The organism is Kitasatospora sp. NPDC059722, assembly GCF_042733235.1.
Lineage (GTDB): Bacteria > Actinomycetota > Actinomycetes > Streptomycetales > Streptomycetaceae > Kitasatospora.
In genome coordinates, this window is the sequence record NZ_JBHWGD010000020.1 from 25077 (window position 1) to 77886 (window position 52810).

Genomic DNA, 52810 nt, shown 5'->3' on the forward strand with positions numbered 1-52810 from the left:
CGGCGTGCAGGGCGGTGGCGGGGGGCCCCCCGGGGGGGCCGCCCGCGCCCGGGCCCCGGGGGGGGGGGGGGGGCGGGGGGGCGGCGGGGCCCCCCCCCCCCCCCGCCCCGCGGGGGGGGGGGGGGGGGCGCCCCCGCCCCCCCCCCCCGCCCCCCGCGCCCCCCTCTTCAGGCTCGGTTGTCGGCCGGCTCGTGCGCCCGGACGCCGTCCAGGCGGCTCAGAACCCGCCGGTCTGCTCGTCCCGGCGGCGCTGCCAGCGCTGCTCCACGCGGTCCATCATCCCCGCCTTGCGGCGCGGCGCGGCGGCCTGCTTGGGGCCGGTGCCCTGGCCCGCGGGCCCCCGGCGCCAGCCCGTCACGGCGAACACCGCGCACCCGAGCATCACCAGGAACCCGACCACGCTGACCCAGATCTGGTCCGGAACGACCATGCCGCCCATCAGCAGGGCGACGCCCACCACGAAGCCGGCGACGGCCAGGTAGACCCGTCGGCGGGTGTAGGTGCGCAGCCCGGTTCCCTCAAGCGCCGACGCGAATTTGGGATCTTCGGCATACAGCGCTCGCTCCATCTGGTCGAGCAGTCGCTGCTCGTGCTCCGAGAGCGGCACGGAGTCCTCCTACTCGTCGGTCGCCGGTGCGACCGGTCCGCCGCCCCGGTCGGGGAGGCAAGTCCATTCGGCCTTCGGGACACGCGGTCGGACGCCTGTGCGGGGGACCCGGTCCGTGTCGTCCATATGCCCCATGCGTCCGGCTGTCATGCTTTCCGGCTTTACCCAGATCATACGGTCCGTGGGCCCGTTCCGGGGTGGTCCGCGGCGCGTGGGCCGGGCCACTTCGGCCAGGGCCGACCGCACTCCTCCCAACGCCGCGGACGGCGAACTAGTGCCCGATCCGGTGGAATCGGCCCGGACCTGGGGAGCTGCGACGATCACCGCCGGGCGGCCGGGAGGTGGAGGGGAGACGAACCGCCGCCGCACGGTGTGCGAAGCGCGCGGCGGCGGACGTCCGGACGGCCGTCCGGGGAGGCCGTCGAAGGCTCAGCCGAGCGTGGCCAGCAGGTGCAGCTGGGTCGCCACGGCGTGGAACGCGGGCTGCGCGGCGGCGGCCTCCTCCAGCTTCAGCAGCGCCTCCATCGCGCCCGGCTCGGTGTCCACCAGGACCCCGGGGACGAGGTCGGAGAAGACCCGGACGCCGTGCACCGACTCGACCCGCAGGCCCGCGCCCTCGGCGAGGCCGGTGAGCTCCTCGCCGGTGAAGCGGCGCGGCATCGGGTCCTGCTCGCCCCAGCGGCCGTCGGTGGCCGACAGCACGGTGCGGGCCTCGGTGAAGTGGCCGGCCAGCGCGCGGGCCAGCACGGCGCCGTTGCGGTTGGCGGCCAGCAGGCTGACCAGGCCGCCCCGGCGCAGGGTGCCGGCCAGGCTGCCGAGCGCCTCGGCCGGGTCGTCCACGACCTCCAGGACGCCGTGGCACAGCACCGCGTCCATCGTGCCGGGGGCGATCACCTCGGGCAGGGTCTGGGTGTCTCCCTGGACGGCGCGGACCAGGTCGGTGACGCCGGCCTCGGCGGCCCGGCGCTCCAGCGCGAACAGCGCGTCCGGGCTCGGGTCGACCACGGTGACGCGGTGGCCGAGCTTGGCCACCGGCACGGCGAAGTTGCCCGTGCCACCGCCGGTGTCGACGACGTCGAGCACGGGCTGGTCCAGCTCGGCGGCCCGCTTCTCCAGGGCGGCCCGCACCACCTCCCAGACCACGGCGGTACGCAGGGCGCTGCGGGGGCGCGTCGGGTACAAGGCGGGACTCCTCGGCACGTGCAGATCGATCGGGAACGTCACCACCTTAGACCGGGCGGGTGGGACCGCCGTCACGCCTCGTGCGGGGAGTCGCCGGCCGGGGGCAGGCGCGGGGCGGGCGGGGTCGGGCGCAGGCCGAGGAGGCGCTCGACCAGACGCAGGAACAGGGCGGTGTTGCGGACCAGGTCGTCGGCGTCTCGGGCCGAGGCGGCGCCCCGGATGCCGGCCTCGGCGGCGGCCCGGCGACGGGCGCCGGCGCCGTAGTAGACGGCCCACTCGGCGAGTTCCGGCGCGACCTCGGGCAGCACCTCCCAGGCGCTGCGGATGGCTTTTCGGCGGCGCGGGTTCTTCTCCGGCCGCCCGCGCACGGCGAGCACGGCCGCGACCGTGCGCAGCGCGGCCAGGTGCGCGGCGGCGTAGCGCTCCAGCGGGTCCTCCAGGGCGCGGGCCCCGGCGAGGGTGCGGTGGGCGTCGGCGAGCAGGTCGAGGGCGGCCGGCGGCGCGGCGACCCGGCGCAGCACGGGATGGACGTCCCCGCCGCCGGGGCGGGCGCCCGGGGAGTGCGGCAGGGCGGCGGAGTGGAGGCGGGCGGTGACGGGCTCAGGGTGGCTGATGGTCATGGTCTCCCCCGTTCCGAGGCAGCGCGCGGACCGGGTGGTCCGTGCTCCTCCATCGTGAACGGCACCACTGACAATTCCCGCCGGTGCGGTCACCCCCGGTGGCCGGCTCCCCCTCGCCGCGCTCCGCCGCCCCGTGTCGGCGGTGCGCGGCGTCCCGGCCGGCTCCGGTGGCGGGCCCCTGCGCCGACCGTCCGCCGGCTCCCCAGGGCCGGCGGACGGACGGGTCCGCCGTCCGGGGTGCGCGGCGCCCGACGCGCCCCGCAGCCCGGGTGCCACCACTGTGGCGTCCGCGCAGGTCGGGGGGCTATCCGCAGAAGTACTCAACCGCGGATCTGAGTATCCGTACTCAGGTCCGCGCCCGCGCCGCCGCGCCGGAACCGGCGGGGTGCCCGGCCGCGTCCCGGTACGGTACGGCGAGGCCGGCGGACGGCCGTTCCGAGGAGGGGACCCGATGACGATCCTGCCGCTGATCTTCACCAGCGGACTGGCCAGCGGCATCAACGCGTACGCGGTGGTGCTGCTGCTCGGGCTGCTGGGCCGGTTCGGGGGCGCCGACTCGGTGCCGCCCGCCCTGGAGCGCACCGACGTGCTGGTCGCGGCCGCCCTGCTGTTCCTGCTGGAGGCGGTGGCCGACAAGATCCCGTACGTGGACAGCGTGTGGGACGTCGTGCACACCGTGATCCGCCCGGTCGCCGGCGCCACCGTGGCCGCGCTGATCGCGAGCAGCCACCCGGGCTCGCTGGGCGAGGTCGCGGCGGGCGCGATGGGCGGCACGACGGCGCTGGTCAGCCACCTGGTGAAGGCCTCGCTGCGGATGGCCGTCAACACCTCCCCCGAGCCGGCCAGCAACATCGCGGTCAGCCTGGCCGAGGACCTGTCGGTGGCCGGCCTGGTCACCCTGGCGATCTTCCACCCGTGGCTGGCCGCCTCGATCTCGGCCGTGCTGCTGGCGATCGGCGTGCTGCTGGTGTGGCTGGCGATCAGCCGGATCCGCGCGTTCCGCGCCCGCCGCCGCGAGCGCAAGGCCGCCCGCGCGCGGGCGGCTCAGGGGGTGTACGCCCAGCAAGCGTAGGTTGCCGTAGCCATAGGATCTGTGCCATGGCAAGGATCGTCGTCATCGGCGCAGGAATGAGCGGGCTCGCGGCGGCCTCCCGGCTGGCGACCCTCGGACACCGGGTGACGGTCTGCGAGGCGAGCGGCACCTACGGGGGCATGGTCGGCCGGTACGAGCGCGACGGCTTCGCCTTCGACACCGGCCCCGGCCTGCTCACCCTCCCGGCGGTCTACCGCGACCTCGCGCTGAAGACCGGCCGCGAGCCGCTGGAGCAGCTCGTCGGGCTGGCCCCGGTGGACCCGGAGAGCCGGCACCTGCTCCCGGACGGCACCGCCCTCACGCTGCCCAACGCCTCGCGCGGCGGCGTCGCCCAGGCGCTGGACGACGCCTTCGGCGCCGGGTCGGGCGCCCGCTGGAACGCGGTGGTCAACCGCGGCCGGACGGTCTGGGAGGCCACCCGCCGCCCGCTGCTGGAGGAGCCGCTCCCGGCCGACCCCAGGCCGCTGCACGCCGACCCGTACCCCGTCCCGCCCCGGCGCGGCCTCGCCCGGCTGCGCCCGTCCGGCCGCTGGACGCTCGCCGACGTCGCGGCGCGCGAGCTCGACGGCCACCCCGGGCTCACCGCCCTGCTGCACGAGCACGCGGTGCGCTTCGGCTTCGACCCGCGCACCGCTCCGGCCGCCGCGACCGTCCTGCCGTACATGGAGCAGTCGTTCGGCGTCTGGTACGTCAAGGGCGGGATGCGCGCGCTGGCGGACGCGGTGTACCGGCGCTGCGAGCAGCGCAAGGTCGAGTTCCGCTTCGACACCCGCTTCGAGGAGGTGCTGGAGAAGGACGGCCGGGCCGCCGGGGTCGTCACGACGGCCGGGCCGGTCGAGGCGGACTTCGTCGTCCACGCCGCGGACGCGAACCGGCAGTACCGCGAGTGGACGGGCATGGCGCCGGACCAGGACCACTGGCCGGACTCGGTGGCCCACGCCGACGACGTCCCCGGCCGGGCCGTCGTGCTGCTCGCCCTGCGCGGCGAGCGCCCGGCGGGCACCGCGCACCGCACGGTCGTCCACGCCGCCGACCCGGCCGCCGAGCTCGCCGGGGTCTTCGGCCCCGGCCCGCTCCCGGAGCGCCCGACCGTGCAGGTGCTGCGCCCGGACGACCCGTCGCTGCACCCCGCCGGCCACGAGTCGGCCGTGCTGACGGCCACCGTGCCGGCCGGCGGCGTCGACTGGACGGAGCCGGGCGTCGCCGACCGCTTCGCCGACCGGATGGTCGCCCAGGCGGAGGCGGCGGTCCCCGGGCTGGCCGGCCGCGTGCTGTGGCGGGTGGTCCGGACCCCGGCCGACACCGAGCGCGAAACGGGCTCGTGGCAGGGTTCGGTCCCGCGTCCGGCGCTGCCCGGCGGCCGTGGCGCGTTCCTCCAGGCGCCGACGGAGGACGCCCCCGGCTTCTACCTGGTGGGTGGCGCCGCCCACCCCGGCGGCGGGCTGGCGCGGGTCGGCATGTCGGCCTGCATCGCGGCCAACCTCATCGGCCCCGCCTGACCGGCGAGGGCCCTGCTCAGCCCTGGTGCCAGGTGTTCTGCTGCTGGTAGCCGTACCCCTGGTCGTACGTCGGCTGCTGCGGGATGCCCTGGGTGTGCTGCTCGGGCTGCGGCTGCCACTGCTGCTGCTGTTGCTGCTGCTGGGCGTTCGGGTCCCAGGCCGGAGCCTGCTGCGGGTAGCCGCCGCCGTACGGGTCCTGCTGCGGGTAGCCGTACGGGTCCTGCTGCTGCGGGTAGGTGCCGTAGCCCTGGTCGTACGCGAAGGCGGGCTGCTGCTGCGGTTGCTGCTGCCACTGCTGCTGGTCGTAGGCGGGCTGCTGCTGCGGGACGTCGTACCCGGCCTGGTAGGCCTCCGCGTACGGGTCCTGCTGCTGGTGCTGCTCGTAGTAGCCGGGCGTGTAGACGCCGTCGGCGGCGAGCTCCTGCATCTCGAAGGCGGCGGTCTGCTCGACCTCCGGGACGGCCTCGCCGACGGGGGCGAGCGGGTCCGGCTCCGGGGTCTCCTCGACGGCGCTGACCTCGCCGACCCGCGTCTCGGCCGCCACCGCGACGGCGGCCACCGCCGCGCCGCCGGTGAGCGCGCCGAGCAGCGGCACCTTGGCGAGCGGTCCCGGCAGGGAGCCGTCGGCGGCGCGCAGCGACCAGCCGCCGGTGTAGCCGCGCTTGACCGAGAGGGTGACGAACGTCTGGCCGACCGCGAAGAGCGCCGCGCCCGCGCCGATCACCGGGACGGACCCGAGGACCATCCCGCCGGCCACCCCGAGGAAGCCGGCCAGGGCGAGCGCGCGCCAGTGCACCGGGGCCCGGTTCTGCAGGAGCAGCTCGGCGACCAGCCAGAGCGCGACCACCGCCAACGCGGCGTACAGCAGCAGGTATCCGATGCCCATCCGCCCGATACCTCCAGTCGCGTGCCCGCGCGCGCCGCGCGTGTGCGGCGACTGTACCGGTTCAACGGCCGGGGCACCGCATCGCGTTCCCGCCGTCCGTGGGGCCTGACTGCACACGACCGAGCCCGCCACCATCGGTGCGGTGACGGGCCCGTGAACGCTCAGCGCCGGTGCAGTCCGAGGTTCTGGTAGATCTCCAGCGTCGCGGTCGAGTGGTTGAGCGTGATGAAGTGCAGGCCGGGCGCGCCCTCGGCGAGGAGCCGCTCGGCCATCGCGGTGGCGTGCTCCATGCCGATCGCCCGCAGCGCGGCCGGGTCGTCGATCGCGCTCCGCAGGCGGGCCTCCAGGTCGGCGGGGAACGCCGAGCCGCTCAGCTGCGGGAAGCGCTCCAGCTGCTTGGCGTTGGTGACCGGCATGATCTCCGGGATGATCGGCGCCTCGCAGCCCGCCGCCGTCACCCGGTCGCGCAGCCGGAGGTAGTCGTCGACCTCGAAGAACATCTGGGTGATCGCGTAGTCGGCGCCCGCGCGGATCTTCGCCACGAAGTGCCGGATGTCGTCGTCCCAGTTCGTCGAGCGCGGGTGCATGTTCGGCGAGGCCGCCACGCCGACGCAGAAGTCGCCGATGCCCTTGATCAGCTCGACCAGCTCGTAGGCGTAGGTGACGCCCTCCGGGTGGCTGACCCACTCGCCCGTCGGGTCGCCGGGCGGGTCGCCGCGCACCGCGAGGACGTTGCGCACGCCCTGGTCGGCGTACTGGCCGATGATGTTGCGCAGCTCGGCGACCGAGTGGTCGACCGCGGTCAGGTGGGCGACCGGCGTCAGCGTGGTCTCGGTGGCGATCCGGCCGACCATGTTGACGGTGCGCTCGCGCGAGGAGCCGCCGGCGCCGTACGTCATGCAGACGAAGTTCGGGTCGAGCGGCTCCAGCCGCCGGATGGCGTCCCAGAGCTTCTGCTCGCCGACCTCGGTGCGCGGGGGCATGAACTCGAAGGAGAAGGACCGCTTGCCTGCCGCCAGCAGCTCGCGGACCGTCAACGCGCGGTCCGATCGGGTGGAAGCGATACCGAGTGCCATGCTGGCAGGTTATCCGCCGCCCGAAGGGCCGCGACAACTCGGTTCCACGGATTGAGACAAAGAATGGACGGCATTCCGCTTGCCGTCCCGGCCGCGCCCGCGCCCTGCTCGCACGGGTGTTCCCGGCCGCCCCGCTACGCTTGCTGCACCCCAAGCGAACCACCGGAGCCTCATCGTGACCTCGTCCAGCAACCGGCCGGCCAACCCCATTGACGTGGAGGACGTCCGCGAGCGCGTCAACGCCGCCCTCGCCGCGTTCATGGACGGCCAGTCCGCTCTGCTCGGCGGGATCTCGCCCCAGCTGGCGCCCGCCGCCGACGCGCTGCGCGACTTCCTGCTCGACGGCGGCAAGCGGCTGCGCCCGGCGTTCTGCTACTGGGGCTGGCGCGGCGCCGGCGGCTCGGCCGAGGGCGAGGGGATCGCGAACGCGGCGGCGGCCCTGGAGCTGCTCCAGGCGAGCGCGCTGGTCCACGACGACCTGATGGACCGCAGCGACACCCGCCGCGGTCTGCCGTCGATCCACCGCCGCTTCGAGGCGATGCACCGCGAGCGCGGCTGGCGCGGCGACCGCGAGCAGTACGGTGCCTCGGCCGCGGTGCTGCTCGGCGACCTGCTGCTGATCTGGTGCGACGAGCTGTTCCTGCGCTCCGGCCTGGCCCCCGCCGCGGTGCTGGCCGCCAAGCCGGCGTTCGACCTGATGCGCACCGAGGTCATGCTCGGCCAGTACCTGGACGTGCTGGAGCCGGTCGCCGGGGACTCGACGGACGAGGGTGCGCTGGACCGGGCGCAGACGGTGCTGCACTACAAGTCGGCGAAGTACACGATCGAGCGCCCGCTCCAGGTCGGCGCGCTGCTGGCCGGCGCCGGGCCCGGCCTGGTCGCGGCGTACGGCGCGTTCGGCCTGCCGCTGGGCGAGGCGTTCCAGCTGCGGGACGACCTGCTCGGCGTCTTCGGCGACCCGGCGGTCACCGGCAAGCCGGCCGGGGACGACCTGCGCGAGGGCAAGCGCACGCTGCTGGTCGCGCACGCGATGCGCGGGCTGCCGGCCGCCGACGCGCGGCACCTGGACGAGCGGCTCGGCGCGCCGGACCTCGCGCCCGCCGAGGTCGCCGGCCTGCGGGACCTCGTCGCGCGGAGCGGGGCGCCGGAGCTGGTGGAGGCCCGGATCGACGAGCTGATGCGGCAGTCGCTGGCCGCCCTGGAGGCGGCGCCGCTCGCCGACCGGCGCGCCCGCGAGGTGCTGCTCGCCCTGGCCGAGGCCGCCACCGTCCGCAAGTACTGAGCCTCGCGGCCGACGGCGGCCCCTGCCGGGATCAGGCCTGGCGCAGCCGCCGGGAGAGCTCGGCGGCGGCCGCCCGCGGGTCCTCCGCGGCCGTGATGGCGCGCACGACGACGATCCGGCGGGCGCCCGCGGCGAGCACCTCGTCGACGTTGCCCAGGTCGATGCCGCCGATGGCGAACCACGGGCGGTCGGTGGGCTGCTTCGCCGCGTACGAGACGAGGCCGAGGCCCGGGGCCGGGCGGCCCGGCTTGGTCGGGGTCGGCCAGACCGGACCGGTGCAGAAGTAGTCCACGCCGGGCTCGGCGACCGCCGCGTCCACCTCGGACTCGGCGTGACAGGACCGGCCGATCAGGACGTCCTCGCCGAGGATCGCCCGGGCGGCCGGGACGGGCAGGTCGTCCTGCCCGAGGTGCAGGACGTCCGGCCGGGCCGCGTGGGCGACGTCGGCGCGGTCGTTGACCGAGAGCAGCTTGCCGTGGCGGCGGCAGGCGTCCGCGAAGACCTCCAGGGCCTCCAGCTCCTGCTTGGCCTCCAGGCCCTTGTCCCGGAGCTGGACGATGTCGACCCCGCCGGCCAGCGCCTCGTCCAGGAACTCGGCCAGGTCGCCCTGCTCGCGGCGGGCGTCGGTGCACAGGTACAGCCGGGCCTCGGCCAGCCGCTGACGCGGCGTGTCCGCCGCCATCAGATCAGCATCGCCTGGGCGCGGCGCTTGACCTCGGTGCCACGGTTCTCCCGCAGCGCCTGGATCGGGCTGCCGGGCAGCGACGGGTCCTCGGTGAAGAGCCACTCCAGGATCTCCACGTCGCTGTACCCGCAGTCGCGCAGCACGGTCAGGGTGCCGGACAGGTGCTTGACCAGCCCCTGGCCGTCGATGAACGCCGCAGGGACCTGCAGCGAGTTGTTCGGGCCCCGCCGGACGGCGATCAGGCCGCCGTTGCGGACGAGGTCGCGCACCTCGGTGACGCGGACCCCCCACTGCTCCGAGATGTCGGGCAGGTACATCCACTCGGCGACCAGGGCTTCAATCTTGCTTTCGATCTCACTCACGCCACCAGACTGCCACCTCCGGAGCCCGCCGCGCACCAGCCGCTACCCCGCGACCGCCGATTTCAGCGCCACCGCCGGGTCCGCGGCCCGGGCCGGGTCCAGCGCGGTGCCGCGCTCGATCAGGCGGCGGCCCTGGGTGAGGTCGCGCGGGCGGTCCACGGCCAGCAGCGCGCTCGGCACGCCGTCGCGCAGCCACAGCACCGACCAGGTCGCGTCCTGCGGGGAGCCGCGCCAGAGCAGCTCGTCGCCGTCGGCGTGCCGCCCGGCGTACTGCACCATGCGGCCGAACTGCTCCGACCAGAAGTACGGCACCGGGTCGTACGGCGCGTCCACCCCGAGGACGGCGGCGGCCGCCGCCTCGCCGGACTGCAGCGCGTGGTCCCAGTGCTGGACGGCCAGCCGGGCGCCGGAGCGGACCGACGGGTAGCTGACGCAGTCGCCGGCCGCGAAGACGCCCGGCAGGCTGGTGCGCAGCCGCCCGTCCACGACGACCGCACCGGTCGCGTCCAGCTCGACGCCCGTGCCGGCCAGCCAGTCGGTCGCGGGCCGGGCGCCGATGCCGACCACCACCTCGTCGGCGGGCAGGTGCGAGCCGTCGGCCAGCAGCACCGCGCCGGGCTCGACGGCCGCGACGCCGACGCCGCAGCGCAGGTCCACCCCGGCTCCGGCGTACCAGGCGGCCATCGCCGCGCCGACCTCCCTGGGCAGCGCACCGGGAACGGGCGCCGGACCCGCCTCGACGACGGTCACCTCGCAGCCGGCCTCCCGGGCGGCGGTGGCCACCTCCGCGCCGATCCAGCCGGCGCCGACCAGCACCAGGCGCAGGCCGGGCCGCAGCAGCGCGCGCAGGGCGAGCGCGTCGTCCAGGGTGTGCAGGAGGTGGGCGCGCTCGGCGCCGGGCAGGGCGCGCGGGGTCGCGCCGGTGGCGATCACCAGCGATCCGTACGGGAGGTCGCCGGCGTCGGTGTGCAGCACGCCCGGGATGAGTCCGGTGGCGCGGCGGCCGGTGAGCAGTTCGACGCCGAGGTGCGGGAAGTCGATGTCCAGCGTGGTGGCGTCGCTCTTGCCGAGCAGGACGTCCTTGGAGAGCGGCGGCCGGTCGTACGGCGCGTGCGGCTCCTCCCCGACCAGCACGATCCGCCCCTGCCAGCCGCCCCGCCGCAGCCCCAGCGCGCACTGCGCGCCGGCCAGCCCGGCCCCGACGACGACCACCCGATCCGTTCCGCTCAGCTCTGCCACGGCGCCACTGTACTCAGCCGCCCCACGCGCCCCGGCGGCCCGTCCGTCCCGCGCACGGACGGGCCGCGCCGGGCCCGTCCACCCTTCGTACGGGCCTTCGGCCGGGCGGACCACCGGAGTTATGGTGGGGACACCATCACGGGAGCCCGGCGTACCGGGCTGAGAGGCGGGCTGGCACGGCCCGCGACCGTCCGAACCTGATCCGGGTCATACCGGCGAAGGGAGAAGAGCAGCTTTGACACGCTTGGCACCGGGCAGCCGCGCCGACGTGCTGGTGATCGGCGGGGGCGTCATCGGCCTCGCCGTCGCCTGGCGGGCGGCGCAGCGCGGCCTGGAGGACATCGTCGTGGTCGACCCCTCCCCCGGTCACGGGGCGGCCGGGGTCGCGGCCGGGATGCTCGCCCCGGTCACCGAGCTGCAGTACGGCGAGGAGCCGCTGCTGCGCCTCGGGATGGCCTCGAACGAGCGGTACGCGGCGTTCGCCGCCGAGCTCACCGAGGCGAGCGGCGGCGAGGACACCGGCTACCGCCGGTGCGGCACGGTCGCCGTCGCGTTGGACTCCGACGACCGCGCGGAACTGCGCGAACTGCACGCCTTCCACGAGCGGCTCGGCCTCGACTCGACCTGGCTGACCGGCCGGGAGGCCCGCAAGCTGGAACCGATGCTGGCCCCCGGCGTGCGCGGCGGCCTGCACGTGGCCGACGACCACCAGGTGGACCCCCGCCGGCTGCTGACCGCACTGGTCCGCGCCTGCGAACGCGCGGGCGTCGTGTTCCACCGCACCGAGGCCGTCGAGCTGCTGGTCGAGGGCGGCCGCGCGGTCGGCGCCCGGCTCGGCACCGGCGGGACCCTCGCCGCCGACCGGGTCGTCCTCGCCGCCGGCCCGCACAGCCACCGGCTGCCCGGCCTGCCGGAGGACGTGCTGCCGGCGGTCCGTCCGGTCAAGGGGCAGATCCTGCGGCTGCGGATCCCCGACGCCTACCGCCCCTTCCTCAACCGCAACGTCCGCGCGGTCGTGCGCGGGCAGCACCTGTACCTGGTGCCGCGCGAGAACGGCGAGCTGGTGATCGGCGCGACCACCGAGGAGCAGGGCTACGACACCACCGTCACCGCCGGCGGGGTCTACGAACTCCTGCGCGACGCCCACGAGTTGGTCCCCGGCATCACCGAACTCCCGCTCGTCGAGACCTCGGCCGGGCTGCGTCCCGGCTCGCCGGACAACGCACCGCTGCTCGGACCGACCGACCTGCCCGGCCTGGTCGCCGCGACCGGCCACTACCGCAACGGCGTCCTGCTCACCCCGGTCACCGCCGACCTGCTCGCCGACTACCTGGCGACCGGCGAAGTCCCCGAGCTCGCACGGCCGTTCGCACCCTCCCGGTTCTCCCCCGCCCGCTCCACCACGAAGGCCGTCGCATGACCGACATCGCACTGACCGTCAACGGCGAGCCCCGCGAGGTGCCCGCCGCGACCACCCTCGCCGAGGTGGTCACCACCCTCAGCAAGGCCAACACCGGCGTCGCCGCCGCGCTCAACGAGGCCGTGGTGCCGCGTGGTTCGTGGTCCGAGACGCGGCTCTCGGCGGGCGACCGGATCGAGATCCTCACCGCCGTGCAGGGAGGCTGAGCGCCATGGCCGACGACCTCTTCACCATCGCCGGGACGACCTTCACCTCCCGGCTCATCATGGGCACCGGCGGCGCCCCCAGCCTGGAGGTCCTGGAGCAGGCCCTGCGGGTCTCGGGCACCGAGCTGACCACCGTCGCGATGCGCCGGGTCGACGCGACCACCCAGGGCTCCGTCCTGGACGTGCTGACCCGCAACGGCATCCGGGTGCTGCCCAACACGGCCGGCTGCTTCACCGCCGGCGAGGCCGTGCTGACCGCCCGGCTGGCCCGCGAGGCACTCGGCACCGACTGGGTGAAGCTGGAGGTCATCGCCGACGAGCGGACCCTCCTGCCGGACCCGATCGAGCTGCTGGACGCCGCCGAGACCCTCGTCGACGACGGCTTCACGGTGCTCCCGTACACCAACGACGACCCGGTGCTGGCCCGCAAGCTGGAGGACGTCGGCTGCGCGGCGATCATGCCGCTCGGCTCGCCGATCGGCTCCGGCCTCGGCATCCGCAACCCGCACAACTTCCAGCTGATCGTGGAGGGCGCGAACGTCCCGGTCGTCCTGGACGCGGGCGCCGGCACCGCCTCCGACGTCGCGCTGGCGATGGAGCTCGGCTGCTCCGCCGTGATGCTCGCCTCCGCGGTGACCCGCGCACAGGACCCGGTCCTGATGGCCGAGGCCATGCGGCACGCCACCGAGGCCGGCCGCCTCGCCCACCGGGCCGGCCGGATCCCGCGCCGCTTCCACGCGGAGGCCTCCTCCGCGATGGCCGGCCGCGCCGACCTCGACACCCGCGAGCGTCCGGCGTTCTGACGCCGCACCCGTGTCACAAGCCGGTCCCGGAGGCGATGTCCGCCGGGACCGGCCGCGACCCGCCGCACTACACTCCTCGGGTGGACACGGCATGGCGCGACCCCCTGATCGGTACCCTGCTCGACGGCCGGTACCGGGTCGAGCAGCGCATCGCGACCGGCGGCATGTCCACGGTCTACAAGGGCACCGACACCCGCCTCGACCGCGTGCTCGCCCTCAAGGTGATGCACCCCGACCTCGCCGGGGACGAGGGCTTCACCGCCCGCTTCATCCGTGAGGCCAAGGCCGTCGCCCGCCTCGCCCACCCCAACGTGGTCAACGTCTTCGACCAGGGCGCCGACCACGGGAACGTCTTCCTCGCCATGGAGTACGTGCCCGGCCGCACCCTGCGCGACCTGCTGCGCGACCGCGGCGCGCTGTCGATCCGGGCCGCGCTGGACATCATGGAGCCGGTGCTCGCCGCGCTCGGCGCCGCCCACCGCGCCGGGCTGGTCCACCGGGACGTCAAGCCGGAGAACGTGCTGATCACCGACGGCGGCCTGGTCAAGGTCGCCGACTTCGGCCTGGTCCGGGTCCTGGGCAGCGCCGACGGCGCCCCCACCTCGACGACCACCGCCACCGGCGGCACCGTCATGGGCACCGTCTCCTACCTCGCGCCCGAGCAGATCCTCCCGGACGCCCCCACCGACCAGCGCGTGGACGTCTACGCGGCCGGCATCCTGCTGTACGAGATGCTCACCGGCACGCGCCCGCACACCGGCGACAACCCCGTCCAGGTCATGTACAAGCACCTGCACGAGGACGTCCCCCCACCCTCGCGCAGCGTCCCGACCGTCCCCCCGGCGCTCGACGCGATAGTGCTCGGCGCCTGCGCCCGGACCCCCGACACCCGCCCGTACGACGCCGTCGAGCTGCTGGCCACCCTGCAGCGGGTCCGGCGCGAGCTCGGCCCGGCCGAGCTGGACGCCGAGCCGCCGACCTCCACCAGGCCCAGCCCGCGCTACCCGACCAGCGAGCCGACCTCGGTGATCCAGCGCACGCCGCAGGCCGCCCCGCACCAGCTGCCGCTCCCCCTCCCGCAGCCGGTCGAGCCGCCCGTGGCCGAGCGCACCAGCGTCCTGGACGTCCCGCCGGACCTGATGGACCAGCTGCTGGTCGAGCCCCGCCCCTACGACGAGCCCACCCCCGTCCGCCCGCCCCGCCCGAACCCGCTGCGCCGCGTTCCGCGCAAGCCGGTGATCTGGGCCTCCGCGCTGACCGTCCTGGTGCTGCTGGTCGGCGGCGTGACGTACGGGCTGTCCGAGTCGCTGTACGGGCCGGTGCCCGGGGTGCTCGGCAAGGACCGCGCCGAGGCGCAGCGGATCCTGGACAAGGACGGCATGCACGGGAAGTTCGTGGACGCGTACAGCGAGACCGTGCCGTCCGGCCAGGTGATCTCCACCGACCCCGGGGTGGGCACCCGGTCGCGCAAGAGCGACGCCGTGACGGTCACCGTCTCCAAGGGGCCGCACCGGATCGCCGTGCCGGACGTCACCGGCAAGCCCGCCGACCAGGCCGCGTCCGCGCTGACCGGCGTGCAGCTGGCGAAGGGCTCGGTGACCCAGACGTTCAACGACGCCGTGCCCGAGGGCTCGGTGATCAGCAGCTCGCCGGCGGCCGGCCAGCAGGTGGCGGAGAACACCCCGGTCTCGCTGGTGGTCAGCAAGGGCATGGTGCCGGTGCCGGACGTCACCGGGATGACGAAGGACGCGGCCGAGAAGGCGCTCACGGCGGCCGGGTTCACGATGCAGACCACCGGGGTCAACCTGTTCGGCAGCGGCAAGGCGAGCAGCCAGTTCCCGGCGGCCGGCGAGCGGCGTCCCCAGCACACCGCGGTGACGGTCAACTTCCCCTTCATCTGAGGGGGTTGGGGCCCAGGGCCCAGGGCCTAGCGGAGCGGGCCGTCCCCCGGCTCCTCCTGGTGGGTGTAGCGCTGCTCGCGCCACGGGTCGGCGAGGTTGTGGTAGCCGCGCTCCTCCCAGAAGCCGCGCCGGTCGGCCCGCATGTACTCGACCGCGCGGACCCACTTCGGGCCCTTCCAGGCGTACAGCTGCGGGACGACGAGCCGGACGGGGAAGCCGTGTTCCGCGGTCAGCGGCTCGCCGTTGCGGTGGGTGGCGAAGAGCGTGCGCGGATCGGCGAAGTCGGCCAGCCGCAGGTTGGCGCTGTAGCCGTACTCGGCCCAGACCATCACGTGCGTGACGCCGGGCGCCGGGGGCACGAGGTCGAGGACGAGGGAGGCCGGGACGCCCGTCCACTCGTTGCCGAGCACCGAGAACTTGGTCACGCAGTGCAGGTCCGCGCGGACGGTGGTGCGCGGCAGGGCGGTGAAGGCGTCGAAGTCCCAGCTGCGCTTCTCCGCCGAGGCGGTCGCGCCGAACACCTGGAGGTCCCAGGTCAGCGGCTTGAAGCGGGGCACGGGACCGTAGTGCAGGGCGGGCCAGCCGCGCTGGACGCGCTGCCCCGGGGGGAGCCTCGGGTCAGGCGGCGGAAGCTGTTCTTGTTCGGACTGACCCATGGCTCCATGGTGACAGACGGCGTCCGGCCCCCGGCGCGCGCCCCTTTCGGTGCCCCGCGCGCCCCGCCCGTACGGGCCAACGGCCGGCAGACATTCCCCCAAATCGGATATTCCGACACATGTCCTAGTGAGTGTGAACTTACTGGAAGTCCCTCCCATTTCGGTGCCAGGATGCGCAGCGCAGCACTCACAGCAGGCCCCAGCGCAGGGAGGCACCGTCATGCAGGGCGATCCAGAGGTCATCGAGTTCCTCAACGAGCAGCTCACCGCCGAGCTCACCGCGATCAACCAGTACTTCCTGCATGCCAAGATGCAGGAGAACTTCGGCTGGACGAAGCTCGCCAAGTTCACCCGGCACGAGTCGATCGACGAGATGAAGCACGCCGAGGTGCTCACCGACCGGATCCTCTTCCTGGAGGGCCTGCCGAACTACCAGCGACTGTTCCACGTCCGGATCGGGCAGACGGTCAAGGAGATGTTCGAGGCCGACCGCCAGGTCGAGGTCGAGGCGATCGACCGGCTCAAGCGCGGGATCGTGGTCATGCGCGCCAAGAACGACGTGACCTCGGCGAACATCTTCGAGGACATCCTGGCGGACGAGGAGCACCACATCGACTACCTCGACACCCAGCTGGAGCTCCTGGAGAAGCTCGGCGAGGCGCTCTACCTCGCCCAGCTGATCGAGCAGCCGGAGTCCTGAGCCGCCGCGGCGGTCAGGCCGCGCGCAGCGGGACGACGGGCGCCGGGACCGGGGCCGTCGGGGCCGGTGCGGCCGGCCCCGGGGCGGCGGGGCCCTCGGGGTCCGCGAGGCCGAGCCTGGCGGCCAGCCGGGCGGTCGGGCAGGGCCGGGCGCCGTGCTCGCCGAGCAGCGCCTGTATCCGGCGCACGCACGAGCCGCAGTCGGTGCCGGCCTTGCAGCCCTTGGCGATCTGCCGCGGGGTGTTGGCGCCCTCGTCGATCGCCCGCTTCACCTGGTCCTCGGTGACCGCATGGCACATGCACACGTACATCGCGGTCTCTCCCGGGGGTGTAGCGCAGCTGCTCTCGACTGCAGTGGATCTTTACTAAGGCTTGCCTTAGTTCACTAAGCCTCACCTTACCCGGCGTTCCGGGTACGAAAAAGCCCCTCCGGCCTCGGGAATCCCGAAACCGGAGGGGCCTTCGTCACATCCGGGGGCTGCGGCACGACCGGGACCTACTGGCCGCGGTACATCTCCGCCACCAGGAACGCCAGGTCGAGCGACTGGCTGCGGTTGAGGCGCGGGTCGCAGGCCGTCTCGTAGCGCTGGTGCAGGTCGTCGACCAGCACCTCGTCGCCGCCGCCGACGCACTCGGTCACGTCGTCGCCGGTCAGCTCCACGTGGATGCCGCCCGGGTGGGTGCCGAGCGCGCGGTGCACCTCGAAGAAGCCCTTGACCTCGTCGAGCACGTCGTCGAAGCGGCGGGTCTTGTGGCCGCTGGAGGCCTCGAAGGTGTTGCCGTGCATCGGGTCGCAGATCCACACCGGCTGGGCGCCGGACGCGGTGACCTTCTCCACCAGGGTGGGCAGGTGGTCACGGACCTTGCCCGCACCCATCCGGGTGATGAAGGTGAGGCGGCCGGGCTCGCGCTCCGGGTCCAGCTTCTCGATCAGGGTCAGCGCGTCGTCCACCGAAGTGGTCGGGCCGAGCTTGACGCCGATCGGGTTGCGGATCTTCGAGGCGAACTCGATGTGCGCGTGGTCCAGCTGCCGGGTGCGCTCACCGATCCACACCATGTGGCCGGAGACGTCGTACAGCTCGCCGGTGCGCGAGTCCACGCGGGTCAGCGCGGTCTCGTAGTCGAGGACCAGCGCCTCGTGCGAGGAGTAGAACTCGACCGTCTTGAACTCCTCCGGGGCGACACCACAGGCGTTCATGAACGCCAGCGCGTTGTCGATCTCCCGGGCGAGCTGCTCGTAGCGCTGGCCGGCCGGCGAGTTGCGGACGAAGTCCTGGTTCCAGGCGTGCACCTGGCGCAGGTCGGCGTAACCACCGGTGGTGAAGGCGCGCACCAGGTTCAGCGTCGCGGCGGACGCGTTGTACATCCGCTTCAGGCGCTCCGGGTCCGGGATGCGGGACTCGGGGGTGAACTCGAAGCCGTTCACCGAGTCGCCGCGGTACACCGGCAGGGTCACGCCGTCCCGGGTCTCGGTCGACTTCGAGCGCGGCTTCGAGTACTGGCCGGCGATCCGGCCCACCTTCACGACCGGCACCGAGGCCGCGTACGTCAGCACCGCGGCCATCTGCAGCAGCGTCTTCAGCTTGTTGCGGATGTGCTCGGCCGAGACGCCGTCGAAGGCCTCGGCGCAGTCGCCGCCCTGCAGGAGGAACGCCTCTCCACGCGCCACGGCAGCGAGCCTGGCGCGCAGCTGGTCGCACTCGCCGGCGAAGACGAGGGGCGGATAGGAGGCGAGCTCCGCAAGGGTCTTGCGCAGAGCCTCTTGGTCCGGCCATTCAGGCTGCTGCGCCGCGGGCAGGGACTGCCAGGAGTGGAGATTCGTCACGGTCACACGGCCAAGGCTACGGGGTGACACCAGCGATTCGTGACCAATGCTCGATGGGTGAGACACATCTCGGACAAAGAAGTGACCGGCCTCACCCGGTCCGCCCAATCCGCTACGCTCGACCCATGCACGCGCCCCACACCCACTCCTGGTGGTGGGCCTCCCCCTCGGGTGGCCCACCGATCGCGCGTTCCTAGACGAACACGACGGCCGCCCCTCGGGGCGGCCGTCGGCGTCTGAGCAGACGGCCCCTCCGGGAGCGGAACACCCCAGCACCGCACCCCGCACGTCCTCCCGGAAGGAAGCCGCACCGTGACCACCACCGCCGACCTGCTCGCCCGCCTCACCGGCCCCGACGCCCCGGCCTTCGCACTGCTGCACCGCCGCACCCCGCGACTCGCCCCGGACACCGTCGAGGTGCTGCTGGGCACCGTCGGCACCTACGAGCACCTCGCCGACCTGCCGGTCCGCTCCGGCGCGCCGGAGGGCGGCCCGGTCCACGACCTGCTCGCGCTCGTCCCCTACCGGCAGATCCGCGAGCGCGGCTTCGAGGCGCACGACGACGGCACGCCGCTCCAGGCCCTCGCGGTGACCGAGCAGTACGCCCTTCCGTTGGCCGAATTCGTGGCCGCACTACCGCAGTTGCCGGTCACACTGACGGACGGCTCGTTCGACGTGGACGACGCCGCGTACGCCGACATCGTCCGCCGGGTGATCCGGGACGAGATCGGCAACGGCGAGGGCGCCAACTTCGTGATCCGGCGCGACTTCACGGCCACGCTGGAGAACTTCTCGCCCGAGCTCGCCCTCACCCTGTTCCGCCGCCTGCTCGACCAGGAGCGCGGCGCGTACTGGACGTTCCTCGTCCACACCGGGGAGCGCCTTGCCGGAGGCGAGCCGGGTCGCTGCCTGGTCGGCGCCTCCCCCGAGGTGCACGTCCGGCAGAGCGGCGGCACCGTCGTGATGAACCCGATCTCCGGCACCTACCGCTATCCGGCGGGCGGCTCGGACATCGACTCCCTCCTCCGGTTCCTGCACGATCCGAAGGAGCTGGAAGAGCTCACGATGGTCGTCGACGAAGAGCTGAAGATGATGTGCACCGTCGGCGACCTCGGCGGCCAGGTGCTCGGCCCCCGGCTCAAGGAGATGTCCCACCTCGCCCACACCGAGTACGAACTGCGCGGCCGCACCTCGCTGGACGTCCGGGACGTGCTCCGCGAGACGATGTTCGCCGCCACCGTCACCGGCAGCCCGGTCCAGAACGCCACCCGCGTCATCCGGCGCTACGAGCCCGGCGGACGCGGCTACTACTCCGGCGCGCTCGCCCTCATCGGCCGCTCGGCCAGCGGCGGCCAGCTGCTCGACTCCCCCATCTGCATCCGCACCGCCGACATCGACCCGGCCACCGGGCGCCTCGTCGTGCGGGTCGGCGCCACCCTCGTCCGGCACTCCGACCCGGAGTCCGAGGTCGCCGAGACGCACGCCAAGGCCGCCGGGGTGCTCACCGCGATCGGCGCCCGGCCCGTGCCCGCCCGGCTGCCCAACCCGGGCGGACCGCGCCTCGGCGACGACCACCGCGTCCAGGCCGCGCTCGGCGCCCGGCGCGGCGGCCTCGCGCCGTTCTGGCTGCGGATGCAGGCCCCGGCCGAGATCACCGAGCCCGAGCCGACCCTCGTCGTCGACGGCGAGGACACGTTCACCGCGATGCTCGCCCACCTGCTCACCTCGCTCGGCCACCGGGTCTCGGTCGTCCGCTACGACGAACCCGGGCTGCGCGCCCGGGTCGCCGCCCACCCCGGAGCGCTCGTGCTCGGCCCCGGGCCGGGCGACCCCCGGCTCGCCGACGACCCCAAGATGGCCGTGCTCCGGCCGATCGTCGCCGACACCCTGGCCGCCGTCCGCTCCGGTGCCCGGACGGCGCCGCTGCTCGCGGTCTGCCTGAGCCACCAGCTGCTCGCCGCCGAGCTCGGCCTCGGGCTGGCGCGCAAGCCCGTCCCGTACCAGGGCGCGCAGGAGACCGTCGACCTGTTCGGGACGAAGCGCACGGTGGGCTTCTACAACACGTTCACCGCGCGCTGCACGGACGCCGACGCGGCCCGGCTCGCCGCCGAGGGCGTCGAAGTCGCGCGCGACGCGGCCACCGGCGACGTGCACGCGCTCCGCGGGCCCGGCTTCGCCGGCCTCCAGTTCCACCCGGAGTCGGTGCTGACCCGCGAGGGCGTGGACATCGTCGCCGCCCTGCTCCGCCAGACGGCGGCCGCGCGGCGCTGAGGGGCCGGGCGGCGGGATCCGGGCAGAGCGCCCGCTCGGATCCCACCGCCGGAGGCGCCGCTCGGATCTCGTCAGATCTCGTCGTCCAGCCCCTGCTCGATCGCGTACCGCACCAGCTCCAGGCCGGCCCCCGAACCCCCCGGCCCCTCCGAACCGCCGGAGGCACCCCTCAGATCTCGTCGTCCAGCCCCTGCTCGATCGCGTACCGCACCAGCTCCAGGCCGGCCCCCGAACCCCCCCGGCCCCTCCGAACCGCCGGAGGCACCCCTCAGATCTCGTCGTCCAGCCCCTGCTCGATCGCGTACCGCACCAGCTCCACCCGGTTGTGCAACTGCAGCTTCCCCAGGGTGTTCTGCACGTGGTTCTGCACCGTCCGGTGCGACAGCACCAGGCGCTCGGCGATCTGGCGGTACGACAGGCCCTTCGCCACCAGCCGCAGGACCTCCGTCTCGCGGGCGGTCAGCTGGGGCACGGCCGGGGCGGAGGCCGGGGCCGGTTCGGCGGCCAGGCGGCGGAACTCGCCGAGCACCAGGCCGGCCAGGCCCGGGGTGAAGACCGCGTCGCCGACGGCCGTGCGCCGCACCGCGTCCAGCAGCTCCTCCCGTCCGGCCGACTTCACCAGGTAGCCGGTCGCGCCGGACTTCACGGCCTCCAGCACGTCCTGGTGCTCGCCGCTCGCGGAGAGCACCAGCACCCGCACCGACGGGTCGTGCGCCACGACCTGCCGGCACACCTCGGCGCCGGGCAGGCCGGGCAGGTTGAGGTCGAGCACGACCACCTGGGGCGTGCAGGCGCGGGCCCGGCGGACGGCCTCCTCGCCGTCGCCCGCGGTGGCCACCACGTCCAGCCCGGCCTCGGCGAGGTCGCGCGAGACGGCATCGCGCCACATCGGGTGGTCGTCCACGACCATCACCCGCACCGGCCGTTCGGCCGCCGGATCAGTCGCTGGCTGGTCGGTCATCGGAGCCCTTCCTCGGGACGCGCAGTTCGACCTCGACGCCCTCCCCGGGCGCCGAGTACAGCTCGGCGGTGCCGCCGAGGTCCAGCAGCCGGCCGCGGATCGACTGGCTGACGCCGAGCCGTCCGGCCCGCTCCGCCTCGCCGAGCCGCCCGGCGGCGAAGCCGGGGCCGTCGTCGCGGATGCTGACGGTGACGGCCTCCGGCTCGTCCTCGACCAGGATCCAGGCGCGGGCGGCGGGACCGGCGTGCTTGCGGACGTTGTCGACGGCGGCGCCGACCGCCGCGGCCAGTTCGCCGACGGCGGGCGCGGGCAGCAGGACGGGTGTGCCGGGGGCGGAGATCGTGATCCGCTCGTCCGCGTACGGGCGCAGCAGCGCGGTGAGGTCGCCCGGCTCCTCGACGGCCTGCGGTGAGCGGCGGGCGGGGATCGGGCCGCCGGTCATCAGCGTCCGCAGGGCGCGCTCCTGTTCGCCCGCGAGGCGGCCGAGCTCGGCGAAGTCGGCGCCGGCGCCGGGGCGTTCGGCCTGCTCGGCGCCCCGGCGCTGGACCAGCGCGAGCACCTGGAGGACGCCGTCGTGGATGTCCCGGGAGAGCCGCTCGCGCTCGCGAGTCGCGGCCTCGACCTGGAGGGCGCGGGTGAGCGCGGCCTCGCTGGCGCGGGCGAGTTCGATGACGTAGCCGATCGCGCAGCCGGCCACCATCAGCAGCACGATGTTGTGGACGTTGTCGGCGGTGATGCCGCCGTGGCCGAGGATGTTGGCGACGCCGATCACCGAGCCGGCCGCCGCGGCCCAGCGCCAGCCGCCCTTGCCGGCGAAGCCGAGCACCGTGCCCGCGGCCCAGATGGTCGGCAGGGTGGTCGAGCCGTGGCTGATCCGGACCGGGTCGTCGGTCTGGCCGCTCATCACGATGCCGGTGACGGCCATCGCGAGGTCGGTGCCGAGGACGTACCACGTGCAGCGCTGCGGGCCGGCGAAGGCCCGGGTGCTGGCGAGGGTCCAGAGGGTGAGCGCGCCGAGGTAGATCCAGCCGGCGACGGGGTGCAGGAAGTGCAGGTAGGAGTGGAAGTAGCGGAGCAGGGCGTAGCAGAGGGCGAGGACCCGGAAGTAGGACATCGCCCGCCAGAGCGGGAGTTCGACCGACATGCCGCCGGCCGCGACGGTGCCGCCGAGCCCCGTGCCACCGGCACCGGCACCGGAGCCGCCGCCGGCGCCCACCGCCCCGGTTCTGCCGCCGTCCGTCATCCGCCCGCCCCTCCCCTGGGCCTCCGGGTGGTCCGTCAGGCCGACCCGGTGTCCTTCTGCTCCTGCGTCTTCTCCGCCTCGGCGGCCTTCTCGGCTTCCGCGGCCTTCTCGGCCTCGGCCTTCTCCGCCTTGGCGGCGGCCTTGCGCTCGGCGTCGGCGCGCTTCTTGTCCTCGGAGATCTGCCGCTTGGCGGCCGTCGCGTAGATGTCGACGTACTCCTGGCCCGAGAGGCGCATGATCTCGTACATCACCTCGTCCGTCACCGAACGGAGGATGAAGCGGTCGTTCTCCATGCCCTGGTAGCGGGAGAAGTCCAGCGGGCGGCCGATCCGGATGCCGGGGCGGATGCCGAAGTTGGGGACGACCTGACCGGGCGGCTGCACCTTCTCGGTGTCGATCATGGCGACCGGGATGACCGGCGCGCCGGTGGCCAGTGCGACGCGGGCCAGACCGCCGACCTTGCCGCGGTACAGCTTGCCGTCGGGCGAGCGGGTGCCCTCGGGGTAGACGCCGAAGAGCTCGCCGCGGTCCAGGACCGCGATCGCGCTGCGGATCGCGGCCTCGCCGGCGCCGCGCACCCCGGAGCGGTCGACCGGCAGCTGGCCGACGCCCTTGAAGAAGGCGGCGGTCAGCCGGCCCTTGAGGCCCGGGGTGTTGAAGTACTCGGCCTTCGCGATGAAGGTGACCCGGCGCTTGATCAGTGCCGGGAAGAAGAACGAGTCCGAGAAGGACAGGTGGTTGCTCGCGATGATCGCCGCACCCTCGGTCGGGATGTTCTCCTCACCCTCGATCCACGGCCGGAAGAAGATCCGAAGCAGTGGCGCGACGATCATCTTCATCAGTCGGTAGAACAACCCGGGCCTCCTGTATTGCGGACCGGTCGATCCTAATGCCCCGTGAGCGCGGCCCGCGCCCCGCCCCGCTCGCCGGGTGGACGCGGGGCGCACGCCCGGGGGTGTACGACCCGGCGGAGCGCGTGGGACGATGCGAATTCCGCAGCCTCCAGTTCCAGCGTCCCCTCCCCCAGCGCCGCCCGCCCGCGAAGGAGCCCGCCATGCCGTTGCTGCCCGGTGCCGAACCGTACCGCCACCGGGGCGGACCGGTGGGGGTCCTGCTGTGCCACGGCTTCACCGGGTCGCCGCAGTCGATGCGCCCGTGGGCGGAGCAGCTGGCGGCGGCCGGGCTCACGGTCTCCCTGCCGCTGCTGCCGGGGCACGGCACCCGTTGGCAGGACATGCAGGTCACCCGGTGGGAGGACTGGTACGCCGAGGTCGACCGGGAGCTGCGGGTGCTCGCCGAGGAGTGCGAGCAGGTCTTCGTCTTCGCGCTGTCGATGGGCGGCGCGCTGGCCCTGCGACTGGCCGCGCTGCACGGCCCGACGGTCTCCGGACTGGTGCTGGTCAACCCGTCGGTGCGCTCGGACAACCCCGCGAGTGTGCTGCTTCCGGTGCTGCGCCACCTCGTCCCGAGCGTCCCCGGGATCACCGACGACATCGCCCGGCCCGGCGTCACCGAGGGCGGCTACGAGCGGACGCCGCTGGACGCCGCCTGGTCCCTGGGCAAGCTGTGGCAGGAGGTCCAGCGGCGGCTGCCGGAAGTGACCCAGCCGGTGCTGCTGTTCCGCAGTCCGCAGGACCACGTGGTCTCGCCGGCCAACTCGGAACTGGTGCTGGCCCGGATATCCTCGACCGACGTGACGGAGCGGCTGTGCCAGCGCAGCTTCCACGTCGCGACGCTGGACCACGACGCGGCGGAAATATTCAGGGGCGGCCTGGACTTCATCCGACGGCTGGCTCCCGCGCACGCGGCGGGCGTCAACCGGGTCGAATCCGACGATCACCATGGCTGAAGGGCCGGAAGTGCACGAGAGCAGCACGGCGGGCGGCGGGGACGAGGCACCCCGCGAGGACGGCACGACCGACGGGGCGAAGAACGACGCGGCGGGGAGCGGTGTCGGCGGCGGCACGGCGGCGGACGGGGCCGGCGAGGCCCCCGCGGAGCCCCGGCCGCGGCGCGCGCCCGAGCGCAGCCAGGCCGAACAGGACGAGATCTTCGCCGCCCTGGTGGCCCAGTTCGACGACCCCGTCGACCTGAACAACCCGAACTGGCCGGAGATCGAGAACCTCCGGGCCCGGGGCGAGCTGAAGGGCGGCTACAAGGACGGCGCCGGCCAGGGCGCCCCCGACGACCTCTCCGACCTGGCCCCGCAGCCCCGCTCCCGGTCGGGCGGCCCGGTGCTGCCGGCCGCCGGCGGGGGCCCGCGCGACTTCGAGCTGTCCGAGGAGACGGACGAGGGCCACTTCATCCCGCCGGATCCGGCGCCGCTGCCGCCGGCGGACGTGACCACCAAGTTCGCGTGGCTCGCGGTGCTCGGCGGCCCGGCGCTGCTGCTGTTCGACGCGGTGGTGTGGCGGGAGATCTCCGGCTGGCCGGCCTGGGTCGGGTTCAGCGCCTTCCTGGGCGGCTTCGTGACCCTCGTGGTCCGGATGAAGGACCGCGACGAGGACGAGCCGGAGGACCCGGACCACGGCGCGGTCGTGTAGCCGATGCCGTGGCCGGGCGGGTCCGCCGTGTTGCGACCCCCGGCGCGCCATCAGGGCTCGGGGATCTCCAGCACGGCGAGCACCGGCAGGTGGTCGGTCGCGGCCCGCAGGTCCGCCTCGGTGACGCCCGGCAGCCCGCGCGGCACGCCGCAGGCGCGCACGGTGATCCCGGGCGTGGCGAAGACGGCGTCGATCCGCTGGTAGGGGCGCTCCGGGACGGACGTGAACTCGCCGCCCCAGGGCGCCGTGACGTGCCCGTCCTGGAGCCGCGAGGCCAGCAGCCGCCACCCCTCGCCGTCCGGGTGCTCGTTGAAGTCGCCCGCGATGACGCCGAGTTCGGCGATCCCGAGCTGGTCGAGCAGCAGCTCGAACTGCCCGTACCGCTCGTCGGCGTCCAGGCTCAGGTGGCAGCTGGTGACGGTGAACGGCGCCGAACCGGGCAGCCGGAGCAGCGCGGTGGCGAAGCCGCGGGCGTGCAGGCCGCGGGTCTTGGGCAGGAAGCGGTCGTGCACGCCGAGCACCTCGACGGCGCCGGGCCGGCCGAGCAGCAGCGGCCCGGCCGCCGTCCGGCCGCCGCCGGCGAGGACGGCCGTCCCGGTGCGCCGCGCGAGCCATCCGGCCTGGCCCTCGGGGCGCCAGTAGCGCGGCGATTCCTGGATGCAGACGAGGTCCGGCTCGCACGCCCGGATCACCCGGACGAGTGCTTCGCGGTCGTCGCGCAGCGAGCGGACGTTGTAGCCGAGCAGCCGCAGTCGGCGCTGGCCGGGCCCGGGCAGCGGTGCGGTGGGTGCCGTCGTCATGTTCCTCCCCATCCGTGATCGGTGGGACCGACCGTACGGCAGCCCGGGGACGTGCGACGGCGGCGGCGCGTCCGGAGGTGGTCGGGGTCCGGTCGCACCGCCGCCGGCGGGCTCTTCTTCTTCGAGGGGTGGAGCGGGTCAGACGGTGCGGGCGAGGTCGGCCGCGCCGGCGATGCCGGCGGCCGAGCCCATCGAGGCCAGGACGACCTCGGCGCGCGGGCGGTGCACGCCGCCGGTCAGGTAGTGCTCGAAGGCCTTGGCGACCGGGTCGAGCAGCAGCCGGCCGGAGTCGGAGACGCCGCCGCCGAGGACGAAGACGCCCGGGTCGAAGAGCGCGGCGAGGTCGGCCATGCCGCGGCCCAGCCAGTCGGCGAGCTCGGCGTAGCACTCCAGGGCGAGCGGGTCGCCCGCCTCGGCGGCCTCGGTGATGTGGATGCCGCGGATGGTCTCGGCGACGCCGTCGTTGAGCTCCAGCATCCGCCGGCCGCGGACCGGGTCGGCGGCGGCCTTCTCCCGGCCGTAGCGGCGCAGCGAGCGCCCGGAGCCGTACTGCTCCCAGCAGCCCTTGCCGCCGCAGCCGCACTGCAGGCCGTCGGGGACCATGTTGAGGTGGCCGATCTCGCCGGCCACGCCGAACCGGCCGCGGTGCAGCCGGCCGTCCAGGACGATGCCGCCGCCGATGCCGGTGCCGACGGTGATCAGGACCATGTCCTCGTGGTCGGCGGCGGCGCCGAAGCGGAACTCGGCCCAGGCGGCGCAGTTGGCGTCGTTCTCGACGACGGTGTCGAGGCCGGTGAGCTCCTCGATCCGGCCGCGCAGCGGCTCGTTCTCCCAGTCGATGTTGGGCGCGAAGATCACCGTGGAACGGTTGCGGTCGACGAAGCCGGGGGCGCCGACGCCGACGGCGGTGACGTCGGGGTGCTGCTCCTTGAGCTCGCGCACGGCCTGCGCGATGGCGTCGACGGCCCACTGGGGGTCGGCCGGGGTGGGCACCCTGGTCCTGGCGAGGATCGCGCCCGCCTCGTCGACCACACCTGCCGCGATCTTGGTCCCGCCGACATCGACGCCGATGGTCAGAGCCATGTGTCCCTCAGCTATTCACTCGTTCCCGCTGGACGGAACGGTACCGCCCAAACACGCCCTCGTACACAGCCTCGCATACATTAGCCGAAGACAATCCGGGACCAACCGGGCCGTGACGCTTCAAAAGTCTTACGAATACTCCCGGTTCGTCACGCTCGGGGGTGAGGTCGTCACCCGTCAGGGGTTACGGATTCACTGCTTGGTGGACGGCTCGTCGGGGCTGTCGAGGTCGATCCGCTCGCTGGCGGCGCCGTCGCCCGCGGTCCAGCGGCGCTCGTGGCCGGCCACGGCGGCGCGGTAGGCGGCCAGCAGCTCGGCGCCGGCGGCGGCGAGTCCGGAGCCGGCGGCCGCGAGGTGCCCGTAGACCTCCGGCTTCTGCTCGCGCAGCCGGTCGGCGAAGCCGGCCAGGGTGATCAGGGTGTCGGCGCCCGCCTCCTGGGCCTTCTGGCCGAAGGCGTCGGCGAACCGGCGCACCTCGTCCACCAGCGGGCCGACCTCCGGGCCGAAGGGGTGGGCCTGCGTGTCCCCGGGACCGCCGGCCGAGCCGTCCGCGTCGGCGTCCGTCGGCCCGCTCGCCGCCTGGTCCGTCGCCCCGCCGGTCGGTCCGTTCGCCGCCTCGTCGGTCGGCCCGTCCGTCGCCTCGTCCGTCGGCTCGGTGCGGTCGGTGCTGGTCATCGCGGGGCCTCCTCTGCTGCGGCCGCACCCCGCGGCCACCGGCCACCGACGCTACCCGAGGCGCGACACGGCCCCGCGGCGCAGGAGGACGTCAGCCCCGGGGCCAGAGCGCCGGATCGGGCGCGAACCGCACCGTGAGCACCCCGTCGGTCAGCCCCGCGCCCGCGACGGTGCAGCGGCGCAGCGCCGACGGCAGGGCGAGCACCCGGCGGTGGGCGCCGAGGCCGACCACCAGCTCGTCGCCACGGCGCACGAGGTCCAGGTCGGCCCGCTCGGCGCCCGGCAGCGCGAGGTGCCACACCAGCAGGCCCTCCTCGGCGAGCCGGTCCTCCACCGGCCAGGGCTCGGCGGCCAGCGGCTCGGGGCCGGGTCCGTCCCCGTAGAGGCGGTCGGCGACGGCCTCCAGGGTGACGTCGGCGAGCCCGGTGACGAGGACGGGGGCGTCGCTCGCCGCCGTCAGCGCGGCCAGTTCCTCGCGGCGGCGCTCGGCCAGCGCGGCCAGCCACGGGTCGGGCGACTCCAGCGCCTTGTCCGGCAGCGCGCCGTGCACCACGACGGCGTCCGGCCGGTGCCCGTGCAGGGCCAGCCCGGCGCGGATCCGCCGCAGGTCGTCGAACGGATGGCCGTCGGCCGACACGACGAGGCGGACGCTGGTGCCGGGCGAGGTGATCGCGGCCCGGGACTCGGCGAGCACGCCGGCGGCCTTGCCGCGGCTCTCGTACAGCCAGTCGGCGGGCATCGGGACACCGGCCAGTCCGGCCAGCAGCGGGCGCAGCGCCCGGGCGGCCTGGCGCTGCTCGGGGACCAGCCGGTCCAGGTAGCGCTCCAGCTGCTCGGGCAGGGCGAGGGCGCCGATCAGCTCGGCGGGCGGCGGGGCGAGCACGACCAGGACGTCCCCGTCGGCGGCGGGCAGGGCGCGCAGCAGGGCGATCCGGGCGATGCCCGGGAGGGCGGTGAGCTCCTCGGGGTCGAGCGGCTCGGCCCCGAGCAGGTCGAGGGCGGGCTTGAGGCGCCCGGCGATCTCGCCGAGGGCGTGCCGGAAGGCGGCCTGCTCGTCGATCCGGGAGACGGTCAGGCCGGTTGCGTACCGCAGCGGTTCGGGTTCCAGGCGGACGCCCAGCACGGAGTCCAGCGCCCGGTGCGGGTCGTCGGCGGCCAGCAGCCAGACCCGCCGGCCGCCGCGGGCGGCGTGCAGGGCGGTGGCGGCGGCCACCGCGGGCGCGCCCGCGTCGCCGCTGACCAGGATGGTGCGTGTCGCCGTCATGCCGTCGGGCCCCCGTTCCGCGCCGTCAGCCCTGGGCGGGCTTCTTGCCGCCGCCGTCCTCGACGCGCTTCTTCAGGCCGGCCAGCGCGCGGTCGATGATGACCTTCTCGGCCTTGCGCTTGATCATGCCCAGCATCGGGATCTTGACGTCCACGGCGAGCTGGTACGTGACCTCGGTGCGGTCGGCGCCGAGCGGGGCGAGGGTGTAGGAGCCGTCGAGCGAGCGGAGCATCTGGCTGCGCACGAGGGTCCAGCCGACCTCGCGGTCGCCGTCCCAGGTGTAGGCGAGGACGTGCTCGTCGCGGATGGCGCCGGCGTCGAGCAGCAGGCGGACCTTCGAGGCGCGGCCGTCCTCGGCGGCCTCCAGGACCTCGATCTCCTTGACCTCGCCGGTCCAGGCCGGGTAGGCGGCGAAGTCGGCGATCACGGCCATGACCGTGGCCGGGGTCGCGTCGATGGTGATGCTCGACCTGGTGTGCTCCGCCATGGAATGGCCCTCCGACTCGGTCCCTCTTGCCTGCCGCCCCGGTCGAGGCGTGCTCGCCCGGGTGCGCCCGGAGCAGGCTATCGCGACCGGCGATCGACTCGGCCGCACGGGCACCGGGCGGCGGACGGCGGGCGCCCGCGGGCGCCCGGCGGCGGCGCATGTTACCGGCCGGTCGCCCGGCCCTGCCGTAGGGTGCCAGTCGAACGACCCGGTCACGGCCTGGTCCGACCCGGCCGGGTGTGACACTTCGAACACCGGGGCCGACCCCCCTGGCCGAAGCTGCCTACCGGGCAGTAACGTCCTGCCGTCCCGCAGCGTCGCGAACGAGGAGCAGTCTTGCTCGACTTCAGCCTTCCGGCCCTCTACCAGGTACCGAGCGGCGGTAACCTCTCCGACCTCGTGCACCAGAACGCCGAGCGGTACCCGGACGTCGTGGTGCTCAGCCGGAAGGTGGACGGCCGCTGGCAGGAGTTGACCGCGACCCAGTTCCTGGTGGAGGTGCACGCGGCGGCGAAGGGCCTGATCGCCTCGGGCATCCGGCCCGGCGACCGGGTGGGCGTCATGTCCCGCACCCGGTACGAGTGGACGCTGCTGGACTTCGCGATCTGGACGGCCGGCGCGATCACCGTGCCGGTGTACGAGACCTCCTCCGCCGAGCAGGTCGAGTGGATCCTCGGCGACTCCGGCGCGGTCGCCGTGTTCGCCGAGACCGACCAGCACCTCAAGGTGGTCGAGGAGGTCCGCGGCCGGCTGCCGGAGCTGGAGCACCTCTGGCAGATCGAGGGCGGCGCGATCGCCGCGCTGGCCGAGGCGGGCGAGGGCGTCGCGGGCGCGACCGTCCAGGAGCGCCGTTCGACCGCCTCCGAGGACTCGATCGCCACCATCGTCTACACCTCGGGCACCACCGGCCGCCCGAAGGGCTGTCAGCTGACGCACGGCAACTTCCTGGCCGAGTGCGGCAACGTCGTCGAGCGCCTCACCCCGCTGTTCCGCACCGGCGAGAGCTCCGTCCTGCTGTTCCTCCCGCTGGCCCACGTGCTCGGCCGGATCGTCGAGATCGCCCCGGCGATGGCCCCGATCAAGCTGGGCCACGTCTCCGACATCAAGGACGTCACCGCCGAGCTGGCCTCCTTCCGCCCGACCCTCATCCTCGGCGTGCCGCGGGTGTTCGAGAAGGTCTACAACACCGCCCGCGCCAAGGCCCAGGCCGACGGCAAGGGCAAGATCTTCGACAAGGCCGCCGCGACCGCGATCGCCTACAGCCGCGCCCTGGACGCCGGCGGCGCCGGCCTCGGCCTGCGGATCAAGCACGCGGTGTTCGACAAGCTGGTCTACAGCAAGCTGCGCGCCGCCCTCGGCGGCCGGGCCACCCACGCCATCTCCGGCGGCGCCCCGCTCGGCGAGCGCCTCGGCCACTTCTACCGCGGCATCGGCTTCACCGTCCTGGAGGGCTACGGCCTGACCGAGACCTGCGCGGCCACCGCCTTCAACCCGTGGGACAAGCCGAAGATCGGCACGGTCGGCCAGCCGGTGCCCGGCGCCTCCGTGCGGATCGCCGAGGACGGCGAGGTCTTCTTCAAGGGCCCGCACGTCTTCACCGGCTACTGGAACAACCCGCAGGCGACCGCCGACAGCCTCAAGGACGGCTGGATGGCCACCGGCGACCTCGGCTCGCTGGACTCCGAGGGCTACCTGACCATCACCGGCCGCAAGAAGGAGATCATCGTCACGGCGGGCGGCAAGAACGTCGCCCCGGCGGTGATCGAGGACCGGATCCGGGCGCACGCGCTGGTCGGCGAGGTCATGGTGGTCGGCGACCGCAAGCCCTTCATCGGGTGCCTGATCACCGTCGACCCGGACTTCTTCCCCAAGTGGAAGGAGCTCAACGGCAAGCCCGCCACCGCGACGGTCGCCGAGCTGCGCGAGGACCCGGACCTGCTGGCCGCGCTCCAGGCCGCCGTCGACGACGGCAACGCGGCCGTCTCGCACGCCGAGGCGGTCAAGAAGTTCCGCCTGCTGGACACCGAGTTCTCCGAGGAGAGCGGCCACCTCACACCGTCCCTGAAGCTCAAGCGCAACGTCGTCCTGAAGGACTTCGCGGCCGACGTCGAGGCGATCTACCAGAAGTAGCCGCCCCGGACGCGCGAACGGGCCCGCCTCCTCGTCGGGAGGCGGGCCCGTTCGCGCGTCCGTGATCGCTACCGCTCCACCGCGAGCAGCGAGGTCAGCCGCCCGGCCAGCAGGTCCCAGCGCCAGGAGCGCTCCACCCAGCGCCGTCCGGCCTCGCCCATCCGCCGCCGCAGCTCCTCGTCGTGCAGCAGCCGGACGATCCGCTCGGCCGCCGCCGACGCCGAGCCACCCGGCACGACGTACCCGGTCTCGCCCTCCAGCACCGCGTCCGGCGCGCCGCCGGAGTCGCCGGCCACGACGGGCAGACCGGTCGCCGAGGCCTCCAGGTACACGATGCCGAGGCCCTCGACGTCGAGCCCGCCGCGCCGCGTCCGGCAGGGCATCGCGAAGACGTCCCCAGCGCCGTAGTGGGCGGGCAGCTCCTCCCACGGCACGGAGCCGGTGAAGCGCACCGAGGCGCGCACGCCCCTGGCGTCGGCCAGCTTCTCCAGGTCCGCCCGGTACGGGCCGCCGCCGACGATCAGCAGCACCGCGTCCGGCACGTCGGCGAGGATCTGCGGCATCGCCTCGATCAGGGTGTCCTGGCCCTTGCGCGGCACCAGGCGCGAGACGCACACCACCACCGGCCGGTCCGCCAGCCCCAGCCGGCGGCGCACCTCGGCGCCCCCGGAGGCCGGGTGGAAGGTCGTCTCGTCCACGCCCGGCGGCAGCTGCACCATCCGGCCGGCGGCCTCCGGTCCCACCGCGCCCGCGATCCGGGAGCGGGTGTACTCGCCCAGGTACGTCAGCACGTCGGTGCCCGCGCCGATCCGGCGCAGCAGCTGCCGGGCGGCCGGCAGCTGGGCCCAGGCGGCCTCGTGCCCGTGCGTCATGCCCAGCAGCCGCCCGGCCCCGGCCCGGCGCAGCGCGGGCGCCATCAGGCCGAGCGGCGCGGCGGCGCCGAACCAGACCGAGTCGCACTTCTCCGCGCGGAGGATCTCGGCGGCCCGCCGGGTGACCCGCGGTGTGGGAACCATCACCTTCGTCCGGTCCCGGATCACCGGGAACGGCTGCTCGGCGTCGAAGCGCGCGACCTCGGTGCCGTCGCGCCAGGTCGAGGCGTAGACCACGATGCTCCCGGCGGGCTGACGGACGGCCATGTTGTGCACGAAGGCCTGGATGCCGCCGGGTCGCGGCGGGAAGTCGTTGGTGACGATCAAGGTTCTGTGCATCAGGCCACGGCTCGCTCGGTCGGGGGGTGCTCGGTGTACCGCTGGGTGATCCGTACGATAGGTCAACACCATGACCCGCCGGGAACGGAAGCACGCACGGCAACCGTTCCACCCCCGGGTCAGTCCTAGTACCTGAGCCGCTGAGGACGGCGGCCCGGGCGTCCGTCGCGCGACGCCTCCGGTGGGGACGTCCGAGACGAACGAGGGAGCGCTGTGGAGTTGGCCCCGGCCACCGAGACCGGTACTTCCCGTGCCCGCACGGGCCGCCCGCTCGGGGCGCTCGCGGCACTCGTCGCCACCTGGGCGGGCACCCGGACGCTGCTGCTGCTGTTCGTGACCGGCGTGCTGCGCTCGCCGGGCGGCGACGTCACCGCGGACGTCTGGATGATCTACCACGCCTGGTACGGCGTCCTGCAGACCGGCACCTTCCCGTTCGACGACGTCACCTGGCAGTACCCGCCCGGCGCCGCCCTGGTGATCCTGCTGCCCGGCCTGCTGCCGTGGTCGTACGTGGTCTCGTTCTGGGTGATCTGCGGGGTCGCCGACGCCCTCGTGATGGCCCTGCTGGTCCGCACCGGCCTGCGCCGGGGCCGGGCGCTGACCGGCGCCTGGCTGTGGGTGGTGGCCGTGCCGCTGCTCGGCCCGATGATCTACAACCGCTTCGACATCATCGTCACCGCGAGCGCGGTGGCCGGCCTGCTGGCGCTGATCCGCCGCCCGGCCGTCGGCGGGATGCTGCTGGGCCTCGGCGGGATCGTCAAGATCTGGCCGCTGCTCGGCCTGATCGGCACCCCCTCCGGCCGCCGCACCGGCCGTTCCTGGACGCTCGCGGCGGCCACCGCCGTCTCGCTGGGCTTCCTGCTGGCCGCCGGGATGAACGGCGCCTTCGGCTTCCTGGCGTTCCAGAAGGACCGCGGCGTCGAGGTCGAGTCGCTCGGCGCGCTGCCGCTGCACTACGCGCGGATCGCGGGCGGCTGGGACGGCCGGGTGACGATGAACTACGGCTCGGCCGAGATGCTCGGGCCCTGGGTCGGCGTCGTCGGCAAGGTCATGATGGCCGGCACCGTGCTGGGCTTCGCGTGGCTGCTGCTGTGGCGCTACACCGCCAAGCGCCGCAACGCGGCCACGATGTACGACGCGGCGCTGACCGCGCTGCTGATCTTCACCGTCACCAGCCGGGTGATCAGTCCGCAGTACCTGGTCTGGCTGATCGGCGTCGCGGCGGTCTGCCTGACGGTCCGCGGCAGCAGCCAGCGGCCGGTGGCACTGCTGATCCTGCTCGCGGCGCCGCTCACGCTGCTCGAATTCCCGCTGATGTTCACCCAGGTCCTCGCGAGCGACCCGGCGGCCATCGCCGTCCTGTCGGCGCGCAACCTGCTCCTGCTGGCGGCGACGGTCCTGTCCTGCGTCCGCCTCTGGCGCTCCACGCGGGGCACGGACCGGCTGCCGCCGACCGTCGTGCTGACGCAGCCGGAGCCCGTCCCGGCCGGCTCCTACCCGGTCCGCCCGGGCATCGCCTACGAGCAGGACCTGCTCGACGGGATCGACCGGCCCAACACCCCGGCCGGGCGCTAACTACCCGTCCTAGGCGTTGAGGGCGGCCACCTCGGCCACCCACAGCCGCGTGAACTCGTCCTTACCGAGGCCCAGTTCGGCCCGGAACAGCCGGTCCATCCGCTGGTCGCGGTCCTCCCCCGCGCCGTCCGCCGCGCCCACCGCGCGGTAGAACGCGACCAGGCGGGCGGTGCCGAAGCGGGCGGCGATCAGCCGACAGGCGAGCCAGGCCTGCTCGTAGGCCTGGGCGATGCCGGTGGTGCCCGCGGCGAAGTCGCGGTCGGCGGGCAGGGCCGTGGGCACCCTTCCCGCGGCCACGTCCCGGGCCAGCTCGGGGGCGATCTGGCGGGGCGTGCGGCCGGAGTCGCGGTAGGCCGTCCAGTCGGCGACGCCCTCGGAGAGCCACAGCGGCGTCCAGGCCCGGGTGTCGGCCCGGGTCGCGACGTGGGTGGTCTCGTGGGTGACGACCACCTGGCGGCCGAAGTCGCTGAGCCGCCCGAACGCCTCGGGGTTGATCAGCACCCGGTCGGCCGGGGTGTGCGAGGGCGCGCCGGGGGCGGCCACGGTGACCGCCGCCATGCCCGTCCAGCCGGCCGGGTCGGCCTCCAGCAGGCGGGCGAACTGCGGCTCGGTGGCGGGCAGTTCCAGCAGCAGTCGGCCCGCCCAGCCGGTGCCCCAGACCGCGCTCACCGCGGGGACGGCGCGGTCGCCGATCGCGACCGGCCCGGCCGGGTCCGGTCCGGCGGCGAGGCCGAGCACCAGGCACTGCGCGCCGCGCGCGGACCGTCCCGTCCCGAAGTCCCAGAGCGCCGGCGGCCCGCTCGCGGCGTCCTCGCGCTCGACCCGCCAGCCGTCGGCCCGCGTCAGCGTGAGGCGGCGGGGGTAGACGGCGGGGTACTCGTCGTAGCCGGTGACCCGGACGTCCAGGTCGGCCGTGACGGTCAGCCGGCCGGGGCCCGTGCCCGGGGAGACGACGAGGTTGCGGTAGCCGGCGGTCAGCGGCAGTCCGGTGGTCGCCGACAGCTCGCGCGCGCGTTCGTCCAGCACCGCCGCCACCTCGGTCCGCTCGTCCGCCCCGCCGAGCCCCCGGCCGGCCGCCGCGGGGGCGACGGGCGGCAGCGACAGCTGGGTCAGCCCTCCGGCGGCGAGCAGCAGGGCGCCTCGCCGGGACAGCACGCAGGGCCGTATCGCGTCCGGTCCGGACGGGGTCGGGCTCAGAGCCGGACCACCCCCGCGACGGGCATCGCGTTGACGCTCTCGTACCGGACCCTGGCCCCCGGGTACGGGGCGTGCACGATCACCCCGCCGCCGGCGTACATGCCGACGTGGTGCATGTCCCGGTAGAAGATCACCAGGTCTCCCGGTCGCGCTTCGGACAGGCTCACCCGCTGGCCGGCGTAGGCCTGGGCCTGCGAGGTGCGCGGCAGGCTCACTCCCGCCTGCCGCCAGCTGTAGTACATCAGACCGGAACAGTCGAACGCGCGGGGGCCGGTGGACCCGTACACGTACGGCGACCCGATCATCCGCACCGCCGCCGCGAGCGCCGCCGCCCCACGCTCGGAGGCGGGCGGGGTGGTGCCGAGGTCCAGCCGGTCGGTGCCGCGGGTGGCGCGCTGCTCGGCCTCCTGGGCGTCCTGCGCGGCCATCCGGGAGCGCTCGGCGGCGCCCAGGCTGTTGAGCAGCCGCTGGGCCTTGGCCAGCCGCTGCTGGATCTCCTGCTTGCTGTCGGCGAGCGTCCGGCGGGCCTGGTCCAGCTCGGCGAGCTTGGCGGCGGTCTCGGTGCGGCGCTGGTCGAGCCCGCGCTGACGGGTCACCAGCTCGTGCAGCGTCTCGTTCTGCCGCTCGGTCGCCTGGTCGAGGGTCCGGGCGCGGGCGAGGTAGCCCTCCGGGTCGGTGGCGAGCATCAGCTGGACGGTCTGCGCCATGCCGCCGGAGCGGTACTCGGCGCCGGCCACGGTGGCGAGGTCGCCGCGCAGCTGGTTCAGCTGGTCCTGGGCGGCGGCGATCTCGCCCTGGAGGACGGTGGTCTCGCCCTGGAGCCGCTGCTGGGCCTCCTGCGCGGCGTTGTACTTCTCCGACGCCTGTTCGGCCTCGTTGTACAGCTGCTCGACCTGCGCCTTGACGTCCTTGCGGCTGGGCGCGTCCGGGGAGCCGGGGGCGGCCTGGGCGCTGCCGCCCGTCGTGACGCCCAGGGCGGTGGTGGCGGCCGCGGTCAGCACCAGCGCACGGGCGAGCAGTTGGGAACGGCGGTGCACGGGCATGGCGGCGGCTGCTCCAATCCTGCGGACCGGTCCCGCCGCCGCACCCAAGCGGGCGGTCCTGGAGCGGGAGTCCGGTGGCAGACGTTAGCGAGTCCGGGCAACCGAGTCCAAACCCCTCCCAACCCGAATATTTGACCCTGAATCGGACACCAGTCCGAGGAAAGGAAACGCCGCAGGCCCGGACCTCCGGGGAGGAGGGCCGGGCCTGCGGGAAGCCGAGCGGGGAATCAGACCCGCACGATGGACGAGAGCGGCATGTTGGTGACCGCCTCGTAGCGGACGCTCGCACCCGGCTTGGGCGCGTGCAGCACCTGGCCGTTGCCGGCGTAGATGCCGACGTGGTGGGCGTCGTTGAAGAAGATCAGCAGGTCGCCGGGCTGGGCCTGGGAGAGGTCCGTGCCGATCCGGGTCCCGGCGCCGGCCTGCTCCTGCGAGGTGCGCGGCAGCGAGACGCCGGCCTGGTCGAAGGCCCAGACCATCAGGCCCGAGCAGTCGAAGGAGTTCGGGCCGGTGGCGGCCCAGACGTACGGGCTGCCGATCTTGGTGGCGGCGTAGGACAGCGCGGCGGCACCGCGCGAGCTGCCCGCCGCCGGCGGCTTGGCGACCGGCGAGGACGACGGGGCCGAGCCGAGGTCGGTGCGGCTGCTGTCGCGGGAGGCGCGGTCGGCGGCGGCCTGCTGGGCCTTCGCGGCGTCGGCCTTGGCCTTGGCATCGGCGGCGGCCTTGTCCTCGGCCGCCTTGATGGCCTGGCGCTCCTGCTCGGACAGGGTGTTGAAGAGGTTCTGGGCGGCCGTCAGCTTCCCCTGGATCTGCTCCTTGGACGCCTTCAGCTGCTGGGTGGTCGCGTCCAGCTCGGCGAGCTTGCCCTGGGCCTCGGTGCGGTCCTGGTCCAGCTTGCGCTGCTGGTCCTGGAGCTCCTTCAGCTGACCCTTCTGGGTGCTGCCGGCCTGGTTCAGGGCGTCGGCCTGGCTGAGGAAGTTGTCCGGCTTGGACGAGAACATCAGCTGGACGGTCGGGGATATGCCCCCGTTGCGGTACTGCTCGCCGGCGATCTGGGCGAGGCCGCCCTGGAGGTCGGTCACCTGCTCCTGCTGGCGGGCCACCTGGTCCTGCAGGCCGCTGACCTGCTTCTGCAGCTCCTGCTGCTTGGACTGGGCGGCGTTGTACTGCTCGGTCGCCACCTCGGCCTGCTCGTTGAGCTGGTCGACCTGCTCCTTGACCTGGTCCTTGGTCGGCGCGGGGTCGGCGTGGGCGCCGGACTGCGCGGAGAGGGCGACGGCTGCCGCGGCAACTCCGGTCAGGAAGGAAACTCGGGCACGACCGGCGGGTTTGGGACGACGATGGGACGCCACGAAGGCGGACTCCTTCTTCCTACGTCCGCCTACCGGGTGAGCTGACGGGTTCGGGCCGGAAGCATGCCCTACGACGCCTCACGGCCGTTCCACCGGCCGACCTGGCGCCGATTCACCCCGGAGGAACGTGGTTCCCCGGCTCCGCTCCACAGCGCCCCCTGTCACTGGGCTCCCCTGTCGGACGGTCGCTTCGACCCGTCCCGCTGCTTCACGAACTCGGCGGGAACCACCGCCGCCACCCTGGCTGGGCGATCGACAGTGCGGTGGTCCGGGTCACGACCCTAGTAACTGAACCGTGATCGGTTCAAATCCTTGTCAGAAAAAAGGCGGAAGAATAACCAAGTTCTTTTGTGAAGATGACAGAAGGTGATCGCGGCAGTACGCAAGGCTGATCACTTGTCACGCGAACGCGGCGAAACGCAGGGAAACGCGCTCAAGCGAACGCGCCACCCCCGCTCGGGAGGTGGCGCGGATCACAGGGCCGTCGCGTCGGCCCGCGGCGTGTCGGCGGGTCAGACCCGGCGGATGGTGTTGATCGGCATCGCGTCGGCCTTCATCACCTTGACGACGTCGCCGGTGTGCGGCGCGTGCACCACCATGCCGTTGCCGATGTACATCGCGACGTGGTGCATGTCGGGACCGTAGATCACCAGGTCGCCGGGCTGGGCCTGGTCCAGCGAGGGCACCCGGGTGCCGTAGTGGCCCTGCTCCTGCGAGGTGCGCGGCAGCGAGACGCCGGCCTGGCCGTACGACCAGAGCATCAGGCCCGAGCAGTCGAAGGTGCTGGAGCCGACGGCACCCCACACGTACGGCGAGCCCTGCTTGCTCATCGCCTTGGCCACGGCCACGGCCGCGTAGCCGCTGGCCGGCGGCAGGCTGCTCAGGTCGACCCGGTCGGTGCCGCGCGAGGCGCGGTCGTCCTGGGCCTGCTGGGCCTTCAGCGCGGCGCGCTCGGAGGCGCTGAGCGAGTTGAGGAGGTCCTGGGCCTGCTTGAGCTTGGCGTTGACGTCCGCCTTGGACTGGTTCAGGTCCTTGGTGGTGGAGTCCAGGGAGGCCAGCACCGCGGCGGCCTCGGCCTTCTCCTGGTCCAGGCGGCGCTGCTGGTCCAGCAGGCCCTTGAGCGCGTCGGTCTCGGTGGCGGTGGCCTGCTGCACGCTGGAGGCCTTGGCCAGGTAGTTGTTCGGGTCGGAGGAGAGCATCAGCTGGACGGACGGGTCGATGCCGCCGGTGCGGTACTGCTCGCCCGCCACGCCGGCGAGGCCGGTCTGAAGCTGGGTCATCTGCTCCTGGCCGCGGGCCACCTGGTCCTGGAGCTGGTCGGCCTGCTTGCGCAGCTGGTCGGCCCGCTCCTTGGCGCCGTTGTACTTCTCGGCGGCCTGCTCCTGCTCCTGCTGCAGTTCGTCGATCTGCGCCTTGACGTCCGTCTTGTTCGGCTGCGGCGCGGCGTGCGCGGCCACCTGGGCGGAGAGCGCGACCGCGGTCGCAGCAGCAGCGGTGAGCACGGAGACCCGCGCGCGGCTCGGCTGCTTGGGACGGCGGTGGGAGGCCAAGGGACCTGCTCCTTCTTCCATGGACTCACCGGTTCGGGTGAGAAATCCGGAAAATAGGTTTGACGCCAGACCCTAGTGAACATCCAGGCATTGCGCCACTCCCCCAAAGGCGTGAACTCCGAGCCCCCACGCCGCTTCACCGAATCCGCACATCACCGCAAACCGGACGCTGAGCGGCCGTCATCCCCATCGGCACGGAATCAGGGCCGCGCCAGCCGGTTCAGCAGCAGAACCGAGGCGACCGGGCGCGCGCCCGCCTTCCGCACGCCCTCCGCGACCTCCCGGTCGGCGGAGACCACCACGACCGGACGGCCCTGCGGCTCGGCCCGCACCAGGCGTCTGATCAGCTCGTCCGCCGTCTCGCCGGTCCGGCTGAAGCGCACCCGGACCCCGCGCGGCGGCGCCATGATCACCGGCACGTCCAGGTCCTGCCCGTCGAACACGCACGTGACCTCCGCCTGCGTGCGCTGGGCCAGCATCGCCAGCCCGCCCAGCAGCCGCAGCCGCTGCTGCTCCAGCGGCAGCGTCGGATAGCCGGTCTTCGTCACGTTGTAGCCGTCCACCACCAGGTGCACCTGCGGGATCGCCAGCAGCTGGTCCAGCAGGGCCGGATCGTCCTCCGCGAGCCCGCGCCGGGCCACGTCGTGCGGCGAGGCCGAACCCGGCACCACCGCCTCCACCAGGTCCGCCGGGCGGATCTGCGACACCGGCAGCGCCAGCTCGCGCTGCAGCCCCTGCGCCGACTGCAGCACGGTGTCCAGCAGCAGCCGCAGCCGCATGTCCTCCACGCTGCGCCCCTCGCGGGCCGAACGGCGGCCCTGCTCGGCGGCGGTCTCCAGCTCGCCGACGCGGTGCCGCAGCCGCCGTGCCTCGCTCTCGGCCGCACTGCGCTCGGTCGCCGCCTGCGCGCGCAGCGCCTCCAGCTCACCGGCCAGCCGACGGGTCTCGGCCTGCGCCCGGCGGGTGTCGCTCTCCAGCGAACGCACCTTCTTGCGCAGCGAGTCGGCCTCCCGCCGGACGTCCTCGGACTCGGCCCGCTGCCGGTCCAGGTCCGCGCGCGCCCCGGCCCGCACCTCGGCCAGCTCGGCCTGCAGCTTCTCCACCAGCCGGGCCGCCTCCGCGGCCGCGCCCTCGGCGCCGGCCCGCTCGGCCTCCTCGCCGGCCTCGGCGACCAGCCGGCTCCAGCCCGCCGACCGCACCAGGTAGGCGGCGGCCGCGACGTCCATCGGATCGGCGGCGCCGGGGACGCTGCCCGACTCCAGCGCCTTCACCAGGTCCGGCTGGCCCAGCCGCAGCCGCTCCGCTATCCGCAGCCGGAAGGCCGGCTCCGACTCCAGCGCCGCCGCGATCGCCGTGGCCGCGTACTTGGCCCGCCGGGCCGGGGTGAACTTGGCGTACTGACGCAGGCTCTGCGGCAGCTCGCCGGGCGGCAGTCCGCCGAGCGCGTCCGCGGCCAGGCCGACCACGCGCCGGCGCACGCCCTCCGGCAGCGGCCGGTCGAGCTTCTCGGCGGGACGGCCTGCTCCCGGGTCCGCGGCGGTTCCGGACGCGGCGGCACCGTCGGCGGCCCCCGCCGCCCCGGCAGCCGGCTCCGCAGCGGGCTGCCCCTGCGGTCCGGCGGGCTCCCTCGCTGCGTCCACCACGTCCTCGGCTCCGATCCTGGTCCAACGGGTGCGGCCCCGCGGCCGCCGTCCCTGTCGTCACGCTCCGTGCGTTCTGTCTGTATTGTCCCGTGCGGCGGACGGCCGTGCCGTGCACCGTCCACCGCACCGGCGGGGCATCAACCCTGCTCGGCCTCGACCGCCGCGTCGTCCGCGCCCGGGCGGGCGACCAGCTCGACCTGGTCCACCGCGTTGCACCAGCGGCAGCGCACCGTCTCGACCGTCTCGCTCAGGACTTCGGTCTCCTCGACCTTGGACTCGCCGGCCAGGTCGAAGTGCAGGAACTCGGTGACCCGCGCGGAGCGGGTCACGTCGAAGCGGGTGAGGTTGCCGCACAGGGTGCAGCGCCAACGCGTCTCGGCGGTCAGAGCGGGGACGGTCATCGGGGGTCCTCTCGGGTGGTCCCTGGGTGGGCTAGGCGCTCCCCCCGGAGCCCCGGCATCGGCGGCGGGAGGCGGGAATGCCCGCCCCAAGCCTATTGCCTGGGGCAACCATCACGGCCACCGGTTCGGGCGATCGGGACGGCTAGTCCACCTGCCGTACAGCGCGGTGTCACGGAGGGCCCGCGGAGGGATGCTTGGCCGCATGGCGCTCGCGGCCCCCGGCCACACCGACGCGCGGGACGGCGGCCCCGCGGTGCCCGCCCCGGCGGTCACCTACGCCCTGATCGCGCTCAACACCCTGGTCTTCCTGTTCGGGCCGGCCGCCGGACTCAACCCCCTCTACGGCACCGGGCAGGCCCGGCTCTGCGCCGAGCAGCGGTACGAGCAGCGCTGGGGCGCCGTCCCCGCCGAACTGCTGGCCGGGCGCCCGCTGACGGCCGAACAGCTCGCCGAGGCCCCGGACCCGGCCCCCGGCTGCCCGGCCGCTCCCACGCCGGGCAAGCGCCCGGCCGTCTCCGTCCTCACCGGCCTCTTCCTGCACGCCGGCTGGCTGCACCTGGCCGGCAACCTGCTCTTCCTCCACGTCTTCGGCCCCACCGTCGAACGGCGGGTCGGCCGGGCCCGCTTCCTCCTCTTCTACCTGGCCGCCGGGAGCCTCGCGACGTACGGCTTCGCCCTCGCCGAGGCGCACTCGGCGGACTCCACCCGCGTCCTGATCGGAGCCTCCGGCGCGATCTCCGCCGTCCTGGGCGCCTACCTGCGCTTCCACCCGCGCTCCCGGGTGACGACGCTCGTCCCGCTGCTGCTCTTCCTGCCGCTGCGGTTCCCGGCCTGGCTGGTGCTGGGCCTCTGGTTCGCCCTGCAGTGGTGGTCGGTGCACTCGGCCGGGCCCGGGGTCGCCTACCTGGTCCACGTGATCGGCTTCTGCGCCGGCTTCCTCTACGCCTGCACCGTCGTCGGTCACCCCCCGAGACGACCCGGCTGAGGCCCGATACGCTGGCGCCACCCCACGAAGGAGCCGGAACAGTGATCACCGCCATCGTCCTGATCAAGACCAGTGTCGACCGCATCCCGGAGATCGCCGAGGCCATCGCCGCCATCGAGGGCGTCAGCGAGGTGTACTCGGTGACCGGCGGCTACGACCTGGTCGCGATGGTGCGGGTGCGCAAGCACGACGACCTGGCCGACGTCATCCCGGGCCGGCTGAACAAGGTCCCGGGCGTCGCCCACACCGAGACCCAGATCGCCTTCCGCACCTACTCCCAGCACGACCTGGAGGCCGCGTTCGCGCTCGGCCTGGACGAGTAGTCCTCAGTCCTCAGTCCTCACGGCGAGTGTCGGCGACGCAACGGCCGCCCTCGTTCCGGTAGTTCCACGCCGCGCCGTCCGTGACCAGCTCGCGGACGGCGGTCAGGAAGCGGTCGACGTGCTCGTCCGGGGTCCCGGCGCCGAAGCTGACCCGGATGGCGTTCAGGCTGCGCTCGCCCGGCAGCGACGGCTCCGGCGCGCCGCACTCGGACGGCGCCACGTCCTCGTCGCCGAGCAGCGTGCGCACCAGCGGGTGCGCGCAGAACAGCCCGTCGCGCACGCCGATGCCGTACTCGGCGGAGAGCGCGGCCGAGAAGTGCGAGCTGTTCCAGCCCCGGACGACGAAGGACAGCACGCCCACCCGCGCCGAGTCGGAGCCGAACAGGCTCAGCACCTTGACCTGCGGGATCTCCGCCAGCCCGGCCGTGAGCCGGGCGATCAGCGCCTGCTCGCGGGCCTCCAGCGCGTCGAAGCCGGCCTCGCTCAGCGCCCGGCAGGCGGACGCGATGGCGTAGGCGCCGATGACGTTCGGCGAGCCGGCCTCGTGCCGGGCCGGGCCGGTGTGCCACTGGACGGCCACCGAACCGTCGGCCTCCCGGGCCACCGTCCGGGTCGCACCGCCGCCGGCCAGGTACGGCTCGGCCGCGTCCAGCCAGTCCGCCCGGCCGGCCAGCACCCCGGCGCCGAACGGCGCGTAGATCTTGTGGCCGGAGAAGGCGATCCAGTCGACGTCCAGCTCGGCCACCGAGACCCGGTGGTGCGGGGCGAGCTGCGCGGCGTCCAGCACCACCCGGGCGCCGTGCCGGTGCGCGGTCGCGGTGAGCTCGGCGACCGGCCACAGCTCGCCGGTGACGTTCGAGGCGCCGGTGACGCACAGCAGCTTCGGGCCCTCGGGCGCCCCGGCGAGCGCGGCGTCCAGCGCGGCGACGGCCTCGGCGTGCGAGCGGGGAGCGCGCAGGTAGGTGACGTCGAGCCCGGCGTGGGCCCAGGGCAGCAGCGAGGCGTGGTGCTCGGTCTCGAACGCGAACACCCGGGTGCCGGCCGGCAGCGCGGCGGCGAGCAGGTTGAGCGAGTCGGTGGTGGCCCGGGTGAAGACCACCTGGTCGCCCTCGCGCAGGCCGAGGAACTCGCCGACGGTCCGGCGGCTCTGCTCGAACAGGTCGGTGGACAGCTGCGAGAGGTACCCGGCGCCGCGGTGCACGCTGCCGTAGTAGGGGGCGTACGCGGCGACGTCGTCCCACACCCGCTGCAGCGCCGGCGAGCTGGCCGCGTAGTCGAGCGGCGCGTAGCCGACCTTCTCGCCGTTGACGAGCGGCACCTGGACGTCGTGGCCGAGGACGGCCAGGGGGGCGCAGATTTCGGTGGCAAGGGACATGAGGATGCACTCCTTCGGAGGTCGAGGGACCCCGGGAGTGCTAGTCGTCGGGCGTCCGCGCTTGCCTCGCGGACGGTTCGCCGCGCGGCCCGGTCCTCACCCAGGGCACCCCGCCACGGACGGAGGGTTGCCGGACAGCAAGCTGGGGCTTGTCGCTGTCACTCATGACCTGGACAGGACTCTAGGTCGCGTCCGCCCGGTGGTCAAACAGGCATCCACCATCCGGACAGCCGAAGGGGCCCGCGGCGACGAACTGCCACGGGCCCCTCAACTCGCTTGTCAGTCCCGGCCGGTGGCCTCCGACCAGCGCCGCAGCAGCTCCTGCGCCGCGCCCGAGTCCACGGCCGCCGCGGCCCGCTCCATGCCGGCCGCCAGCTGCTCGGCGAGCGGCGCGTCCGTCAGGTCCAGCGCCACCAGCGCCGCCGCCGTGTTGAGCAGGACGGCGTCCCGCACCGGCCCGCGCTCCCCGGCCAGCAGCCGGCGCGCGACCTCGGCGTTGTAGGAGGCGTCCGCCCCGCGGAGCGCCTCGATGCCGACGAGCTCGATGCCGACGTCCCGCGGGTCGAAGGCGGTCTCGGTGACGATGCCGTCCCGCACGATCCACACCTGCGACGTCGTGGTGACGGTCAGCTCGTCCAGGCCGTCGTCGCCGCGGAAGACCAGCGCCGTGGAGCCGCGCCGGGCGAGGACGCCCGCGATCAGCCCGGCGAGCCGGGTGTCGAAGCAGCCGACGGCGTGCGCGGTGACCTTCGCCGGGTTGGTCAGCGGGCCGAGGATGTTGAACGCGGTCGGCACCCCGAGGTCGCGCCGGGCGGTGGCGGCGTGCCGCATCGACGGGTGGAACCTCGCCGCGAAGCAGAAGGTGAGCCCGACCTCCTCGGCCACCTCGGCGACCCGCCGGGCCGACAGGTCCAGGGCGATGCCGAGCTTCTCCAGCACGTCCGACGACCCGCTCGCCGAGGAGGACGCCCGGTTGCCGTGCTTGACCACCTTGGCACCGGCGGCCGCGGCGACGATCGCGGACATCGTGGAGATGTTGACGGTCTTGGCGCGGTCGCCGCCGGTACCGACGATGTCCACCGCCGGGCCCGGGATGTCCAGCGGCTCGGCGTGCGCGTACATCGCGTCCACCAGGCCGCTGATCTCGTCGACCGTCTCGCCCTTGGCCCGCAGCGCCACCATGAACCCGGCGACCTGGACGGGGGACGCCTCGCCGCTCATGATCCGGTCCATCGCCCACGCGGTGGCCGAGCGGTCGAGGTCCTCCCCCTTCAACAGCGCCGCCAGGAGGTCCGGCCAGGTGCGGACCACCTGCGCGGGGTCGGTACCACCGTTCGCAGGGTTCACGTTCACCATGGCTGACTCCAGCTGTTGTCGGTTCCCCCAGGGGGGACGTCCGTACGGATGGAGTCAGCCTATCGAGCAGCGGGGTACCTCCGGCCCTGTCTTCTCTAGTACTGAGACGGCGCCGCTCAGCGCGTCGCGGGGGCCCGCTTGGCCAGGCGCGCCCGCAGCAGCGTGGCCACCGCCCCGGCCAGTGCGACCGGGTCGACCGGGCGCGAGATCGCCGCGTCGGCCCGGCTCCAGGCGGCCAGCCAGGAGTCCTGCGGCCGGCCGATCAGCACCAGCACCGGCGGGCAACCGTAGATCTCGTCCTTGAGCTGGCGCCCGAGTCCGAGCCCGCCGGCCGGCACCGCCTCGCCGTCCAGGATGCAGAGGTCGACGCCGCCCTTCTCCAGCGCCCGCAGCACCGCGGGGGTGGTCGCGCACTCCAGGTAGGACAGCTCCGGCAGATCCTCGGCGGGCCGGCGGCCGAGCGCCGTCAGCACCTGCTCGCGGGTGTTGCGGTCGTCGCTGTAGACGAGGACGGTGAGCGTCTCATCGGTCGTGTACGCCATTGACCCTGCTCCCTCAAGTGTGATCCGGACCACGTTCGCCTGACCCGGATGCTACTCCGGATCACCCCCGGCCGAGCCCTCCCCCGCGCGCGTTCCTCCTCAAGGCGCCGCGCCCGGGGCTCACCCGCCCGGAGGACGCCCCGTCACCCGGCCACGCGCAGTCCACCCGGACGGCCGACAGCCGGGCCCGCTCCCCTACCTCCGGGCACTGCGCCGACCGTGCATCGACACGCTGGGCAACGGGGTCCAAGGGCCCTCCGAGGAACCGTCAGAAAAGGGACACGCCGCTGCTCAGGTACCGTCCGGGCACCTGGGTGCCCCCCAAGCGGGCATACCGCACGCACCGGACACTCCGAGGGAGACCCCCCGGCGTGAAGACGGAATAAGGGACCGACATAATGTCCGTCGTGGCGACAGCAACAGCAGTAGAAACCGGGCACGCGCACGGATCGGTCAACCGGCCGAACATGGTCAGCGTCGGAACGATCGTCTGGCTCAGTTCCGAGTTGATGTTCTTCGCGGCCCTCTTCGCGATGTACTTCACGCTCCGCTCCGTCAAGGGGCCGGAGTTCTGGACCGAGAAGGCGCACGCCCTCAACGTGCCCTTCTCCTCGGTCAACACCACGATCCTGGTGCTCTCCTCGCTGACCTGCCAGCTCGGCGTGTTCGCCGCCGAGCGCGGGGACGTGAAGAAGCTCCGCTCGTGGTTCGTCATCACCTTCGTGATGGGCGCGATCTTCATCGGCGGTCAGATCTTCGAGTACACCGAGCTGGTCAAGAAGGACGGCCTCTCGCTGTCCTCCGACCCGTACGGCACGGTGTTCTACCTGACCACCGGCTTCCACGGTCTGCACGTGACGGGTGGTCTGATCGCCTTCCTGCTGGTCCTGGGACGGACGTACGCAGCCAAGCGCTTCACGCACGAGCAGGCCACCGCCGCCATCGTGGTGTCGTACTACTGGCACTTCGTCGACGTCGTGTGGATCGGCCTGTTCGCGACCATCTACCTGATCAAGTAACCAGCTGATCAGGTCGCTGGCCACCGGCTGCGGCCCCCGCCCTCACCGGCGCAGGGCCGCTTCTGCCGGTGCCGACGCTCCCACCGACCGACCGCGCGCGCAGCCCTAGCCGGGCCGCCTCGTGCCGGCCAGACCGGCAGCCGGGTGCACCCACCAGTCGACCAGATCCTGACACCGGGGTTATTCCGTGAAAAAGCTCTCCGCACGACGGCGCCACCCATTGGCGGCGCTGGTCGTCCTACTTCTCGCCCTGGCGGCAACCGGGGGGCTGTACGCCGTGTTCGCGCCCGCCGGCAAGGCGCAGGCCGACGTCGCCGCGCAGTCGCTCGCGATCGACGAGGGTAAGAAGCTCTTCGCCGTCGGCTGCTCGTCCTGCCACGGCCTGAACGGCGAGGGCAGCAGCGACGGCCCGAGCCTGGTCGGCGTCGGTTCCGCCGCCGTCGACTTCCAGGTCGCCACCGGCCGCATGCCGGCCCAGCAGCCCGGCTCGCAGGTCCCGCGCAAGAAGAACATCTACTCGCAGGCCGAGATCGACCAGCTCGCCGCCTTCGTGGCCTCGCTCGGCCCCGGCCCGGTGACGCCGACCCAGGAGCAGTACACCTCGACCAACCCCGAGGACATCTCCAAGGGTGGCGAGCTGTTCCGCACCAACTGCGCCCAGTGCCACAACTTCGCCGGCCAGGGTGGTGCCCTGACCAAGGGCAAGTACGCGCCGTCGCTGGAGGGCGTGGACGCCAAGCACATCTACGAGGCCATGCAGACCGGCCCGCAGAACATGCCGTCGTTCCCGGACACCACCATGCCCGAGGAGCAGAAGAAGCAGATCGTGGCCTTCGTCCGCCACACCACCAACGATGAGCCCAACCCCGGCGGTCTCACGCTCGGCAGCCTCGGTCCGGTGACCGAGGGCCTGTTCGGCTGGATCTTCGGTCTCGGCGTGCTCATCGCGGTCGCGATCTGGGTCGCCGCCCACACCCCCAAGGCCAAGAAGTCATGAGCCACGACATGTCAGAAGAGAAGCTTCCGGAGCACCACGGCTCCGCCGGCGAGGTCGCCGAGCACGGCGACCCGTTCGCCGACCCGGGCCTGCCGGCCCACGAGCCCCGTCGCACCGACATCGACGAGCGGGCCGCCAAGCGCGCCGAGCGCCAGGTGTCGCTGATGTTCGTGATCTCGATGATCGCCACCATCGGCTTCATCGCGTCGTACGTGGGCGTCGACCCCGACAAGATCGTCTACATCTTCCCGCTCGGTCACGTCAGCGCGCTGAACTTCGCGCTCGGCCTGACCCTGGGCGTCGCGCTGTTCCTGATCGGCGCGGGCGCGGTCCACTGGGCCCGCACCCTGATGTCGGACGTCGAGCTGCCGGCCGAGCGTCACCCGATCGAGGCCGACGACGAGGTCCGCGCGGACGTCATCGACCAGTTCAAGACCGGTGCCGCCGAGTCCGGCTTCGGTCGTCGGAAGATGATCCGCAACACCCTCATCGGCTCGATGGCGCTGGTCCCGCTCTCCGGCGTGGTCCTGCTCCGCGACCTCGGGCCGCTGCCCGAGAAGAAGCTGAAGGAGACGGGCTGGAAGGAGGCGACTCCGGCCAAGCCGCTGCAGCTCATCAACATGAGCACCAACCTGCCGATGAAGGCCGAAGACATCGTCATCGGCTCGCTGACCTTCGCCATGCCCGAGGGGCTGCACGTCCACGACGAGGACTTCCAGCAGGCCATCGCCAAGGACGCCCTGATGCTGGTGCGCATCGCGCCGGACGACATCAAGGACGACAAGTCCCGGGAGAAGGGCTTCGAGGGCATCCTCGCCTACTCGAAGATCTGCACCCACGTCGGCTGCCCGATCAGCCTCTACGAGCAGCAGACCCACCACGCGCTCTGCCCGTGCCACCAGTCGACCTTCGACCTGTCGGACGGCGCGCGCGTCATCTTCGGCCCGGCCGGCCACCCCCTGCCGCAGCTGAAGATCACCACTGACGAACAGGGTCACCTGGTCGCCACCGGCGACTTCGAAGAGCCTGTCGGCCCGAGCTACTGGGAGCGTGCTCGATGAGTAGCGCGAGCAGCACCACCTCCGGTGCCGCCAAGCCCACCAGCACGCGCGCCAACCCCGCCAACAAGTGGGAGGCCGCGGCTGACTGGACGGACGGCCGGCTGGGGATCTACTCCCTCGCCAAGGCCAACCTGCGCAAGATCTTCCCGGACCACTGGTCCTTCATGCTGGGCGAGATCTGCCTCTACTCGTTCGTCATCATCATCCTGACGGGCGTGTACCTGACGCTGTTCTTCAAGCCGTCGATGGCCGAGGTCGTCTACAACGGCTCGTACGTGCCCCTCAAGGGCATCGGCATGTCCGAGGCGTACGCGTCGACCGTGAACATCAGCTTCGAGGTCCGCGGCGGTCTGCTGATCCGCCAGATCCACCACTGGGCCGCCCTGGTCTTCGTGGCGGCGATGCTCGTGCACATGATGCGCGTGTTCTTCACCGGCGCGTTCCGCAAGCCGCGTGAGATCAACTGGGTCTTCGGCTTCCTGCTGCTGGTCCTGGGCATGTTCGACGGCTTCTTCGGCTACTCGCTGCCGGACGACCTGCTGTCGGGCACCGGTATCCGCTTCATGGAAGGCGCGATCCTCGCCGTCCCGCTGGTGGGCACCTACATCCAGATGTTCCTGTACGGGGGCGAGTTCCCCGGCACCGACATCATCCCGCGGTTCTTCACGATCCACGTGCTGCTGATCCCGGGCATCATGCTCGGCCTGCTGGTGGCTCACCTGATCCTGGTCTTCTACCACAAGCACACCCAGTGGGCGGGCCCGGGCAAGACCGAGAAGAACGTCGTCGGCATGCCGCTGATGCCGGTCTACATGGCCAAGGCCGGTGGCTTCTTCTTCCTGGTGTTCGGCATCATCGCCGCCATCTCGGCGATCGCGTCGATCAACCCGATCTGGGCGTACGGCCCGTACCGCCCCGACCAGGTGTCGACCGACGCCCAGCCGGACTGGTACATGGGCTTCTCCGAGGGCCTGATCCGCGTCATGCCGGGCTGGGAGATCAGCCTGTGGGGCCACACCCTGAACCTGGGCGTGTTCGTCCCGCTGATGATCTTCCCGCTGGTCCTGGTCGCGATCGCGGTCTACCCGTTCATCGAGGGCTGGATCACCGGCGACAAGCGCGAGCACCACATCCTGGACCGCCCGCGCAACGCCCCGGTCCGCACCGCCCTGGGCGCCGCGTGGATCAGCCTCTACCTGGTCCTGCTGATCGGTGGTGGCAACGACCTGTTCGCCACGCACTTCCACCTGTCGCTGAACTCGATCACCTACTTCGTGCGCGCCGGCTTCTTCGTGGTGCCGGTCGTCACCTTCATCGTCACCAAGCGCTGGTGCCTCGGCCTCCAGCGCCGTGACAAGGAGAAGGTGCTGCACGGCCGCGAGACCGGCGTCATCAAGCGCCTGCCGCACGGCGAGTTCGTCGAGGTGCACGCCCAGCTGCCGCAGAAGGAGCTGTTCAAGCTCACCGCGCACGAGCAGAACCAGCCGGTCCAGCTGCCGGCCCAGACGGACGAGAACGGCGTGGCCGCCAAGGCCGGCGTCTTCACCCGCACCCGGGCCAAGCTGTCCCGCGGCTTCTACGGCGAGGGCAGCCAGATCCCCAAGCCCACCGCCGAGGAGCACCACGAGATCACCAGCGGCCACGGCCACCACTGATCCCGTCCGCACCGCAGCGCCACACCCGAGGGCCGCTGACCAGAGTTCTTCTGGTCGGCGGCCCTCGGGCTTTGCCGTCTCCCCAGCCCCCAGGCACCCTCAGGAGCCCATCGTGCAGCTGTCCGTCGACCCCGCCTCCGCCACTCCCCCGTACGAGCAGATCCGCGCCCGGATCGCCGAGCTGGCCCGCTCGGGCGAACTGCCCACCGGGCTGCGGCTGCCCACCGTCCGGGCGCTGGCCGAGGAGCTGGAACTGTCCGCCGGGACGGTCGCCCGCGCCTACCGGGAGCTGGAGGCCGACGGCGTCGTGGAGACGCACGGCCGGCGCGGCACGCTGATCGCGTCCACCGGCGACACCGCGCACCGGCTGGCCGCCGAGGCGGCCACCGAGTACGCCGAACGGGTGCGCCGGCTCGGGCTGTCGCGCGGGGACGCCCTGGCGGCGGTGGACACCGCGCTGCGGGTCGCGTTCCCGGAGGACTAGGGAGGACCAGGAGGACCGGGAGACCTGCGGAGGGCCTGCGGAGGGCCGCTCAGACCTCCGGGCGGATCATCCCCGTGGCGGGGGCCTGGGAGGCCGCGACGGTGGTGCTGAAGGGCTTCCCGAGGGAGCTGTGCTTGACCCAGTCCGCCCAGGACACGTTCCAGTCCCCGAAGCCGTTGCCGAACGGCTCCATCGTGGCGCCGTGGCTGTTGACCACCGTCACCAGGTCCCCCACCCGGGTGTTGTCGTAGAACCACTTCGCGTTGTCGGTGCTCATGCCGGTGCAGCCGTGGCTGACGTTCTCGTAGCCCTGCGAGCCGACCGACCACGGCGCCGCGTGGACGTACTCGCCGCTCCACGTCACCCGGGTGGCCCACTCGACGTTGAGGTCGTAGGCCTCCGAGCTGCCTGCGGATATGCCGATCGTCTCGCCGTTCATCCGCACCGAGCGCTCCTGGCCGAGCACCACCTTGACGCCGTTGCGGGTGTCGAAGCCGGGCTTGCCGGTGGTCACCGGGATGGTCCGGATCACCTCGCCGTCGCGCTTCAGGGTGAGCTCGTGGGCGGCGGCGTCGATCACCGACTCGACCCGGGCCCCGATCCGCAGCTTCAGGCTGCTGCGGTCGCCGCCGTACAGGCCGTCGGCGATCCGGGTGCCGGTGCCGTCGAAGGCCAGGCCGACGGTGGTGCCGACGGGCCAGTACTCCTCCGGGCGGAAGTGCAGGTTCTTGTCGTCCACCCAGTACCACGCGCCGGTGACGGCGGGCTGGGAGCTGACCGTCAGGGCCTGCTCGACCTCCTGCCGGGCCTGCGGGTCCTTGACGGCCTCGGAGAGCTGCACGGTCAGCGGCTGGCCGACCCCGTACACGCCGCTGCCGGAGGAGTCCGGGCCGAGCTTCGCGGTCAGCAGGCGCTGGGCGGCGAGGGTGCTGAAGTCCTGGGTGGTCTCGCCGCGCCCGCCCCTGCCGTCGTCCGCCGCGATCCGGACGCTGTACGACGCCGAGGCCTTCAGCCGGCCGGTCGTCTGCCAGCTGCGCTGGTCGTCCGCGAGCCTGCCGGCCACCACCCGGCCGTCCGGGCCGACCACGGTGACGTCGGTCAGCCTGCTGCCGGCGACGGCGGTCACGGTGACCGACTGGGCCGGATCGACCTTGCCCTCGGCCGAGAGGTGGACCAGCCGCGCCGCGTCGACCTTGTGCGGGCCGGTGCGATCGTCGTCACCACCGGCCGAGCAGGCGGCGAGCGGGGTCAGTACTGCGAGGGCCAGCGAGATGCCGCCGAGACCCGCTATTCCGCGCCTGTCGGCCATGACCGCCTCCGGGGGTTCGCACGATTGATCAGATCGTAGGAACGCCTTGCCGTGGAGCGACATCCGAGCGACCCCGCGTTCACCCGGGTGAGTGAGGGGCTCACCCCGGGGACGCAACAGGGGCGGGGGCGCCCCGGGGGGGGGGGGGGGCCCCCCCCGCGGGGGGGGCCCGCCCCGGGAGTGTTGTTTGCCCCGCCGTGCAAGGAAAAACGCCACGCCCAGACGAGCATGAGT

Annotated in this window: 50 protein-coding genes and 3 riboswitches; of the genes, 20 read left to right on the top strand and 30 right to left on the bottom strand. The window is 73.6% G+C overall.

Going from position 1 to position 52810, the window contains the following annotated elements; all coding sequences use genetic code 11:
* Positions 1 to 217 precede the first annotated feature (217 nt).
* The 3 genes from ACFV4F_RS15705 to ACFV4F_RS15715 all read right to left on the bottom strand — a co-directional run bounded on the left by ACFV4F_RS15705 (position 218) and on the right by ACFV4F_RS15715 (position 2409).
* Positions 218 to 607, bottom strand: a complete 390-nt coding sequence (locus ACFV4F_RS15705; protein ID WP_380446029.1) for a DUF3040 domain-containing protein — start codon at positions 605 to 607, stop codon at positions 218 to 220.
* A gap of 429 nt (positions 608 to 1036) precedes the next feature.
* Complete coding sequence (locus ACFV4F_RS15710; protein ID WP_380446028.1) at positions 1037 to 1789, bottom strand: methyltransferase domain-containing protein; 753 nt, start codon at positions 1787 to 1789, stop codon at positions 1037 to 1039.
* Positions 1790 to 1860: 71 nt separating this feature from the next.
* Complete coding sequence (locus tag ACFV4F_RS15715) at positions 1861 to 2409, bottom strand: SAV_6107 family HEPN domain-containing protein (RefSeq protein WP_380446027.1); 549 nt, start codon at positions 2407 to 2409, stop codon at positions 1861 to 1863.
* Between the two features lie 451 nt (positions 2410 to 2860).
* Here ACFV4F_RS15715 and ACFV4F_RS15720 point away from each other — a divergent pair, with 451 nt between their 5' ends.
* A complete protein-coding gene (locus tag ACFV4F_RS15720) occupies positions 2861 to 3481 on the top strand; it encodes a DUF4126 domain-containing protein (protein WP_380446026.1) in 621 nt (206 codons plus the stop codon).
* A 26-nt stretch (positions 3482 to 3507) separates the two neighbouring features.
* Positions 3508 to 5001 carry a phytoene desaturase family protein gene (locus tag ACFV4F_RS15725; protein ID WP_380502862.1) on the top strand — a complete coding sequence of 498 codons (1494 nt, stop codon included), beginning with the start codon at positions 3508 to 3510 and terminating at the stop codon, positions 4999 to 5001.
* Between the two features lie 16 nt (positions 5002 to 5017).
* Here the strand turns inward: ACFV4F_RS15725 and ACFV4F_RS15730 are convergent, their stop codons facing one another.
* Positions 5018 to 5887, bottom strand: coding sequence for a hypothetical protein (locus ACFV4F_RS15730; RefSeq protein WP_380446024.1), 870 nt, complete (start codon positions 5885 to 5887; stop codon positions 5018 to 5020).
* 161 nt (positions 5888 to 6048) lie between these two features.
* Positions 6049 to 6963, bottom strand: a complete 915-nt coding sequence (gene metF / locus ACFV4F_RS15735; protein WP_380446023.1) for a methylenetetrahydrofolate reductase [NAD(P)H] — start codon at positions 6961 to 6963, stop codon at positions 6049 to 6051.
* Positions 6964 to 7138: 175 nt separating this feature from the next.
* Here metF and ACFV4F_RS15740 point away from each other — a divergent pair, with 175 nt between their 5' ends.
* Entirely contained in the window at positions 7139 to 8245 is a 1107-nt protein-coding gene (locus ACFV4F_RS15740; RefSeq protein WP_380446022.1) for a polyprenyl synthetase family protein, read from the top strand.
* A 31-nt stretch (positions 8246 to 8276) separates the two neighbouring features.
* On the opposite strand, the gene thiE is transcribed toward ACFV4F_RS15740, so the two are convergent.
* The 3 genes from thiE to ACFV4F_RS15755 are packed head-to-tail and all read right to left on the bottom strand — an operon-like array spanning position 8277 to position 10531.
* Positions 8277 to 8927: a thiamine phosphate synthase gene (gene thiE, locus ACFV4F_RS15745; RefSeq protein WP_380502864.1), complete on the bottom strand. Its 651-nt coding sequence runs from the start codon at positions 8925 to 8927 to the stop codon at positions 8277 to 8279.
* Positions 8927 to 9292, bottom strand: a complete 366-nt coding sequence (locus tag ACFV4F_RS15750; RefSeq protein WP_380446020.1) for an Rv2175c family DNA-binding protein — start codon at positions 9290 to 9292, stop codon at positions 8927 to 8929. Before ACFV4F_RS15750 ends, thiE begins: the two co-directional genes overlap by 1 nt.
* Before the next feature lie 42 nt (positions 9293 to 9334).
* Positions 9335 to 10531, bottom strand: a complete 1197-nt coding sequence (locus ACFV4F_RS15755; RefSeq protein ID WP_380502867.1) for an NAD(P)/FAD-dependent oxidoreductase — start codon at positions 10529 to 10531, stop codon at positions 9335 to 9337.
* Between the two features lie 128 nt (positions 10532 to 10659).
* A riboswitch (TPP riboswitch) is annotated at positions 10660 to 10772 on the top strand.
* Between ACFV4F_RS15755 and thiO the strand changes: the two genes are divergently transcribed.
* From thiO to pknB, 4 genes are all read left to right on the top strand, one after another.
* Positions 10767 to 11951 carry a glycine oxidase ThiO gene (gene thiO, locus ACFV4F_RS15760; protein WP_380502870.1) on the top strand — a complete coding sequence of 395 codons (1185 nt, stop codon included), beginning with the start codon at positions 10767 to 10769 and terminating at the stop codon, positions 11949 to 11951. It overlaps the preceding riboswitch by 6 nt.
* Positions 11948 to 12157 (top strand): sulfur carrier protein ThiS, encoded by a 210-nt coding sequence (gene thiS / locus ACFV4F_RS15765; RefSeq protein WP_380446017.1) that lies wholly within the window; start codon positions 11948 to 11950, stop codon positions 12155 to 12157. The genes thiO and thiS overlap by 4 nt, the downstream gene beginning before the upstream one ends.
* Before the next feature lie 5 nt (positions 12158 to 12162).
* Complete coding sequence (locus tag ACFV4F_RS15770) at positions 12163 to 12960, top strand: thiazole synthase (protein ID WP_380498867.1); 798 nt, start codon at positions 12163 to 12165, stop codon at positions 12958 to 12960.
* A gap of 80 nt (positions 12961 to 13040) precedes the next feature.
* A complete protein-coding gene (gene pknB, locus ACFV4F_RS15775) occupies positions 13041 to 14861 on the top strand; it encodes a Stk1 family PASTA domain-containing Ser/Thr kinase (RefSeq protein ID WP_380502873.1) in 1821 nt (606 codons plus the stop codon).
* A gap of 26 nt (positions 14862 to 14887) precedes the next feature.
* On the opposite strand, the gene ACFV4F_RS15780 is transcribed toward pknB, so the two are convergent.
* Positions 14888 to 15517 (bottom strand): sulfite oxidase-like oxidoreductase, encoded by a 630-nt coding sequence (locus ACFV4F_RS15780; RefSeq protein WP_380502876.1) that lies wholly within the window; start codon positions 15515 to 15517, stop codon positions 14888 to 14890.
* A gap of 220 nt (positions 15518 to 15737) precedes the next feature.
* Here ACFV4F_RS15780 and bfr point away from each other — a divergent pair, with 220 nt between their 5' ends.
* Positions 15738 to 16217, top strand: coding sequence for a bacterioferritin (bfr, locus tag ACFV4F_RS15785; protein WP_380446013.1), 480 nt, complete (start codon positions 15738 to 15740; stop codon positions 16215 to 16217).
* A 13-nt stretch (positions 16218 to 16230) separates the two neighbouring features.
* Here the strand turns inward: bfr and ACFV4F_RS15790 are convergent, their stop codons facing one another.
* Positions 16231 to 16527, bottom strand: coding sequence for a bacterioferritin-associated ferredoxin (locus ACFV4F_RS15790; RefSeq protein ID WP_380502879.1), 297 nt, complete (start codon positions 16525 to 16527; stop codon positions 16231 to 16233).
* Between the two features lie 185 nt (positions 16528 to 16712).
* Entirely contained in the window at positions 16713 to 18047 is a 1335-nt protein-coding gene (locus ACFV4F_RS15795; RefSeq protein WP_380446011.1) for a class II 3-deoxy-7-phosphoheptulonate synthase, read from the bottom strand.
* A 306-nt stretch (positions 18048 to 18353) separates the two neighbouring features.
* On the opposite strand from ACFV4F_RS15795, the gene ACFV4F_RS15800 reads away from it, so the two are divergent.
* Positions 18354 to 20312, top strand: coding sequence for an anthranilate synthase family protein (locus ACFV4F_RS15800; protein ID WP_380502882.1), 1959 nt, complete (start codon positions 18354 to 18356; stop codon positions 20310 to 20312).
* Between the two features lie 268 nt (positions 20313 to 20580).
* Here ACFV4F_RS15800 and ACFV4F_RS15805 read toward each other — a convergent pair whose 3' ends face one another.
* From ACFV4F_RS15805 to ACFV4F_RS15815, 3 genes are all read right to left on the bottom strand, one after another.
* A complete protein-coding gene (locus ACFV4F_RS15805; protein ID WP_380446009.1) occupies positions 20581 to 21273 on the bottom strand; it encodes a response regulator in 693 nt (230 codons plus the stop codon).
* Complete coding sequence (gene macS / locus ACFV4F_RS15810) at positions 21251 to 22417, bottom strand: MacS family sensor histidine kinase (protein ID WP_380446030.1); 1167 nt, start codon at positions 22415 to 22417, stop codon at positions 21251 to 21253. Before macS ends, ACFV4F_RS15805 begins: the two co-directional genes overlap by 23 nt.
* A gap of 134 nt (positions 22418 to 22551) precedes the next feature.
* A complete protein-coding gene (locus tag ACFV4F_RS15815) occupies positions 22552 to 23370 on the bottom strand; it encodes a lysophospholipid acyltransferase family protein (protein WP_380498859.1) in 819 nt (272 codons plus the stop codon).
* Between the two features lie 200 nt (positions 23371 to 23570).
* Here ACFV4F_RS15815 and ACFV4F_RS15820 point away from each other — a divergent pair, with 200 nt between their 5' ends.
* Positions 23571 to 24365, top strand: coding sequence for an alpha/beta hydrolase (locus tag ACFV4F_RS15820; RefSeq protein ID WP_380502885.1), 795 nt, complete (start codon positions 23571 to 23573; stop codon positions 24363 to 24365).
* Between the two features lie 10 nt (positions 24366 to 24375).
* A complete protein-coding gene (locus tag ACFV4F_RS15825) occupies positions 24376 to 25059 on the top strand; it encodes a hypothetical protein (RefSeq protein ID WP_380502888.1) in 684 nt (227 codons plus the stop codon).
* A 50-nt stretch (positions 25060 to 25109) separates the two neighbouring features.
* On the opposite strand, the gene ACFV4F_RS15830 is transcribed toward ACFV4F_RS15825, so the two are convergent.
* The 5 genes from ACFV4F_RS15830 to ACFV4F_RS15850 form a co-directional block, all read right to left on the bottom strand.
* Positions 25110 to 25859 carry an endonuclease/exonuclease/phosphatase family protein gene (locus ACFV4F_RS15830; RefSeq protein ID WP_380502890.1) on the bottom strand — a complete coding sequence of 250 codons (750 nt, stop codon included), beginning with the start codon at positions 25857 to 25859 and terminating at the stop codon, positions 25110 to 25112.
* 138 nt (positions 25860 to 25997) lie between these two features.
* A complete protein-coding gene (locus ACFV4F_RS15835; RefSeq protein ID WP_380446004.1) occupies positions 25998 to 26942 on the bottom strand; it encodes an ROK family glucokinase in 945 nt (314 codons plus the stop codon).
* A gap of 192 nt (positions 26943 to 27134) precedes the next feature.
* Positions 27135 to 27617 carry a DUF5304 family protein gene (locus ACFV4F_RS15840; RefSeq protein WP_380502893.1) on the bottom strand — a complete coding sequence of 161 codons (483 nt, stop codon included), beginning with the start codon at positions 27615 to 27617 and terminating at the stop codon, positions 27135 to 27137.
* A 91-nt stretch (positions 27618 to 27708) separates the two neighbouring features.
* Positions 27709 to 28881 carry an ArsA family ATPase gene (locus ACFV4F_RS15845; protein WP_380502896.1) on the bottom strand — a complete coding sequence of 391 codons (1173 nt, stop codon included), beginning with the start codon at positions 28879 to 28881 and terminating at the stop codon, positions 27709 to 27711.
* A 25-nt stretch (positions 28882 to 28906) separates the two neighbouring features.
* Complete coding sequence (locus tag ACFV4F_RS15850) at positions 28907 to 29368, bottom strand: SRPBCC family protein (RefSeq protein WP_380446001.1); 462 nt, start codon at positions 29366 to 29368, stop codon at positions 28907 to 28909.
* 336 nt (positions 29369 to 29704) lie between these two features.
* On the opposite strand from ACFV4F_RS15850, the gene ACFV4F_RS15855 reads away from it, so the two are divergent.
* Positions 29705 to 31498 (top strand): AMP-dependent synthetase/ligase, encoded by a 1794-nt coding sequence (locus tag ACFV4F_RS15855; protein WP_380502899.1) that lies wholly within the window; start codon positions 29705 to 29707, stop codon positions 31496 to 31498.
* Between the two features lie 68 nt (positions 31499 to 31566).
* Here the strand turns inward: ACFV4F_RS15855 and ACFV4F_RS15860 are convergent, their stop codons facing one another.
* Positions 31567 to 32709, bottom strand: coding sequence for a glycosyltransferase family 4 protein (locus ACFV4F_RS15860; RefSeq protein WP_380447456.1), 1143 nt, complete (start codon positions 32707 to 32709; stop codon positions 31567 to 31569).
* A gap of 213 nt (positions 32710 to 32922) precedes the next feature.
* Here ACFV4F_RS15860 and ACFV4F_RS15865 point away from each other — a divergent pair, with 213 nt between their 5' ends.
* Complete coding sequence (locus tag ACFV4F_RS15865; protein WP_380496993.1) at positions 32923 to 34284, top strand: glycosyltransferase 87 family protein; 1362 nt, start codon at positions 32923 to 32925, stop codon at positions 34282 to 34284.
* Positions 34285 to 34293: 9 nt separating this feature from the next.
* Here the strand turns inward: ACFV4F_RS15865 and ACFV4F_RS15870 are convergent, their stop codons facing one another.
* From ACFV4F_RS15870 to ACFV4F_RS15895, 6 genes are all read right to left on the bottom strand, one after another.
* The gene (locus ACFV4F_RS15870) at positions 34294 to 35439 is read right to left on the bottom strand and encodes a hypothetical protein (RefSeq protein ID WP_380447452.1); all 1146 of its coding nucleotides are present in this window, start codon (positions 35437 to 35439) and stop codon (positions 34294 to 34296) included.
* A 38-nt stretch (positions 35440 to 35477) separates the two neighbouring features.
* Positions 35478 to 36524 (bottom strand): NlpC/P60 family protein, encoded by a 1047-nt coding sequence (locus ACFV4F_RS15875; protein WP_380502902.1) that lies wholly within the window; start codon positions 36522 to 36524, stop codon positions 35478 to 35480.
* A gap of 227 nt (positions 36525 to 36751) precedes the next feature.
* A complete protein-coding gene (locus ACFV4F_RS15880) occupies positions 36752 to 37876 on the bottom strand; it encodes an NlpC/P60 family protein (protein WP_380502905.1) in 1125 nt (374 codons plus the stop codon).
* A gap of 10 nt (positions 37877 to 37886) precedes the next feature.
* Positions 37887 to 38040: riboswitch (cyclic di-AMP (ydaO/yuaA leader) on the bottom strand.
* A gap of 348 nt (positions 38041 to 38388) precedes the next feature.
* Complete coding sequence (locus tag ACFV4F_RS15885; RefSeq protein ID WP_380447446.1) at positions 38389 to 39426, bottom strand: NlpC/P60 family protein; 1038 nt, start codon at positions 39424 to 39426, stop codon at positions 38389 to 38391.
* 200 nt (positions 39427 to 39626) lie between these two features.
* The gene (locus ACFV4F_RS15890) at positions 39627 to 41066 is read right to left on the bottom strand and encodes an NYN domain-containing protein (protein WP_380502908.1); all 1440 of its coding nucleotides are present in this window, start codon (positions 41064 to 41066) and stop codon (positions 39627 to 39629) included.
* 140 nt (positions 41067 to 41206) lie between these two features.
* Positions 41207 to 41470 carry a hypothetical protein gene (locus tag ACFV4F_RS15895; RefSeq protein ID WP_380447442.1) on the bottom strand — a complete coding sequence of 88 codons (264 nt, stop codon included), beginning with the start codon at positions 41468 to 41470 and terminating at the stop codon, positions 41207 to 41209.
* A 202-nt stretch (positions 41471 to 41672) separates the two neighbouring features.
* Between ACFV4F_RS15895 and ACFV4F_RS15900 the strand changes: the two genes are divergently transcribed.
* Positions 41673 to 42455 (top strand): rhomboid family intramembrane serine protease, encoded by a 783-nt coding sequence (locus ACFV4F_RS15900; protein ID WP_380447440.1) that lies wholly within the window; start codon positions 41673 to 41675, stop codon positions 42453 to 42455.
* A gap of 41 nt (positions 42456 to 42496) precedes the next feature.
* Positions 42497 to 42778, top strand: coding sequence for an Lrp/AsnC ligand binding domain-containing protein (locus tag ACFV4F_RS15905; protein ID WP_380447438.1), 282 nt, complete (start codon positions 42497 to 42499; stop codon positions 42776 to 42778).
* A 10-nt stretch (positions 42779 to 42788) separates the two neighbouring features.
* Here the strand turns inward: ACFV4F_RS15905 and ACFV4F_RS15910 are convergent, their stop codons facing one another.
* The 3 genes from ACFV4F_RS15910 to ACFV4F_RS15920 all read right to left on the bottom strand — a co-directional run bounded on the left by ACFV4F_RS15910 (position 42789) and on the right by ACFV4F_RS15920 (position 46051).
* Complete coding sequence (locus ACFV4F_RS15910) at positions 42789 to 44153, bottom strand: aminotransferase class V-fold PLP-dependent enzyme (protein ID WP_380447436.1); 1365 nt, start codon at positions 44151 to 44153, stop codon at positions 42789 to 42791.
* Positions 44154 to 44205: 52 nt separating this feature from the next.
* Positions 44206 to 44323: riboswitch (SAM riboswitch) on the bottom strand.
* Between the two features lie 109 nt (positions 44324 to 44432).
* Positions 44433 to 45509 (bottom strand): anthranilate phosphoribosyltransferase, encoded by a 1077-nt coding sequence (trpD, locus tag ACFV4F_RS15915; protein WP_380447434.1) that lies wholly within the window; start codon positions 45507 to 45509, stop codon positions 44433 to 44435.
* Between the two features lie 116 nt (positions 45510 to 45625).
* Positions 45626 to 46051 carry a hypothetical protein gene (locus ACFV4F_RS15920; protein ID WP_359967869.1) on the bottom strand — a complete coding sequence of 142 codons (426 nt, stop codon included), beginning with the start codon at positions 46049 to 46051 and terminating at the stop codon, positions 45626 to 45628.
* Positions 46052 to 46449: 398 nt separating this feature from the next.
* Here ACFV4F_RS15920 and ACFV4F_RS15925 point away from each other — a divergent pair, with 398 nt between their 5' ends.
* The 5 genes from ACFV4F_RS15925 (at position 46450) to ACFV4F_RS15945 (ending at position 51267) form a co-directional block, all read left to right on the top strand.
* Positions 46450 to 47070 carry a heme-copper oxidase subunit III gene (locus tag ACFV4F_RS15925; protein ID WP_030301107.1) on the top strand — a complete coding sequence of 207 codons (621 nt, stop codon included), beginning with the start codon at positions 46450 to 46452 and terminating at the stop codon, positions 47068 to 47070.
* A 187-nt stretch (positions 47071 to 47257) separates the two neighbouring features.
* Complete coding sequence (locus ACFV4F_RS15930; protein ID WP_380447432.1) at positions 47258 to 48067, top strand: c-type cytochrome; 810 nt, start codon at positions 47258 to 47260, stop codon at positions 48065 to 48067.
* 8 nt (positions 48068 to 48075) lie between these two features.
* Positions 48076 to 49128, top strand: a complete 1053-nt coding sequence (locus ACFV4F_RS15935) for a Rieske 2Fe-2S domain-containing protein (protein WP_380502911.1) — start codon at positions 48076 to 48078, stop codon at positions 49126 to 49128.
* Positions 49125 to 50783 (top strand): cytochrome bc complex cytochrome b subunit, encoded by a 1659-nt coding sequence (locus ACFV4F_RS15940; RefSeq protein WP_380502914.1) that lies wholly within the window; start codon positions 49125 to 49127, stop codon positions 50781 to 50783. The genes ACFV4F_RS15935 and ACFV4F_RS15940 overlap by 4 nt, the downstream gene beginning before the upstream one ends.
* A 112-nt stretch (positions 50784 to 50895) precedes the next feature.
* Positions 50896 to 51267, top strand: a complete 372-nt coding sequence (locus tag ACFV4F_RS15945) for a GntR family transcriptional regulator (protein ID WP_380437681.1) — start codon at positions 50896 to 50898, stop codon at positions 51265 to 51267.
* Positions 51268 to 51316: 49 nt separating this feature from the next.
* Here ACFV4F_RS15945 and ACFV4F_RS15950 read toward each other — a convergent pair whose 3' ends face one another.
* On the bottom strand, positions 51317 to 52576 hold the full coding sequence (locus ACFV4F_RS15950) for an Ig-like domain-containing protein (protein ID WP_380496982.1): 1260 nt from the start codon (positions 52574 to 52576) through the stop codon (positions 51317 to 51319).
* Between the last annotated feature and the right edge of the window lie 234 nt (positions 52577 to 52810).

What these genes read in the sequence shown, in the direction of transcription:
- ACFV4F_RS15715 (WP_380446027.1), bottom strand. Translation starts at nt 2,409, where the DNA reads ATGACCATCAGCCACCCTGAGCCCGTCACCGCCCGCCTCCACTCCGCC.
- ACFV4F_RS15720 (WP_380446026.1), top strand. Translation starts at nt 2,861, where the DNA reads ATGACGATCCTGCCGCTGATCTTCACCAGCGGACTGGCCAGCGGCATC.
- ACFV4F_RS15725 (WP_380502862.1), top strand. Translation starts at nt 3,508, where the DNA reads ATGGCAAGGATCGTCGTCATCGGCGCAGGAATGAGCGGGCTCGCGGCG.
- ACFV4F_RS15730 (WP_380446024.1), bottom strand. Translation starts at nt 5,887, where the DNA reads ATGGGCATCGGATACCTGCTGCTGTACGCCGCGTTGGCGGTGGTCGCG.
- metF (WP_380446023.1), bottom strand. Translation starts at nt 6,963, where the DNA reads ATGGCACTCGGTATCGCTTCCACCCGATCGGACCGCGCGTTGACGGTC.
- thiE (WP_380502864.1), bottom strand. Translation starts at nt 8,927, where the DNA reads ATGGCGGCGGACACGCCGCGTCAGCGGCTGGCCGAGGCCCGGCTGTAC.
- thiS (WP_380446017.1), top strand. Translation starts at nt 11,948, where the DNA reads ATGACCGACATCGCACTGACCGTCAACGGCGAGCCCCGCGAGGTGCCC.
- ACFV4F_RS15770 (WP_380498867.1), top strand. Translation starts at nt 12,163, where the DNA reads ATGGCCGACGACCTCTTCACCATCGCCGGGACGACCTTCACCTCCCGG.
- ACFV4F_RS15780 (WP_380502876.1), bottom strand. Translation starts at nt 15,517, where the DNA reads ATGGGTCAGTCCGAACAAGAACAGCTTCCGCCGCCTGACCCGAGGCTC.
- bfr (WP_380446013.1), top strand. Translation starts at nt 15,738, where the DNA reads ATGCAGGGCGATCCAGAGGTCATCGAGTTCCTCAACGAGCAGCTCACC.
- ACFV4F_RS15790 (WP_380502879.1), bottom strand. Translation starts at nt 16,527, where the DNA reads ATGTACGTGTGCATGTGCCATGCGGTCACCGAGGACCAGGTGAAGCGG.
- ACFV4F_RS15805 (WP_380446009.1), bottom strand. Translation starts at nt 21,273, where the DNA reads ATGACCGACCAGCCAGCGACTGATCCGGCGGCCGAACGGCCGGTGCGG.
- macS (WP_380446030.1), bottom strand. Translation starts at nt 22,417, where the DNA reads ATGTCGGTCGAACTCCCGCTCTGGCGGGCGATGTCCTACTTCCGGGTC.
- ACFV4F_RS15820 (WP_380502885.1), top strand. Translation starts at nt 23,571, where the DNA reads ATGCCGTTGCTGCCCGGTGCCGAACCGTACCGCCACCGGGGCGGACCG.
- ACFV4F_RS15830 (WP_380502890.1), bottom strand. Translation starts at nt 25,859, where the DNA reads ATGACGACGGCACCCACCGCACCGCTGCCCGGGCCCGGCCAGCGCCGA.
- ACFV4F_RS15835 (WP_380446004.1), bottom strand. Translation starts at nt 26,942, where the DNA reads ATGGCTCTGACCATCGGCGTCGATGTCGGCGGGACCAAGATCGCGGCA.
- ACFV4F_RS15840 (WP_380502893.1), bottom strand. Translation starts at nt 27,617, where the DNA reads ATGACCAGCACCGACCGCACCGAGCCGACGGACGAGGCGACGGACGGG.
- ACFV4F_RS15845 (WP_380502896.1), bottom strand. Translation starts at nt 28,881, where the DNA reads ATGACGGCGACACGCACCATCCTGGTCAGCGGCGACGCGGGCGCGCCC.
- ACFV4F_RS15850 (WP_380446001.1), bottom strand. Translation starts at nt 29,368, where the DNA reads ATGGCGGAGCACACCAGGTCGAGCATCACCATCGACGCGACCCCGGCC.
- ACFV4F_RS15860 (WP_380447456.1), bottom strand. Translation starts at nt 32,709, where the DNA reads ATGCACAGAACCTTGATCGTCACCAACGACTTCCCGCCGCGACCCGGC.
- ACFV4F_RS15875 (WP_380502902.1), bottom strand. Translation starts at nt 36,524, where the DNA reads ATGCCCGTGCACCGCCGTTCCCAACTGCTCGCCCGTGCGCTGGTGCTG.
- ACFV4F_RS15895 (WP_380447442.1), bottom strand. Translation starts at nt 41,470, where the DNA reads ATGACCGTCCCCGCTCTGACCGCCGAGACGCGTTGGCGCTGCACCCTG.
- ACFV4F_RS15900 (WP_380447440.1), top strand. Translation starts at nt 41,673, where the DNA reads ATGGCGCTCGCGGCCCCCGGCCACACCGACGCGCGGGACGGCGGCCCC.
- ACFV4F_RS15910 (WP_380447436.1), bottom strand. Translation starts at nt 44,153, where the DNA reads ATGTCCCTTGCCACCGAAATCTGCGCCCCCCTGGCCGTCCTCGGCCAC.
- trpD (WP_380447434.1), bottom strand. Translation starts at nt 45,509, where the DNA reads ATGGTGAACGTGAACCCTGCGAACGGTGGTACCGACCCCGCGCAGGTG.
- ACFV4F_RS15920 (WP_359967869.1), bottom strand. Translation starts at nt 46,051, where the DNA reads ATGGCGTACACGACCGATGAGACGCTCACCGTCCTCGTCTACAGCGAC.
- ACFV4F_RS15925 (WP_030301107.1), top strand. Translation starts at nt 46,450, where the DNA reads ATGTCCGTCGTGGCGACAGCAACAGCAGTAGAAACCGGGCACGCGCAC.
- ACFV4F_RS15935 (WP_380502911.1), top strand. Translation starts at nt 48,076, where the DNA reads ATGTCAGAAGAGAAGCTTCCGGAGCACCACGGCTCCGCCGGCGAGGTC.
- ACFV4F_RS15940 (WP_380502914.1), top strand. Translation starts at nt 49,125, where the DNA reads ATGAGTAGCGCGAGCAGCACCACCTCCGGTGCCGCCAAGCCCACCAGC.
- ACFV4F_RS15950 (WP_380496982.1), bottom strand. Translation starts at nt 52,576, where the DNA reads ATGGCCGACAGGCGCGGAATAGCGGGTCTCGGCGGCATCTCGCTGGCC.